At 45.3% G+C, this 57,671-nt stretch carries 46 protein-coding genes, 1 pseudogene and 1 riboswitch (2 of these 48 only partly in view); of the genes and pseudogenes, 30 read left to right on the top strand and 17 right to left on the bottom strand.

From position 1 onward, the window contains the following. Positions 1-1,358, bottom strand: the 5' portion of a protein-coding gene (locus L865_RS0101320; protein WP_028771571.1) for an acylase. 1,231 nt of this gene lie to the left of the window's left edge; 1,358 of the gene's 2,589 nt are visible here — the first part of the coding sequence; the start codon lies at positions 1,356-1,358; the stop codon falls past the left edge of the window. Positions 1,359-1,657: 299 nt separating this feature from the next. After that, a complete protein-coding gene (locus tag L865_RS24455) occupies positions 1,658-2,023 on the bottom strand; it encodes a TM2 domain-containing protein (protein WP_028771570.1) in 366 nt (121 codons plus the stop codon). A gap of 212 nt (positions 2,024-2,235) precedes the next feature. On the opposite strand from L865_RS24455, the gene L865_RS0101310 reads away from it, so the two are divergent. The 4 genes from L865_RS0101310 (at position 2,236) to L865_RS0101295 (ending at position 6,112) form a co-directional block, all read left to right on the top strand. Next, entirely contained in the window at positions 2,236-2,427 is a 192-nt protein-coding gene (locus L865_RS0101310; RefSeq protein ID WP_028771569.1) for a hypothetical protein, read from the top strand. Positions 2,428-2,763: 336 nt separating this feature from the next. After that, positions 2,764-3,213, top strand: a complete 450-nt coding sequence (locus tag L865_RS0101305) for a FlxA-like family protein (protein ID WP_028771568.1) — start codon at positions 2,764-2,766, stop codon at positions 3,211-3,213. A gap of 693 nt (positions 3,214-3,906) precedes the next feature. After that, positions 3,907-5,646 carry an ammonia-forming cytochrome c nitrite reductase subunit c552 gene (locus L865_RS0101300; RefSeq protein ID WP_028771567.1) on the top strand — a complete coding sequence of 580 codons (1,740 nt, stop codon included), beginning with the start codon at positions 3,907-3,909 and terminating at the stop codon, positions 5,644-5,646. 184 nt (positions 5,647-5,830) lie between these two features. Further along, on the top strand, positions 5,831-6,112 hold the full coding sequence (locus L865_RS0101295; RefSeq protein ID WP_028771566.1) for a hypothetical protein: 282 nt from the start codon (positions 5,831-5,833) through the stop codon (positions 6,110-6,112). Between the two features lie 250 nt (positions 6,113-6,362). Here the strand turns inward: L865_RS0101295 and metH are convergent, their stop codons facing one another. Next, positions 6,363-10,088 (bottom strand): methionine synthase, encoded by a 3,726-nt coding sequence (metH, locus tag L865_RS0101290; RefSeq protein WP_028771565.1) that lies wholly within the window; start codon positions 10,086-10,088, stop codon positions 6,363-6,365. Between the two features lie 559 nt (positions 10,089-10,647). Here metH and L865_RS22830 point away from each other — a divergent pair. The 9 genes from L865_RS22830 to cobO all read left to right on the top strand — a co-directional run bounded on the left by L865_RS22830 (position 10,648) and on the right by cobO (position 21,223). Further along, complete coding sequence (locus L865_RS22830) at positions 10,648-13,506, top strand: ATP-binding protein (protein ID WP_051484373.1); 2,859 nt, start codon at positions 10,648-10,650, stop codon at positions 13,504-13,506. Positions 13,507-13,635: 129 nt separating this feature from the next. Further along, positions 13,636-14,265 (top strand): histidine phosphatase family protein, encoded by a 630-nt coding sequence (locus L865_RS0101275; RefSeq protein WP_028771563.1) that lies wholly within the window; start codon positions 13,636-13,638, stop codon positions 14,263-14,265. 170 nt (positions 14,266-14,435) lie between these two features. Then, positions 14,436-14,597: riboswitch (cobalamin riboswitch) on the top strand. A gap of 101 nt (positions 14,598-14,698) precedes the next feature. Beyond that, entirely contained in the window at positions 14,699-15,538 is an 840-nt protein-coding gene (locus L865_RS22825) for an ABC transporter ATP-binding protein (protein WP_051484372.1), read from the top strand. After that, entirely contained in the window at positions 15,528-16,565 is a 1,038-nt protein-coding gene (locus tag L865_RS0101265) for a FecCD family ABC transporter permease (RefSeq protein ID WP_425423592.1), read from the top strand. The genes L865_RS22825 and L865_RS0101265 overlap by 11 nt, the downstream gene beginning before the upstream one ends. Before the next feature lie 72 nt (positions 16,566-16,637). Beyond that, on the top strand, positions 16,638-17,684 hold the full coding sequence (cobT, locus tag L865_RS0101260; RefSeq protein ID WP_157577382.1) for a nicotinate-nucleotide--dimethylbenzimidazole phosphoribosyltransferase: 1,047 nt from the start codon (positions 16,638-16,640) through the stop codon (positions 17,682-17,684). A gap of 12 nt (positions 17,685-17,696) precedes the next feature. Then, a complete protein-coding gene (locus L865_RS0101255) occupies positions 17,697-18,461 on the top strand; it encodes an adenosylcobinamide-GDP ribazoletransferase (RefSeq protein WP_028771560.1) in 765 nt (254 codons plus the stop codon). Beyond that, positions 18,458-19,012: a bifunctional adenosylcobinamide kinase/adenosylcobinamide-phosphate guanylyltransferase gene (cobU, locus tag L865_RS0101250; protein WP_028771559.1), complete on the top strand. Its 555-nt coding sequence runs from the start codon at positions 18,458-18,460 to the stop codon at positions 19,010-19,012. Before L865_RS0101255 ends, cobU begins: the two co-directional genes overlap by 4 nt. Then, positions 19,009-20,535 (top strand): cobyric acid synthase, encoded by a 1,527-nt coding sequence (locus L865_RS22820; RefSeq protein WP_037470266.1) that lies wholly within the window; start codon positions 19,009-19,011, stop codon positions 20,533-20,535. Before cobU ends, L865_RS22820 begins: the two co-directional genes overlap by 4 nt. A gap of 34 nt (positions 20,536-20,569) precedes the next feature. After that, complete coding sequence (gene cobO / locus L865_RS0101240; RefSeq protein ID WP_051484371.1) at positions 20,570-21,223, top strand: cob(I)yrinic acid a,c-diamide adenosyltransferase; 654 nt, start codon at positions 20,570-20,572, stop codon at positions 21,221-21,223. 223 nt (positions 21,224-21,446) lie between these two features. On the opposite strand, the gene ushA is transcribed toward cobO, so the two are convergent. The 4 genes from ushA to L865_RS0101220 all read right to left on the bottom strand — a co-directional run bounded on the left by ushA (position 21,447) and on the right by L865_RS0101220 (position 30,383). Beyond that, positions 21,447-23,180: a bifunctional UDP-sugar hydrolase/5'-nucleotidase UshA gene (ushA, locus tag L865_RS0101235; RefSeq protein ID WP_028771557.1), complete on the bottom strand. Its 1,734-nt coding sequence runs from the start codon at positions 23,178-23,180 to the stop codon at positions 21,447-21,449. Positions 23,181-23,329: 149 nt separating this feature from the next. Next, complete coding sequence (locus L865_RS24450) at positions 23,330-25,969, bottom strand: endonuclease (protein ID WP_084632435.1); 2,640 nt, start codon at positions 25,967-25,969, stop codon at positions 23,330-23,332. 74 nt (positions 25,970-26,043) lie between these two features. Next, a complete protein-coding gene (locus tag L865_RS0101225; RefSeq protein WP_028771556.1) occupies positions 26,044-29,298 on the bottom strand; it encodes an ExeM/NucH family extracellular endonuclease in 3,255 nt (1,084 codons plus the stop codon). Between the two features lie 32 nt (positions 29,299-29,330). Continuing rightward, on the bottom strand, positions 29,331-30,383 hold the full coding sequence (locus L865_RS0101220) for a hypothetical protein (RefSeq protein ID WP_028771555.1): 1,053 nt from the start codon (positions 30,381-30,383) through the stop codon (positions 29,331-29,333). A gap of 540 nt (positions 30,384-30,923) precedes the next feature. On the opposite strand from L865_RS0101220, the pseudogene L865_RS25385 reads away from it, so the two are divergent. Next, a pseudogene (locus tag L865_RS25385) lies at positions 30,924-31,031 on the top strand (cob(I)yrinic acid a,c-diamide adenosyltransferase); the annotation flags it as partial. A gap of 343 nt (positions 31,032-31,374) precedes the next feature. Here L865_RS25385 and L865_RS0101210 read toward each other — a convergent pair. Both L865_RS0101210 and L865_RS0101205 read right to left on the bottom strand, forming a co-directional pair. Then, positions 31,375-32,766, bottom strand: coding sequence for a DUF3943 domain-containing protein (locus tag L865_RS0101210; RefSeq protein WP_028771554.1), 1,392 nt, complete (start codon positions 32,764-32,766; stop codon positions 31,375-31,377). Between the two features lie 280 nt (positions 32,767-33,046). Next, complete coding sequence (locus tag L865_RS0101205; protein WP_028771553.1) at positions 33,047-34,801, bottom strand: alkyl sulfatase dimerization domain-containing protein; 1,755 nt, start codon at positions 34,799-34,801, stop codon at positions 33,047-33,049. Between the two features lie 774 nt (positions 34,802-35,575). Between L865_RS0101205 and L865_RS0101200 the strand changes: the two genes are divergently transcribed. Beyond that, entirely contained in the window at positions 35,576-35,815 is a 240-nt protein-coding gene (locus tag L865_RS0101200; RefSeq protein ID WP_028771552.1) for a hypothetical protein, read from the top strand. 835 nt (positions 35,816-36,650) lie between these two features. On the opposite strand, the gene L865_RS0101190 is transcribed toward L865_RS0101200, so the two are convergent. The 5 genes from L865_RS0101190 to L865_RS0101170 form a co-directional block, all read right to left on the bottom strand. After that, positions 36,651-37,037, bottom strand: a complete 387-nt coding sequence (locus tag L865_RS0101190; RefSeq protein WP_028771550.1) for a hypothetical protein — start codon at positions 37,035-37,037, stop codon at positions 36,651-36,653. A gap of 36 nt (positions 37,038-37,073) precedes the next feature. Next, the gene (locus L865_RS0101185; RefSeq protein ID WP_028771549.1) at positions 37,074-37,436 is read right to left on the bottom strand and encodes a YgiW/YdeI family stress tolerance OB fold protein; all 363 of its coding nucleotides are present in this window, start codon (positions 37,434-37,436) and stop codon (positions 37,074-37,076) included. A gap of 248 nt (positions 37,437-37,684) precedes the next feature. Then, complete coding sequence (locus L865_RS0101180) at positions 37,685-38,926, bottom strand: sensor histidine kinase (RefSeq protein WP_028771548.1); 1,242 nt, start codon at positions 38,924-38,926, stop codon at positions 37,685-37,687. Then, the gene (locus tag L865_RS0101175; RefSeq protein WP_028771547.1) at positions 38,895-39,566 is read right to left on the bottom strand and encodes a response regulator transcription factor; all 672 of its coding nucleotides are present in this window, start codon (positions 39,564-39,566) and stop codon (positions 38,895-38,897) included. The genes L865_RS0101180 and L865_RS0101175 overlap by 32 nt, the downstream gene beginning before the upstream one ends. Before the next feature lie 81 nt (positions 39,567-39,647). Then, complete coding sequence (locus L865_RS0101170; RefSeq protein WP_028771546.1) at positions 39,648-40,010, bottom strand: YgiW/YdeI family stress tolerance OB fold protein; 363 nt, start codon at positions 40,008-40,010, stop codon at positions 39,648-39,650. 445 nt (positions 40,011-40,455) lie between these two features. On the opposite strand from L865_RS0101170, the gene L865_RS0101165 reads away from it, so the two are divergent. Next, positions 40,456-41,280, top strand: a complete 825-nt coding sequence (locus L865_RS0101165) for a cobalamin-binding protein (RefSeq protein ID WP_084632434.1) — start codon at positions 40,456-40,458, stop codon at positions 41,278-41,280. Between the two features lie 45 nt (positions 41,281-41,325). Beyond that, entirely contained in the window at positions 41,326-41,709 is a 384-nt protein-coding gene (locus L865_RS0101160) for an MAPEG family protein (protein ID WP_028771544.1), read from the top strand. A gap of 96 nt (positions 41,710-41,805) precedes the next feature. Here L865_RS0101160 and L865_RS0101155 read toward each other — a convergent pair whose 3' ends face one another. The 3 genes from L865_RS0101155 to L865_RS0101145 form a co-directional block, all read right to left on the bottom strand. Further along, positions 41,806-44,277: a TonB-dependent receptor gene (locus L865_RS0101155; protein WP_028771543.1), complete on the bottom strand. Its 2,472-nt coding sequence runs from the start codon at positions 44,275-44,277 to the stop codon at positions 41,806-41,808. 367 nt (positions 44,278-44,644) lie between these two features. Further along, positions 44,645-44,950: a hypothetical protein gene (locus L865_RS0101150; protein WP_028771542.1), complete on the bottom strand. Its 306-nt coding sequence runs from the start codon at positions 44,948-44,950 to the stop codon at positions 44,645-44,647. Positions 44,951-45,036: 86 nt separating this feature from the next. After that, positions 45,037-45,426: a hypothetical protein gene (locus tag L865_RS0101145; protein WP_028771541.1), complete on the bottom strand. Its 390-nt coding sequence runs from the start codon at positions 45,424-45,426 to the stop codon at positions 45,037-45,039. 416 nt (positions 45,427-45,842) lie between these two features. Here L865_RS0101145 and L865_RS0101140 point away from each other — a divergent pair, with 416 nt between their 5' ends. The 13 genes from L865_RS0101140 to L865_RS0101080 form a co-directional block, all read left to right on the top strand. After that, positions 45,843-47,105, top strand: coding sequence for an efflux RND transporter periplasmic adaptor subunit (locus L865_RS0101140; RefSeq protein WP_028771540.1), 1,263 nt, complete (start codon positions 45,843-45,845; stop codon positions 47,103-47,105). Between the two features lie 9 nt (positions 47,106-47,114). After that, complete coding sequence (locus L865_RS0101135) at positions 47,115-47,363, top strand: hypothetical protein (RefSeq protein WP_028771539.1); 249 nt, start codon at positions 47,115-47,117, stop codon at positions 47,361-47,363. 19 nt (positions 47,364-47,382) lie between these two features. Then, the gene (locus L865_RS0101130; RefSeq protein ID WP_028771538.1) at positions 47,383-48,105 is read left to right on the top strand and encodes an ABC transporter ATP-binding protein; all 723 of its coding nucleotides are present in this window, start codon (positions 47,383-47,385) and stop codon (positions 48,103-48,105) included. 9 nt (positions 48,106-48,114) lie between these two features. Then, positions 48,115-49,416, top strand: a complete 1,302-nt coding sequence (locus L865_RS0101125) for an ABC transporter permease (protein ID WP_028771537.1) — start codon at positions 48,115-48,117, stop codon at positions 49,414-49,416. A gap of 11 nt (positions 49,417-49,427) precedes the next feature. Continuing rightward, a complete protein-coding gene (locus L865_RS0101120) occupies positions 49,428-50,639 on the top strand; it encodes an ABC transporter permease (RefSeq protein WP_028771536.1) in 1,212 nt (403 codons plus the stop codon). A 113-nt stretch (positions 50,640-50,752) separates the two neighbouring features. Continuing rightward, entirely contained in the window at positions 50,753-52,147 is a 1,395-nt protein-coding gene (locus L865_RS0101115) for a sigma-54-dependent transcriptional regulator (protein WP_028771535.1), read from the top strand. A 27-nt stretch (positions 52,148-52,174) separates the two neighbouring features. Next, complete coding sequence (locus L865_RS0101110) at positions 52,175-53,509, top strand: sensor histidine kinase (protein WP_028771534.1); 1,335 nt, start codon at positions 52,175-52,177, stop codon at positions 53,507-53,509. A 134-nt stretch (positions 53,510-53,643) separates the two neighbouring features. Then, complete coding sequence (locus L865_RS0101105) at positions 53,644-55,296, top strand: FAD-dependent oxidoreductase (RefSeq protein ID WP_028771533.1); 1,653 nt, start codon at positions 53,644-53,646, stop codon at positions 55,294-55,296. 29 nt (positions 55,297-55,325) lie between these two features. Continuing rightward, on the top strand, positions 55,326-55,733 hold the full coding sequence (locus tag L865_RS0101100) for a YeeE/YedE family protein (RefSeq protein WP_028771532.1): 408 nt from the start codon (positions 55,326-55,328) through the stop codon (positions 55,731-55,733). A 9-nt stretch (positions 55,734-55,742) separates the two neighbouring features. After that, positions 55,743-56,204, top strand: coding sequence for a DUF6691 family protein (locus tag L865_RS0101095; RefSeq protein ID WP_028771531.1), 462 nt, complete (start codon positions 55,743-55,745; stop codon positions 56,202-56,204). Between the two features lie 278 nt (positions 56,205-56,482). Continuing rightward, positions 56,483-56,875 (top strand): curli production assembly/transport protein CsgE, encoded by a 393-nt coding sequence (locus tag L865_RS0101090; protein ID WP_028771530.1) that lies wholly within the window; start codon positions 56,483-56,485, stop codon positions 56,873-56,875. A gap of 58 nt (positions 56,876-56,933) precedes the next feature. Further along, the gene (locus tag L865_RS0101085) at positions 56,934-57,323 is read left to right on the top strand and encodes a curli assembly protein CsgF (protein WP_028771529.1); all 390 of its coding nucleotides are present in this window, start codon (positions 56,934-56,936) and stop codon (positions 57,321-57,323) included. A gap of 3 nt (positions 57,324-57,326) precedes the next feature. After that, positions 57,327-57,671, top strand: partial view of a CsgG/HfaB family protein gene (locus L865_RS0101080; protein WP_028771528.1) — the 5' portion only. 456 nt of this gene lie beyond the right edge of the window; only the first 345 of its 801 coding nucleotides appear in the window; the start codon lies at positions 57,327-57,329; its stop codon lies off the right edge, out of view.

Genomic DNA, 57,671 nt, shown 5'->3' with positions numbered 1-57,671 from the left:
TTCTTGAAGGCTTGTTGAAACTCATCTTTGTTGGTTGCGCGATTCATGGCAAGCCAGTGATCGATTGGATCTTTATTTGCCATGTTGGCGTCTTGTAGCATAAAGGCCTGGCCATCATCCCAACCAAATGGCGCTTGAGTGACAGGGGCTTCAGCAATGGGCCCTTTTGGTGTGGTATAAATATCCTTTTCAGCTACGAGCATGCCAGCGGCACCGCCGTTCACTAGAATTTGTACCGTTTCTTTAGTAATCGGCATCGCTTCGCCGTCAAACAGGTATTGCATGCGATCGCCACTGACTAACTCTAAGTTATAGAGCACAAAATGTTCAGCAGTAGAGAAGGTATGTGTCCAAGCTAAATCTTTGTTAAAGCCGATGTTTATCGCTCCTGGCATACCGACTAAAGAGCCACCCATGACATCTAAGTGCCCAGGGATAGTTAAATGCGACTGCCAGAAACGTAGGTTACCTGTATGGGGAAAGTGCGGATTGCCTAGCACCATTCCCATACCGTTTTCAGTTTTATCTTTACCTAAGCCCCAACCATTTGAGCCCAAATCGCGTGGGTTGGTTTCTGGGGTGGTGATCGTTTGTTGGTGGGCTATAAACTTATTATTTATGTCAGTAATAAAGGCTGTTTGCGCTGCAGTTGTCGCCGCCGGGCCAACGATACGCGGTAGGTACTCTTGACCATCACCGGGATTGGCATAAAAAATGAGATCTAAGAAGTTTGCTGCACCAGGCAATAATGCAATGGAGAACAGATAGTTAGCGACATCTATACCATTGATTGGTTTGACCCATGGTTGACCTGCGCAGAACGGCTCAGCAGTTTGATTGCCGGCTTCTACATCTGCTAAAAATTGGTTATATCCGGCACTAAAACCTTCCATCAGGGCGCGGGAGTTGTAGCTAAAGCTACTATATTGGTTTTCCGCTTTTTCACGGATTTTTAATGCTTTATAAGCGAAATCAGAAATCAGGTTGCCATTATCTTCAGCGGTTGGTAAGCCTGTCGAAAAATCAATAGATGCGTGGGGGCCAAAATACATTGAACGTTCAGAATTGGCCTTAATGAACCCGTCTGCGAGTACACATAAATTGTCTTGGGCTTGAGCATAGCCACTACCAAAACCTAGGCTTTCTAGGTTGTCTGCTTGAATATGTGGAACACCATAAGCGGTGCGACGTACTTGGGCTTTAAGTAAGCCATCAGGCGCGAAAACCTGCAATGGCGGTGTGATCTCAGGTTGTGGTTTGTCTCGTTGAATATTGGCGCCGCCGTCGTCACTGCCACATGCTGTTAAAAACACAGATGAAGCAATGCCCATGGTAAGCATGAACTTATTTAAACGCATCGAATGGTCCCTTTTTTGTTGTGTTTTAGCACCAGTAAATAACCGGTGATGTCCCAAAAAATTCGAATGCCCTAATTTTGATTTTTAGATATTAATTAACAGCTTATTGTTTAAATAATTAAGTTTCTAGCGTCAAATACCGCAAAGACATAAACAACCATTTAAACAGTCATTCAAACGTTTGTCTATATTTTGTCAGGCGCAGTTGAGCTGGCACTCTAGTTAGGTGCTGCTAGGTTACTAGGGAAATATTGGATGACAGCCTAATGTTTATTATTAGGCTGTCGGTTGCCTGTGGGTTAGAGGGCGTGTAGACGTGAGGGTTTGATTTGATTGTATCGCTGCGCGAACCGAAATGGGCTCATTTTAAAGGTACGAATACTGTCTACCCAGCCGATAACAATAGGCACGAGTGTCCAGCTAAAGAGCAAGTACAGGCTGCCTTTTAAATGGTGTCCTAAATAGAACTTGTGTAAACCTAGCCCGCCGAGTAATAAACCAAAACATATCGCCAGTTTTTGGTTTTTAATCCGCATGTTGGGATCGACGCCCGCTAACGCTTCAAGTCCTATGGGAGTGTCACATTGCGGACAGTTGTTAGCATTCACTGACATAGTTTCGCTGCAAGCCGTACATCGTGTTTGAAGATTGTGTCTATTTTTCATTGCAAACTCCGGCTTTCTCGTTATTAGTGGCGGCTCTATTATGCGTACAAGTGTTAGCTGAGTGACAGATGCACAGTTCACATTTTTAAAATAATCTCGTTGGTGCTAGGTGTATTAGTCATGGCGAAACCTGAAAAGCCCACGCTGGACTATAATTAACTGCAACCCTATCGTTAAAAGCTTAAACGGCCATTAAGTTGTGGGAGGAAGGTATGGCTATGTCTAAAACGCAGTACAGTGGCGGCTTTAGTGAGATTGTATCGCGAAAAATGCAGATAGATTGCCAGGTGGATATGCCGGCAAAAGCAGTGGATGCGAGCAGTTATCATGTCACTACGACATGGTTAGATGAACAAGCACAGCTGTCACTCATCGAGAGCTATATGCATGAAGAAGACGCGTAGATTACTAATAAATTGCAATGGATTTTTCAAAGCTAGCAGTGATTAGGCCCCTCTATGAGTCCAGCTTGATGCTGGTTTAAAGACGTTTATTTAAAAACAGTCCGCGCTATTAGCAAATCACTAGCAAAGATAAGATGAAAGGGGCGTTCGCTCTTTGCTATAGCACAGTATTTATTGGGCTTTCTAGCAAGCGCAGTAATATTACTTGCTAGATAAGCATGACAAATAGCGTAAAGCAGCATAAAACGGGTTAATGTTTTGCTAATTAGGCCGATATCACTCTTATAGAGACTATTGGTAGTGCTATGTTTTAGCGCTGCCTTGAGGAGTGGTGTTGTGAACGTGATAACCAAAGCTGTGGGTGCTGCCGAGCCCATCGGTGATTTCAGTCAACTAAAAATTGCCTCTCGAACGACAAATCAGCAAACTAGCCAAGCAACGAGTACAAGTGCACTATCAACCACTGATAATGACGTGGTGCAAATATCTGCTCAAGCTTATCAGGCGCTAGCAAGTGACTCCGGTATGACATTACACGCTCAGCGCCTTGCAAATCAGCAAGTTGCAAGCAAGGAAAGCGCCGAACTTGCCCCCAAAGACAAACTCGATGAACTCATTGATAGCCTCAAGCAGCAGGTCGAAGAGTTGCAAAAGCAACTCGATGAACTCGTTGGCGATCGCTCTGACGGTGCTGATAAGCAGCGTAAGGTACTTGAAGCACAATTGACGAGTCTATTGGCGCAAATTGCCGCGCTAACAGAGCAGCAGCTTAAGCAACAAGCCTAAGGTTCAAACTTTCATCCTAGTGTGGGCATCATCTGTGATGTTTGCCTTTTGTCTATCGTGCCGGTGCTATATAAGATAGAAAATTACAGCCTCGCGCTATCGCTGCTGGTGGGTTATCACTGCTTGCGTTAACCATTTTTAACTTCCGCTGTGTTGGTCACATGTTGCAATCTCTGTTTGATTTGGGGTGCGTCGACAGCCAATTTGTCGTGTTATTACCATCTAAAAATATTCACACTCAACACTCATTTTATGAATTTTTATTCACTCTTGGGGCGTGGGTAATCATGTGTGTAGCCCTAAGCTTATGTTGCTTCAATGTTGTTGAGTGTGAACCAGCCAATCGAGCCAATATGAGTCATTTCTCTACACCTTAGGTGTAGTCTCACTCCCAGAAATATTAATGCTTAATAAATAACCTATTGGCTAATTTTGCTTTATCTATAGCAGTTTAGGCTAAATAATGGCCTGTTTATATATCATTTTAAGTGAAAAACATGATCTGTAACCAGTATTGCGTATACCCCTTTAGAGATATTTGGGTGTTCGCCTAGTGATGATTGTCACACAAATGTTGCTTTGATGTTTACGGTTGACTTGGGTGTTTGTATAGCTGGAAATGTCTTTTTGACAAGTTGATTACAATAATAAGTAGCATAAAAAGTGAATAATGTTCACTTTGAGGAGTGTGAGATGAAAATTCAAAAACTCGCGATTGCGATCGCTATCTCTGCGGTACTCGCCGGCTGTAATGACAGTGATGATGGCAACAACGTGACTTGTGGTGAAGGCTCTGAGCTAAACCCGGATACTAACGTATGTGAAGTCACCCCAGTTGATCCGGTCGATCCCGTTGACCCGGTTGATCCCGTTGATCCTGTCGAATGTGGTGAAGGCACAGTGCTCGACCCAGACAGCAACACCTGTATCGTGCCGCCTACAACTGGACCTGTAGATTTTTACAACAGTGATAGCTGGCAAGAAAGTTTCCCTGAGCAACATGCTACGTGGGCGAGTACCGATGAAAACAATCCAGAATCTGGTAAGCCCACAGACCTATTAGAGGCTAATCCAAACTTGGTTAGCGCGTGGGCAGGCTACGGTTTTGCTAAAGATTACAACCGTGCCCGTGGCCATCACTTTGCTTTGACTGATGTGATACAGAGCCTAAGAACCGGCAGTCCCGTTGTCGGGCATGATGGTAAAGTGGTCGGGGAGGCAATGGCAGCCTCTTGTTGGTCGTGTAAGTCTCCAGATGTCGCCCGTATGTACGATCTTATCGGCGAAGGCAAGTTTGCCAACAACAGTTGGTCGACCTGGGGCCACGAAATGAGCAACACCATTGGCTGTGCGGACTGTCATGAGCTAGGCGAGAATACCTTGCGCCTAAGTCGTCCTTATACCGAGCGTGCAATGACGCAAATTGGTTATACGTTTGCAGAGCAAAACCATAACGGTCAAGCAAGCCAAACGTGTGCGCAATGCCATGTTGAGTATTACTTTGATGGCACAGATGACAAGAAAGTACGTTACCCATGGGATCACTGGGTACCTGGCGTTGAAACCGATTATGCCAGTGTGGTGGGCTATACAGGTAGCGATGAGCTCTATAAAGGTTTTGCCGCAGAAGCGCAGCTGGCTTACTACGACAAGATTAATTTTAAGGATTGGACCAACGCAATTTCTGGTGCACCATCTCTGAAGACTCAGCATCCTGAGTATGAAAACTTGATGGATCGAACCAGCCACGTTATGCCAAATCACTTGGAGTTCAGCTGTAACACTTGCCACATGCCACAGGCCGAGAATGCTGAAGGGGTAATGTACTCAAATCATAACGTTAAGTTTGATGCTAGCAAGCTGCCAAGCGATTGTACTATGTGTCATAGTGCCAGTGATTTTGAAACTAAGTTTGCTAATCGAAAAGCGGAGATTGACGCACTGCGATTCGATGCTAATGGTACCGATCCTCGCCTAACTGAAGTTCACTTTAAAGCGCAAGCGGTGTGGGCTGCCAACGGCGTAGAGGGGATTGAATCAGGCAAGACAATTGGCGAAGCAAAAGGCAATTATGAAGCTGCGCTTAATGCTGGAAACGAACTCGCTACCGAGATGAATAGTTTACTGGGCAAAGTGCGTAATGCGCAGTGGTTCTGGGATAGTGCCACGGCATCGCATGGCATCTATGCGCATAACATCACCGAAGCGAAGCGCTTATTGGTTAAGTCTAATACCTTGTTAGATGCCGCCCTTGTTGAGGCTGATGCCCTTCTCGCTAAGTATGCGCCAGACTATGTCTATGATGCGAGTAAGTATGACAGCAAAGCAAAAGTACAAATTGAAGCCGGTCTTGATTACGACAAGATGAAGTCTGATAAAGATACCTTCATTGAAGAGCGTGTTAAGAAAGAGTGGCCAGTTGAACTGCGCTAACTAGCAAGACCATCTCATCTCTATAGTTCCCATCAAAAAGCCAGTCCGCTCCAGACTGGCTTTGTTTCGTGTAGCAAGCCATCCCATGTTATTAAACCGTGAAACTTGATTGCCTATACTGCATAATCAATGCGTTAGGGAAAGGCTAGGTTAGCCTAATTTGTTTCAAATGCAGGGAAGTGTCATGAATAAGTATCGCATTTTTATTGCCATTTTAGGTGGCTGTTTTGTTATGAACGCGAGCGTTTCTGCCAAAATATACCAGTGCGAATTTGATGGTAAGAAGGTGTTCCAAGACCATTTATGTGAGGCTGTTGAAAGCCAACAAGAAGTGGCAGTGGTTGAAAACATAAAAAGTGAGTTTACCGAGCAAGAGCGGCGCTTAATTAATACCAATCAGTATAAGAATTTGATCTACTCAGCGCGCTTTAGGCAAACTAATTCAAGGCCTGCTAATTCAAAGTAAGTATTGAAACAATGGTTGCTCCCTTGTGAGGTTACTCAACGCAGAAGTAGGTAGCCAAAAACGCGCCAGAATGGCGAGTTTTAGCGATTTTGATGCTGTGTCAACGAGTTTAACCGTAGAATAACTATGCTCTTCACTCGTTGCAAACCACATGGATGTGGTGAATGTCATTAATGCAGGAGCATTTAAAGACCTTGCCTCAGAACCGCTAAACTCTCGCTGAGTGACTAAATGTTTATACTGATTGGTATTACTCTGGATCGTAATCCAATACCGGTGCTAACCAACGCTCCGTTGTTTCAATGCTCATGCCTTTACGCTTAGCGTAATCTTCCACTTGGTCGCGGCCAATATTGGTCACCCCAAAGTAGCGCGATTGTGGGTGGGCAAAATACCAACCAGACACTGCCGCGGTCGGGAACATGGCGAAACTTTCGGTGATATTCAAATCAATGGTTTCATCAGGTTTGAGCAGATCCCATAGCAAGCCTTTCTCGGTATGATCCGGGCAAGCTGGGTAGCCAGGTGCCGGGCGAATACCTTTGTATTTTTCGCGAATAAGCGCTTCGTTATCAAGTTGCTCATCGGCGGCGTAACCCCAAAACTCTTTACGTACTCGCTCATGCATACGTTCAGCAAACGCTTCTGCTAATCGGTCAGCTAAACACTTAAGCATGATGGCATTGTAGTCATCGTGAGCGGCTTCAAAACGGGCGACATGTTCGTCAATACCATGGCCGGCCGTCACCGCAAAACCGCCCATATAATCGGCCACTCCTGAATCTTTTGGCGCCACAAAATCCGCTAAACAGAAGTTATCGTTACCAACGCGTTCAATCTGCATGCGCAGGTGATGGGTGGTCATCTCCAGTTCATCACGGTTTTCGTCGGTATAGATTTCAATGTCGTCATGATTAACGGTATTAGCTGGGAATAAACCAATGACCGCCTTGGCGGTGAGCCACTTCTCTTCAATGATGGTTTTCAACATCGCTTGGGCATCAGCATAGAGCTTACGCGCTTCTTCACCCACCACTTCATCATCTAAGATTTTAGGGAAGTGACCGTGTAATTCCCAACTGCGGAAAAAGGGGGTCCAATCGATGCGCTCAATCAAGTCTTCTAATGGGTAATCATCGAACACTTGACGACCGAGCTTATTGGGCACAAATGGGCTGTAGTTATCCCAATCATGCTGGCAGCGGTTGTCACGGGCCGCTTCAATGCTGATTATCTGCTTGCGCTTGGCTTGGGAGTTACGCTTGTCGCGCATCACTTGGTATTCGTTGTAGGCATCATCTATGGTCGCTTGACGAGTTTCATCGTTTATCAGCTTAGATACCATAGGCACTGCGCGTGATGCATCGGCAATATAGATCGCACCTTCGGGCGAATGCGGCGCTATTTTGACTGCAGTGTGAATTTTAGAGCAAGTCGCACCACCAATAATGGATGGGATGGTTAAGCCTGCTTTGTGGAAAGACTTAACGTTATGCACCATTTCATCAAGGCTTGGGGTGATCAGTCCAGACATGCCAATAATATCGACATTTTCGGCTTTGGCGACTTCAATGATTTTCTCAACCGGCACCATAACGCCAAGATCTATCACTTCATAGCCATTACAGGCCAACACTACGCCGACAATGTTCTTACCAATATCGTGCACATCACCTTTAACAGTGACCATTAAGATTTTGCCGTTAGACTGGCCTTCGACCTTTTCCAGTTCAATATAAGGGTTAAGGTAGGCAACGGCTTTTTTCATCACCCGCGCCGACTTAACCACTTGGGGCAAGAACATTTTACCTGAGCCAAATAGATCGCCCACAATATTCATGCCGTCCATTAACGGCCCTTCAATAACATCCAGTGGTCGATTAGCGGCCAAGCGAGCTTCTTCTGTATCTTCGTCAATAAAGTCGGTGATACCTTTAACCAGTGCATGGGCTAAACGCTCATTAACTGGCTTGCTGCGCCACTCTAAGTCTTCTTTTTTACCTGCAGTGCTACCATCGCCGCGGTACTTCTCTGCAATGTCGAGCAGTTGTTCGGTGTTGTTGGAGTCGGCCACAGGGCAAGGCAAGTTTTGCACAACGGCTTCGACCTTCTCTTTAAGATCGGCATCGATGTCATCATAAATGGCAAGCTGTCCCGCATTAACAATCCCCATATCCATGCCCGCTTGAATCGCATGGTAAAGGAATACGGCATGAATAGCCTCACGGACCGGATTGTTACCTCTAAACGAGAATGACACATTCGATACCCCGCCTGAAATCATTGCATGGGGCAGGGTGCGCTTAATTTCACGGGTGGCTTCAATGAAATCTACCGCATAGTTGTCATGTTCATCGATACCGGTGGCGATGGCAAAAATATTGGGATCAAAAATAATGTCTTCAGGGGGGAAGCCCACTTTATCCACTAATACATTGTAGGCTCGGGTACAGATCTCCACTTTACGTGCCATAGTATCTGCTTGGCCGACTTCATCGAAGGCCATAATGATCGCTGCAGCGCCATAGCGCTTAACCAAGGTGGCCTGCTCAATGAACTTGTCTTCACCTTCTTTTAGGGAAATAGAGTTGACGATGCCTTTACCTTGAATGCATTTAAGGCCCGCTTCAATCACTTCCCACTTGGAAGAGTCAATCATGATGGGGACACGGGAAATATCAGGCTCAGAGGCGATTAAGTTGAGGAACTTTTGCATCACCTCAACCCCGTCAAGCATGCCTTCATCCATGTTGATATCGATGATTTGTGCGCCGTTTTCCACCTGGTCGCGGGCCACCGATAGCGCTTCTTCATATTCGCCGGTTTTAATAAGGCGCAAGAATTTAGCTGAACCGGTCACGTTGGTACGCTCACCCACATTGAGAAACAGCGAGTTTTCATCAATGGTCAGAGGCTCAAGGCCAGACAAGCGACAGGCAACTGGGATATCAGGTAAGGCGCGGCAATCATGTTTAATGACTGCTTCACGGATGACACGAATATGATCTGGGGTGGTACCACAACAGCCGCCAATAATGTTTAAAAAGCCTTCAGCCGCCCAGTCGCCAATAACGCTGGCCATCTCTTCAGGTGTTTCGTCATAGCCACCAAACTCGTTGGGTAGGCCGGCATTAGGATGCGCTGACACATAGCATTCTGCTATTTTTGAAAGCTCTTCTACATAGGGGCGCAGCTCTTGCGGGCCTAAGGCGCAGTTTAAGCCGATAGACAGGGGCTTTACATGGCGCAGTGAGTTATAAAAGGCTTCGGTGGTTTGTCCGGTAAGGGTACGACCTGAGGCATCGGTAATCGTACCGGAAATCATAATTGGCAGTCGCTGGCCGAGTTGATCAAATACGGTTTCTATGGCGAATAATGCCGCTTTGGCATTGAGGGTATCAAAAATGGTTTCTACCATGATGATGTCGCTGCCGCCGGCAATGAGTGCCTCAATTGACTCGATATAAGCCTCGACAAGCTCATCAAAGCTGACATTGCGATAACCCGGATCGTTTACATCAGGGCTGATAGAACAGGTTCTATTGGTGGGACCAAGTACCCCTGCAACATAGCAATGGCGACCCGTTTCGGCGGCAACTTCATCAGCGGCTGCTCGAGCCACTCGGGCTCCTTCAAGGTTGATTTCGGCCGACAGCTCTTCCATTTCATAGTCGGCCATCGCGATGCGCGTGGCGTTAAACGTGTTGGTTTCGATGATATCGGCACCAGCGAGCAAATACTGCTTATGAATCTCTTTGATGATGTCTGCTTGGGTTAACACCAACAGATCGTTATTGCCCTTAACATCGCAGGGCCAATCTTTAAAGCGTTCACCACGAAAGTGTTCTTCTTCTAATTTATGGTCTTGGATCATGGTACCCATAGCACCATCTAAGATCAGGATCTGTTGTTTCAGCTGCGCTTCGATTTGCGCGTTGATTTGCCTAACTTGAGTTATCGGGGTACGGATCGCCATAAATTCTACCTATTTAAAACAGACTGCAACAGACACACATTCGCTCTAAGCGACGTAACACATTGTATAGCATTGTTTATTTGATCAAAATATTGCTTTCTTACAATAAAGAGACCAGCGGTTTTAAGTATCAGCTATAGCATGCTTAATCAACAACATGCAGTGTTACTTTTAGATGTTTATACGTATAGACGTCTATACTAATCAGTTGACCTGCTAAGAGCAAGTTTATTGCTCGATGTTTATCGGTTTTCAAGTCCGCTGTTTATCCCACGCTATCGATGTTTACGACCGATAATAGTGCGCCAAGTTTGTACTATGCTTATACAACGTCAAGCAATGGAGATGCGTGGTGATCAACAAAACAACGTTGCCAGCATTTAGGTGGTTAATACTGATACTCGCTTCTATGGTCATTACATGGCCCATGGCCACCAATATTGATTTTAATATTGGTCAGCTCATCATCGTCGTTTCAATTATTTGGCTTGGATTAATAGCGCTGCTATTTGTGATGAGTTTGCGCAGTCAATGAAGCGACGAGTTGGAGTATGAAAACATGATATCTCCAATTACCTTGATACTGGTTATTATTGGTTATATCGGTGTTTTATTCTTGATTGCCCAATGGGCAGAATCAGGCAGTATACGCGCGCAGAAAGTCACCAATAGCGTGTCAGTTTACGTGCTATCTATTGCAATCTATTGTACCAGTTGGACCTTCTTTGGCAGTGTCGGCATTGCGACCACCTCTGGCGTGTTAATGTTGACCATCTATTTAGGGCCCAGTTTAGTTATGCTGGTGCTATGGCCGTTGATGCAGCGCATCTTGCTGGTTAAGCAAGTTTATCATGTCACCAGTATTGCCGATTTCCTATCCGCTCGATTTAATCGCAGTATCACGCTTGCGGCGCTGGCATCGGTTGTGGCTATGGTCGGCGTAGTCCCTTATTTAGCGCTGCAATTAAAAGCAATTAACGGTGCAATAGACACCGTAATTGACAGTGGCGAGCCTGTATATCAAGCACTGACTTGGTTCATTTGGGCTGGAGTAGCGTTGTTTGCCATTGTCTTTGGCATTCGGCATTTAGATCCAACTGAGCGCCATCCTGGGATGATGTTAGCTTTAGCTATTGAAGGCAGTGTCAAGCTCATTGCGATGCTAGCGGTGGGGTTATTTGTCAGTTTTTACCTGTTTGATTCACCCTTGGCGATATTAACTCAACTGCAACAGCAGTTGCCTGAAATGGCACAAACGATGGCGCAAAAACCTGCATTAATGACTTGGTGTAGCTATTTGTTGTTAGCCGGTTCAGCATTTTTACTCCTTCCTCGCCAGTTTCACGTTATGGTGGTTGAAAACGCCAATGCTAAGCACGTCATAAAAGCGCAATGGATGCTGCCGTTATATCTATTCTTGATGACGGTATTTGTTACCCCCATTGCGGCTGCTGGCTTGTTGTTACTTGGCCCGCAGAATCCAGATATGTTTATGTTGGCTTTACCAATGGCTTCCGGCCAATCCTTGCTGACGCTGTTGGTATTTATTGGTGGCTTCTCGGCCTCAATGGCGATGTTGATGGTGTCTGGCATGACCTTATCGACCATGTTCAGTAATCACATTGCACTGCCTTTCCTGCAACGTTATTTCCCAAACTCCATATTTAAACGCTATTTACTGCAAAGTCGTTGGCTGGCTGTATTTTTGATCCTCGGTGCAGGTCAGGTGTTTTATTTACTTTTTGGCGACTCCTATATGTTGGTCAATATGGGGATGTTATCATTTTGCGCGATATTACAATTTATGCCGTTAGTGATTTGTGGCCTTTACTGGCCAACGGTTACCACCAAAGGCGCGATTGCCGGTTTGGCCGCAGGATTCAGCGTTTGGGGTTATTGCTTGTTACTTCCCTCGCTGATGAATAGCGGTTGGTTAGCGGCAGATATTTTGACCGCAGGTCCGTGGGGGATAGATTGGTTGCGCCCAGAGCATCTGTTTGGCTCGCAAATGCAGCATATTAGCCATGGGACTTTTTGGTCGTTAATTGCCAATATTTCGACGTTGATCATGGTGAGTCTTTTTAGCCAAACCCCCGCAGAAGAGCAGCGCTACAGCGCTGAGTTTATCGATGTCATGGCCGACAAAGGCGAAGACAATGAAGCCTTATTTGAGTTGCTACCACAGGATATCGACTTAGCCCCCAAATTGACCATCATTGCCGATATTTTTGGCCAATATCTCAGAGATGATTTAGCCAAACTCAAAGTCGATATGTGCTTATTAGAGGTGGGCTTGTCGGTTGAAGATCCGGTTAACGTGCAAGAGTTGGCCAATTTAGAGCGAGCCACAGAACGGTTGTTGAGCGGGATAACCGGGGCATCAGTGGCACATATGGTTGTGACACAATCAAACTTGTATTCGAAGTCAGAAAAGCAGGTACTTGCTCGCTATTACAGACAGCTATTAACCCAATTGAAAATTAGCCCAGCTCAACTGCGACAGCAGCTTAACTATGCAAAAGAAAAAGAGCAGTTGGCAAAGCAATACTCTGACAAAATGGAAGCCCTGGTTGCCCAACGTACCGAGGAGTGGCAGGCGGCGATGGATAAGCTTAAGCGCACCCAAAATCAGCTGGTAGAGCATGAAAAGCAGGCGTCGTTAGGTAAAATGGTGGCGGGCATAGCGCATGAGATCAACACTCCTATCGGGGTATGTGTCACAGCGGCTTCGCATATGAATGATCAGGTCAATGAGCTAAAAAGATTGTTCCTAGCTGGTGAGCTAGACGAGCAAGAGTTTGTTCAGTTTATTGATACATGCATTGAGGCCATGGATATTATTTTAAAAAATAATGCCCGCGCCTCAAACTTAATTCAAAGCTTTAAGCGTGTTGCCGTCGATCAATCTAGTGAGCAGCAACGGCAATTCTTACTTAAAGAATATTTGCAAGAAGTGATACTATCGCTGCGGCCAACATTGAAGCAGTTACCCCATCATATAACGATTGACTGCGACCCTAGCTTAATGTGCCATACCTATCCGGGGGCATTGTCACAGGTGATCACGAATTTGATCATGAATAGTATTTTGCATGGGTTTGAAGCTGAACAAATCGGCACGATGACCATTCAAGCACAGTTACGAGATGAGACGGTTGAACTGATCTATGCTGATGATGGTATCGGTTTAGATGAAGAGGGGGTAAAAAATCTCTTTGACCCATTTTATACCACTAAGCGCAATGAGGGCGGAAGCGGCTTAGGTGCGCATTTAGTTTACAACTTAGTCAGTCAAAAACTGCAAGGGAAGGTGGATATCAAGACCGCGCCAAATGAAGGCTTGGTTTATCATATTTTATTTCCGAGGTTATTAGTCCAAGATCACAGCAAGCCACCGCCAATAAACTTTGATATCTGAGCGTTTACATAGAACTTGGCTAATCTAACCTTGGCGCTTGTAGTTAAAAGTTGATCAACATGCTTGTATCTGCGCCTGCCAAGTCGTTAGGCTAGGTGCATAGTGTTCATTAACAAGCTTATCCATTTGATGAAAATAACCAGCGTATATCTAATGCGTCACGGTCAGTGCCAAGGCGGTCAAATTTTACGGGGCACTACCGATGTCGCGCTTAGCGCGCAGGGGCAAGCCTTGATGCTCGACAATATTGCTAAGTTGGTAGACAAACTTGCAATGCAGTCGCAGCAACTAAACGCGTGTTTTAGCTCACCGCGGCAGCGCTGCATGTCTGTGGCTAAGCAACTTAACAGCCGTTATGGGCTTGCGTATCAGCAGTGCGACGGGTTAGCCGAGATTGACTTTGGCGAGTGGGATGGCCAGCCACTAGATGAGCTATATCAATCTTGCCAGCCGCAACTTGAAGCCTATTGGCAAGATCCATGGGCAAACCCTGCACCTAATGGCGAAACTATGGCTGCTTTTGAAATGCGAGTGCAAACTGGCTTTGAGCACATAGTCAATCAATGCCGAGGTCAACACATACTGTTATTAACCCACGGTGGAGTGATACGTCACTTGATGGCACAAGCGCTAGGCGTTAATCGAGCCAGTGGTTTTTATTCTCAGCTGGATATCCCCTATGGCGCTGTGGTCAATATCACCTTATATCAGGGCGAGGATGGTCAGATGCACTACCGGCTACATTGGCCTAATGGCTAATCCGCTCTATTTCGCTTAAGTCGGTGAATTGAGGTCGATGTCACTAGGGTGAACTGAGACAACATTTTGCTACTGAGGTTGGCGACTTGGCTGAAAATCGGCATAATAGCCACAGTTAAAGACTATTGGCCGTCTAGATGTCGATAGTCGAAAGTAAGGTGTTGAGCGTCTTATTGGCCTAGTTGCTGGGTAAGATAAGCTTAACTTAATAGGGAATTGGGGAGCAGTCTCACTGCCTGCCCAAGCTGTGCCCGCAACTGTACGCCATAACCGATGCTAACCTGCGTTAGGTTATCGCAAGCCAGGATACCTGCCTTACTTTTCGCCAAGAAACTCGAGCGGGTAACTCGAGGGAGCTTGAAATGAAGTACCCCATTATATCGGTTGGCAGCAACTACATTTCCACGGTGACCAAGTGGGAAGTCAGTTAGCGATGCCTGCACAAGATTGTCAACATCATAGCGATAATGCACTAAATGTAACTGATCTGCATTGGCATGCGGGTGAGCGCACGATTCTTAAAGGCGTCAACTTGCAGCTTGCTGCGGGTAAAATGTTAGGCATTATTGGCCCAAATGGCGCGGGTAAATCCAGTTTACTTCGTTGTTTATACCGCTACCTCACTCCCAGCCAAGGGCAAATCTGTTTATTTGGCAAAGATATTAGCCATTACCCTCTTAAGGCGTTTGCCCGTGAAGTGGCCGTTGTGCTGCAAGATACCCCACAGCATTTTGATATGACCACCGAGCAGTTGGTCATGTTAGGGCTGACACCCCACAAGTCAGCATTGTCGCTGACTAGCCAAGCCGACCATTTTGCGGTTGCGCAGGCCCTTGAAAAAGTCGGTTTATCCCATTTAGCTAAGCAAGCTTATGAGTACTTATCTGGTGGCGAGAAGCAACGGGCGCTGATCGCCAGAGCCATAGTGCAGCAGCCTAAATTGTTGATACTGGATGAGCCCACCAATCACCTTGATATCCGCTATCAAATTCAGATCCTTGAGTTACTGCATTCGTTAGGCATTACTGTGGTGATCAGTATTCATGATCTCAACCTTGCCAGTGCGATGTGCGATCAATTACTGCTGCTTAACCAGGGTCAAGGCATCGCACAGGGCATGCCATCACAGGTACTCACCGAGCAATTGATTGGTGATGTATTTGAGGTTTGCTGCGCCGTTGCCCCGCATCCACAGCATCAACGTCCGCAAATTACCTACTACTATGGCTATCAAGCCAGTGAAACCCATGCAGGAGGTAATGATGCAAGTTAAACGCACTTTGCCCAAGCAGCTTTATTTCGGCCTCATGGTAATGGCCATTATGTTAGCCAGCACGCTAACGCCGATGCTCGCGGCCAGTTTTGGCGCGGCTGACATTAGTTTTAGCCAAGTCTATCAAATGATACTGGCGCAGTTACGCGGAGATACGGGTCACTTTGGTGTCACTGAGCGGATTGTTATGGAACTGCGTATGCCGCGTATTGTGCTTGCTTTTGCTGCCGGGGCGGGCTTGGCCGTCGCCGGTGCTGTGTTGCAAACCGTGACCCGAAACCCTTTGGCCGATCCTTACCTATTTGGTATTTCCTCCGGTGCCTCCCTAGGCGCCGTGGTGGTGATAACGCTGCAGGGGCAAAGCGAGCTAGCTGCGCAGCTCAGCTGGCTAAGTTTGCCATTGGGCGCCTTTATTGGCGCGGTATTATCTGTGTTATTAGTGATGGCATTTTGTGGTGGCAGGTTAAGTATTCAGGTGGAGCGTATGCTGCTATCCGGTGTCGCCATCTCGTTTATGTTTGGCGCCATGACCAGCCTACTATTGTATTTCAGTGGTCCACAGGCCGCCGCATCTGTACTGTTTTGGAGCCTAGGAAGCTTTGCCAAAGCCACCTGGGCCGATGTGGGTTTGCCTGTGTTAACTGTGGTGGGTGCGACTTTGATTATTTTGTTGTTTAAGCGCCAAGTGATGGCAATGAAAGCTGGCGATGAAACCGCTCACACCTTGGGCATTGCCGTGGGGCGCTTGCGGGTTGGCATGTTGTTGCTGTGTTCATTGATAACCGCAGTGCTCGTCGCCAATTGTGGTGGTATTGGCTTTGTTGGCTTAATGGTGCCACATATCGTCAGAATGTTGATGCCCGGCCGCTTTGCGCTGCTAACCATAGCCTTAGTAGGGGGTTTATTCATGATATGGGTCGATGTGATTGCACGTAGTTTACTGAGCTATCAAGAGCTACCCATTGGCATCATTACCGCGGTGATCGGCAGTGGTTTCTTTCTGTTTATCTTAGCCAGTAAACGCTAGCAATAGTTCCAATAATAAAGCTAAAAATAATGATAAGTATAACGAATGACCTTGAGTTTAATAGGAAAAAACATGTTTCAAATCAAGCCCATTGACCATCAGCAAGATGAGACCATTCAGCATAAAATCGACAATAAAACCAAACCCCTTGGCGCCTTAGGAGAGCTTGAAAGTCTGGCCATGCAACTGGCACAAATTTTAGGGGATCCTATCTGTATTCATCGACCTAAATTGTTGGTTTTTGCCGGTGACCACGGCATTGCGGCATCGGGCGTCTCTATTGTGCCCAGTGAAGTGACCACTCAGATGGTGGTTAACTTTTTAGAGGGTGGTGCGGCAATCAATGCATTTTGTCGTCAAAGTGGTTTTGAAATGGAAGTCATTGATTGCGGGATTGCGCAGCCATTAGATATGCCTGGGCTTATCAATCAACGATTGGGTGCTGGAACCAATCCTATTCATCGTCAATCCGCCATGACCATTGGCGCAGTAAAGCAAGGTTTTGCTATGGCTAAAGCCCGTGTGGCACACCACCATGCACAGGGGACTAACCTGCTTGGTTTTGGTGAGATGGGCATCGGTAATACGTCGTCAGCGGCTGCGATTATGGCCGCGGCATTGCAAGTTCCTGTGGCCGATTGTGTTGGCCGTGGTACCGGCATTGATGCGGCGACCTTAAAGCGCAAGCAAGCCCTCATTGAAGAAGCACTACGCATTCACTCTGACAGCCTTGATGATCCCATTGAGCTACTGGCAGCGCTGGGCGGATTTGAAATTGTACAAATGACCGGGGCAATACTTGCGGCGGCAGAATTAAACATGGTGGTGGTAATTGATGGCTTTATCGCAAGCGCGGCGGCGATAATGGCAATAAAGATCAATGCAAATTGCCGTGATTACATGGTGTTTGCCCATAAAAGTGATGAGCGTGGTCACTTACTGATGCTGGAATTTTTGCAAGCTAGACCGCTACTTAACTTAGGGATGCGTTTAGGTGAAGGCACGGGCGCAGCGTTAGCTCTGCCACTTATCGAGGCTGCGGCGAGCTTTTTCAATGACATGGCAAGCTTCGATGACATGGGCATAGAGATTGATACTAAACAACCGCCAGTCAGCTAATCGGAGTAGGTTATGCTAGTAAGACAGTTGCAGCTATTTTTAATTGCTATTGGCTTTTTTACCCGTATCCCTATTCCTGCCAGTATCACCATTGATGCAGAACGGCTAAATCAAGCCAGTCGTTATTTTGCCGCAGTGGGGATCGTTGTTGGCCTAATTAGTGCGTTTACTTATCTATTGCTGGCCCAGTGGCTACCGGCATCTATCGCCATCGTTGCCGCGATGGTGATGAGTGTGATCGCTACCGGAGGCTTTCATGAAGATGGCCTTGCGGATACCGCTGATGGGTTTGGTGGTGGTTGGACGGTTGACGATAAACTTGCCATCATGAAAGACTCACGTCTCGGCACTTATGGGGCACTGGCGTTGGTGTTAGCCTTGCTGGCCAAATTTGTGTTGTTGACCGAAGTCGCGCTCATTGATGATTACTTTGTTGCCGTTGCTTTGGTTGTGGGACATTGTTTAAGTCGTATGTTGGCGGCCAGTATGATCTTTTCAGCGACCTATGTGCGCGACACTCAAAGTAAAAGTAAGCCGCTAGCGAGCAGCCAGACTGCCAATGAGCTTGGCATATTACTCGCCACGGGTGCCGCGGTGCTGTGGTTATCTCCGCTTGAACACTACTTATCACTCATCGTCTGCTTAGGGCTAACGCGATTCATCTTACTTTGGGGCTTTAAGCGCCAAATTGGCGGCTATACTGGGGATACGTTAGGCGCAGCTCAACAGGTGAGTGAGCTGGTCATTTACCTGTTTATCTTGGTGGTGCTGGCATGATCTCTTTAATATTGGGCGGCGCGCGCAGTGGCAAATCTCGATATGGGCTAAAACTTGCCAATCAAGCGAGTGGGCAGGGCAAGTGCTGTGTTTTTATTGCGACAGCACAAGCCTTTGATGATGAGATGCAGCAACGTATTAGCCGCCATAAAGATGAGCGCGCGGCCGATGGTATAGCCTGGCAGCTTATTGAGAGCCCACTGGATTTATCGACCAGTCTTGAAACCCATGCTACGGCAAACAATTTTGTGCTGGTGGACTGTTTAACCTTGTGGCTGACAAATCACCTGATGCAGCAAAGTGATTACGCGGTTATCAAAGCGCAATTACTTAATACTTTACAGCAACTGCCGGGAGATGTGGTGTTGGTAAGCAATGAGGTTGGCACGGGGGTGATACCAGCAGATCCGTTGAGCCGACAATTTGTCGATCAAGCCGGTTGGTTGCATCAAGCCTTGGCCGAGTTAGCCGATGAGGTGGTATTGGTCACCGCAGGTATTGCTCAAGTGCTCAAATCTGCGCAGCAGGCGCATGAGCGGTGCAGAACATGAGCCAACAACAGAGAAAAGTCGCGCAAAACATATTAATGGTTCAAGGGACCGCGTCCGATGCGGGTAAGACCACTTTGGTGGCGGGGTTGTGTCGCTACTTTGCCAATAAAGGATGGCAAGTCGCGCCATTTAAACCACAAAATATGGCGTTAAACAGTGCTGTGACCGATGATGGCGGCGAAATTGGCCGCGCCCAAGCCTTACAAGCCATCGCTGCGCGAGTGAAACCGCACACCGACTTTAATCCTATTTTGCTTAAACCCAGTTCCGATAGCCAAGCACAGGTGATCATTCATGGCAAAGCGTTAGCCAATATGGAAGCCGCTGAGTATTTCGGTAAAGACAGCCAAGGCTATCGAGTTAAAGCGATGGCGGCAGTCGAGGCGTCATTGTTTCGCTTACAGCAGCAATATCAATGTGTGCTGGTGGAAGGCGCGGGCAGCCCAGCCGAAATCAACTTGCGTGAAGGCGATATCGCCAATATGGGCTTTGCTGAACACGTGAATTGCCCGGTGATTATCATTGCTGATATCGACAAAGGTGGGGTATTTGCCCATTTGGTGGGTACGCTGGCACTATTATCGGAATCGGAGCAAGCGCGAGTGAAAGGCTTTGTGATTAATCGCTTTCGCGGTGATATAAGTTTGCTGCAATCGGGGATTGACTGGCTAGAGCAATACACCCAAAAGCCGGTACTCGGGGTGCTGCCCTATATCAACGATTTTCATCTTGATGCAGAAGATGCCATCGATAACGTGCCAGCCAAACAAGCCGCCAGTTTTAAAGTGTTAGTCCTCGTCTGGCCGCGCGTCAGCAACCACACCGATTTTGACCCATTGCGGCTTAACCCCGACGTCGAGTTTCAATATGTGCATGCACAGCAGCAAGTCGACTGGCAGTCACTGCCTCAGGCCGATCTGATTATTCTGCCTGGCAGTAAGAATGTGCGTGAAGATCTTGCGGTGATGTTACAGCTTGGCTGGGATAAAGCGATACAGCGGCACTTGCGCTATGGTGGCAAAGTACTGGGCATTTGTGGTGGTTATCAAATGCTAGGCTTAGCGATTGACGATCCTTTAGGCATTGAAAGTACAGCTGGTGAGTCTGAAGGGCTAGGTTTACTGCCAATAGTGACCACATTAACGGCCAATAAATGCCTGACACAGGTTAGCGGCCAACTGCACTTAGACGGTAAGCAAGCGCAATTGCAAGGTTATGAGATCCACTGTGGGCAATCACAACTGCTTAATCAACCTCGGCAACCATTGATACTCAGTACTGATACCGCCAGTGAATTTTTTGAGGGGTGCCTCAGTGATGATGACCAGATTTTGGGTACCTATGTGCACGGCCTATTTGATCATCCCCAAGCGGGTCAACTGTTACTGCAATGGGCGGGTATGCAAAAGGTGCAGGCGATAGATATTAGCCAACAACGTGAAATGCAATTACAACGACTTGCCGATGGCATCAGTCGCCATTTAGACATGGCGGCAATTGAAGCCATCATTACTGGTGAGTAGTAACAAAAATAATGACTCCATTTAGGACGGGACCATGAGCGCAGACAATCAACAAGGCAATCAAACAACGAATGATAGCCAAAGCGAACGCGATAAAGTGAAAGCTGAGCGCCATAAAGCGAGACAGCAAAAGGTTAAAGAGGGCGTCGATGCCAAAATCGCCAAAGCGCAAACAGAAAAAGGCGTGCTATTGGTATTAACCGGTAACGGCAAAGGCAAGTCTACCGCAGGTTTCGGCAATATCACCCGCGCGGTAGGCCATGGCAAGAAAGCAGCCGTGGTGCAGTTTATTAAAGGTAACTGGCCCTGCGGCGAGCGCAAAGTGCTGGAGCAGGTTGGGGTAGAGTTCCATGTGATGGGCACGGGTTTTACCTGGGAAACCCAAGACAGAGAAAAAGATACCCAAGCGGCCCAAGCTGCGTGGCAAGCAGCAGAGAAATTATTGCAAGATGACAGCATCGATATTGTGCTATTTGATGAGCTGACTTACATGGTGACCTATCACTACATCGAACTTGAGCGCGTTCTGGCCGCGTTGAAAAACCGCCCGCCGATGCAACATGTGATTATTACTGGCCGCGCGTGTCATCGCGAGATTATTGCACTGGCGGATACCGTCAGTGAAGTACAGCCTATCAAGCATGCGTTTGAAGCTGGGGTTAAAGCACAAATTGGCTTTGATTATTAGGCTGCAATGGTGTTGTCGTTTATTAAAATGTGCCATGTTACATATTGTCGCTTTACGCTGATGCTTTATTTGAGTTTGTCCTAAAGGTTGGATCGACTTTAATATCTGTTTAGTCACATGGCACCTCTAATAATGAGTGGTTGCACGATGGCTATATAAAAACAGTGCTCAATTGATAGTTTGAGCACTGTTGCTTGTTTTAAGCTTACCTTAAAAAATAAGTCTAACGGCCACAGCCTTTGCTGCTTCTTGAGTTGATGTAGCGTACCTCTTTGGTTTTGTTATAGTCGCCAGGATCTAGCGTGCCATTTTGCTTGATGAATTGATAAAGCATATCCGCATCAATAAAACCGGTGTCTACCGCTTTGCCCTTGAGTTTAGGGTGCTTATTACCGCCTGCTGCATTGTAGCTAGGAAGGGTAAAACGATATGTATCAGTTGCTCGAAATGGTTTGCCTGCAATCGTTTTAATATCAACCTCTTTAGCTTTGCAGTCGACGGTCATGTTAATGCCGCTGAAGTGGGCAAAACCACCTGAACCTCGAGTCTTAAGGGCAACTTTGGCAAGGTACTTGTTTAGTTCTGCACCTTTCATCTCAGTCACTGTCACACTGTTAGAAAAAGGCTGCACTTTGAGTACATCTCGATAGCGAATAGGGCCTTTTTTGATCGAGGCGCGAATACCTCCTGAGTTCATGATGCCAAAATCGGCAGGCACAGGGAGTTGGGTTTGAGCATGGGCTATCATTATCCCTAGCGGCGTAGCTTGGTAACGAACGACTTTTCGTTTTCCATTAAATTCTGCTTTAGCCAAGCCAATTTGTTCTCTTAACTTAAGTTGACCTTTTCGCTGATAAGGACGAAGCAATGCTAGCGTTTCTTCATCTTTTGGCGTCATCATATGAGGCGGATAATAGGAGCCAAATTTGGTTTCTGTATTAACAGGTACTAGCTGGTAGTTTGCTAAATGTAGTTTGCCATCATAATATTCAAAATCTGCGCGACCAACATACTTTCCCCATTCGTAAGCTTGCATGATCCATGTGCCATTTTTTTGATCAGGTTTACAAGGCTCATCTCGGCCATAATCTTCTACATACTCTCCAGTGTCAGCTTCCATACATACGGGGAGCTGTGAATGGCCACCGATAATCGCTTGCACTTGACCAGGTTCGAGGCTTTTAGCAAGCGCTACATCACCGGGAGCATTGCTGCCATGTCTGCCATTTTCATAGTGGCCCATATGGGTAAGCCCGAAAACAAGATCCGGTTTATGCAGCTGTTCAAGCTCAGCTAAGACTTTTTTCGCTTCAACTTGAGCTGAGGTGAATTTTAGCCCTGCAACGTATTCTGGATTACCTATTTCAGCGGTATGTTCGGTCGTCAGGCCAACGACAGCCAGTTTCAACCCCTGAACCTCAAATAGCTTGTAGGGTTCAAAGTAACGCTGCCAATGGCCATCAACTTGGTGATAAATATTGGCTGACAACCAAGGAAATTTTGACCAACTTCTTTGCTTATCCATGACTATTGATGGGTTATCAAATTCATGGTTGCCCACAGCCATAGCATCATAACCTAGGTGGTTCATGCCGATAAAATCTGGCTCGGCATCTTGGAGATCAGACTCTGGTACACCAGTATTGATGTCGCCACCAGAGAGCAGTATTGTCTCTCCGCCTTGTTCTGCGACCTCTTTACGTATCTGATCAAGAATGGTTTTTCGAGCAGCCATTCCGTACTCACCTCTTGAGCCTTGCCAAAAACGACCATGATGATCGTTGGTATGCAGCAAGGTGAAACGTTTACAGTCATCACCGGCAGCTTGACATAAAATAGAGGCAGTTGATTTGGGCGTGGCTTCTACTTTTTCTTTGCCACAGCCACTCAAAGTTAAGGTGAGAGCAATAGCTGAGCCAGCGAGAAGGAGGCTAGAAAATGGGAGTGAAGTATTCATAGTAATCCTTCAATATTATTCAGATAAGCGCTGCTACTCACCGAGTGGACTAGTTTTAATAGTCAAGCACATTGGTAAAGGGGAAAGGCAGCGTTAAAAAGCAGCACACAGAGTGATTCTGGTGCTGCTTTTGTAGGTTTAGCTGATGATTAGCCTTGGCGGCGACGCCACCACATTAACGGTAGCAACAGAGTCATTAGTCCTCCTAAGCTACCCGCTCCATCTGGCTTAGTCCAACCTGATTCTTCGGTATTTGTCACCTCAATACTTACTGTTTGCTTGAAGCTTTCTTGATCAACCGTTGCCGTGAGCTCAAACACAAGTTCCTGGTCTATATTGACATTAGGTGAAATGACTTCAAGTACAAGACCTGTCGCGCTAAATTCTGCTGACTCTCCAGATATTTGTTTCCAGCTGTATTGAATCCCTTCCGGCGCATCAGTAACCTCGGCGGTAATCGTGGTTGTATCACCTTCGATAACTTTAGTGGTACCAGTAAATTCCACTGTCAGTGTTAAAGGTACATTAGTCACGGTCAGGCTAACCGCTTTGGTGGCTTCCAATGTACCGTCGCTGATGGTCAAAATGAAATTTAACGTCTCGTCAGCTGTTACCTGTGGTGCTGTTAGAGGCAAGATCGCTTCATTGCCAATAACCATTTTGTTGTCTTCAACAACCTGTTCCCACTTGTAACTAAGGGCTACGCCTTCGTCAGCTTTGATTGCTGAGGCATCTAGGGTGTATGCAACGCCCTCATCGACACTTTCAGGCGCGACGATATCACCTTCGGCGACCAAACCTGGATTTGGATCGTCACCACAGACTGCGCCATAGACTTGCTGTACTAACTCCGGACGGTCGATGAACGGGTTACGGTTGCCTTGGTATTTATAAACTTGGTTATTTCGATTTTGCTCGTAGGTATCAACAGCATCTAATTGGTTCCAAGCATATAGCGTACACAGTGTTCCAATCAATGGAGCGCTATCTTCCTCTGTCGACGTTAATCGGTCGACGGCAACGAGATCTGGCATTTGAGTCGTAGCAGTATCCGTACCTTGATAGCGAGTATCCATATACATGATCATACGAGCGACATCACCTTTGACCTCATTGCGAGGTTCCCAGCAATCGATGCTTTTATCCAGATAGTTACCTGTGCCTACACCATTAAATAGCACCTCTTCCCCTGTATCTTTACAGGCACCAAAGTCATTATTACTTCGTGCAGTGTTGATACCTGGATCCGCAGGGCGAAGGTGATGAGCATCGGTATATCCCCATTGAGATTCGCTAGGGAAACCATGACTCTTAGCCCAAACGTGTTCGCGGTTCCACTTGCCGGTGCCACTGCCACTGGTTTGGTTGTCGTATTTGGAAATAGAGTGACCAGTGTAGATCTCAATAACATTCTTATCATCGGCAGGATCTTGGTCTGCATAGGTCAATGTGCTCCAAACCTGCTTATAGGTTAGTTGCTTATGATTTTTTGCAATGATCGCTGATAGAGCGTTCTTCAGGTCATTGGCCGTTTCAAAGTCACCACTGAGTATATCTGAGTAGTAGATTTCGCCATTAAACGTTGCCGGATCCGCAACCGGAGTGAGTGTTTCACAACCCGAGCAAGGGCCTGTTTCAGGCTTTGGTTCAGGAGGTGTGACAGAGCCATCACAGGCTCCTTCTCCAGGGCAGCCAAGACCGTCAGCCGTGTCTACATCGAACATAGCCCACTGGTTATTGGCACCAGGAAAATCGGCTTCTGCGACTGTGTCACCAGCAGTGACGCTAACTTTGCGACGAAGTGTCTTGTTGGCGGTAGAGAAGCTAGGATCATTTGGATCAGTCCAAGCCGAGCCCGGATCTTCGCCACGCTTACCAAAGCGATCGATAACGACATCATCTTTGGTTAATACCAATGCATCATCACCGTTAAAGTAAGTGACAGTAGAAGCATTACCCACTTTGAATGCATCAGCGGCACCAGAGTTATGGAATACGGTACTCTTACCTGGGTCTAAAATGCCCGTTAAGATCTCGGTATTACCAGGCTCAGTTTTACCATTACCAAATAACGTGAGTTTATAGACGTTGGCATCGAGATCGATGGCAGTACCACCAATATTGGAAATTTCAATCGCTTTATTGTTGCTACTGCCTTCGATGTACTCAGTTAGCAGCAGTACACCGGGAGTTGCGGTTGAACTGCAAGCTGTTTCACCAGCGCAACCAAGACCATCCGCAGTGTCAGTATCAAACACTAGCCATTGATCGCCACTTGGAAAGTCTGCGGTTGCATCAGTATCACCTGTCGTCACACTAGCTTTGCGGCGTAAAGTTTTATTAGCGCTAGAGAAGTCGGCATTGTTAGGATCGGTCCATGCTGAACCAGGGTCTTCACCTAATTTTCCAAAGCGGTCAATAACAACATCATCCTTGGTTAGAACCAAAGTGTCATCACCATTGAAATAGGTAATTGTTGATTCAATTCCTTTTTTAAATTCATCAGCAGCGCCACCATTATGGTAGATAATGCTCTCACCTGCTGCTAGGGTTCCGGTCAAGGTTTCTGTTGCGCCCGCATCGGTACCGCCGTTGTTGTAACGACGTAATTTATAGTCTGCAGCATCTAAGTCAATGGCGCTGGAGCCTACGTTAGAAAGCTCAAGGGCTTTGTTGTTGCTGCTTCCTTCGATGTACTCAGTAATAACCAAATTTGCATTAGCTGCACTCGATAGGGTGCCTAAAAACATGGCAGTTGCGGCGGCAACTGCATTCATTTTAATTCTCATAATCGTATCTCTTTCGAATCTTTGATGGGAAGCGCACAGCCTGAAGACTGGCGCTTCATTGTCGAGATCAACGCTTACTTGCGAAGACGACGGCGTATAGCTGCAAGCCCTAACAGGGATAGCAAGCTGATGACGCTAGTGCTTCCTGCACTGCCATCACCACCGGTGTGATCAATCTCTTCTTCAACAATGTCAGCAATCAAGGTATCGCGATTAGATACCTTGGCTCGGAAAGTTTGCTTAGAACCTTCAACAACTTTGCCATCACGCTGTAGACTGACGCTTACGTTGTAAATTGCTGACGGTGCACCAAAGACTTCGAAGTTAATCAGCTTTGTCACATCGTTAGAGAGCACGACATTAGGCAGTACCATTTGACTCAAATCTAAGCGTTGCTCATCATCCTCTGGGCTCATGCTAATGGTTGCTACATCGCCAACTTGAGCAGAAGTCGCTGCTGGGATCTGGTATGGAACCTTGATCAGTTTTCTTAGTTTTGGCAGATTTAGAGGCACGTTAGCATCTGCATCACCTGGTTTATAGCTAAGGGTAATGAGTGCTGGGTCATGGTCCGAAGCTCGATAGATATCTGGCTTATAGAACTTATGTGTACCTGTTCCATCAATGCTACCTTTAAAGCGGTTTTGGTAGTCATACAGGCCTGTTTCTGCTGCATTAACATGCCAGTCAGTGGCATCAATCACGCGATCTTTTAGGGAAGGTGAGATCAAGATGTGATCAAGTGAACCTATTTCGTCACTGAATGAGTAGCTCCAAGGAGTCTTGCCCTTCTCCTTAAACTTTTCACTGACGATATCGATGTAACCATATGTCTTGGTGATGGTGGCAGCTGAGCCATCTTCATTAAACTGTGGCTTAGGTCCAAGGAAAGTGTGACTTGCAGTAACGATAGTTTTGTTACGTGGATTCTCCGTAAGGACAAGTATCGGATCTTCTTTACCGTAGGCGTTCAAATCACCCAAGATGATCTTATCCCCTGGGATATCCTCCATCTCTTCACCTAAATGCACAGCACCGGCTACACGGAACTCGGCACAAGACCCTTGGTAGTCCAGATCTGGTGCGGTGCGATTGTTCCAAGTCGTGGCATTACCAAACTCAACACCTTGCCATTCTTCCCAACAAGTAGAACCTTTTGACTTAAGGTGGTTGACGGCGAGTGTTAAACGCTTACCTGTTTGGTTAACGATAAAGGTTACTACCAAGGCGTCACGGTGGTAATTCTGACCGTTCTCTAGAATTTCCTCGTTCTGATCTTTGATCACCTCACCTAAGTCGTTCACTATGGTAGGCGCTTTCTGTTGAGGCATTGGGATAACGCGAGTGCGCTCAATGCTCATTTTGCTTGGACGATAGATGATACCTGTCGCAATGGCGTCTGAACCAATGGCGTCTAGGTTATCCAACATTTGATTACCATTGTTGTCAAAGCCAACAAACACATAACGGTTCTCTGTGGAGTTCGGTCCATTGTAATCTTGAGCGCGCTCATCCACGTACTGGACATTGACTTGATTGACAATCTCAGCAATAGCACTGGCATCACCAAAACCGTTGTTTTCAATCTCCATTAGGGCCATGACATCGGCATCTTGAGCACGAATAATCTCTACCAGCTTGGTTCTCTGGTTAATATATTCATCGTAGCTATCTGCTCCTCGGCTCTGACCAAAGTTGTTATTGTCGCCACCAAAAGGAGAGTTAAAGAAGTTAAATAGGTTCTGACTAGAAATGCGGATAGCAAAATCATCTTCTGCCACGGTGTCTTTCAGGTCGGGTTTCTCTGTCCGTGGTAAGTTGTGAATAAAGTTATCACTGGTCAACTGATTGGTTATCGTCAGGCTATAGTCCTGGTCAAACTTATCAGTGCCGGGGATTAACTCAGTTTCATATTGACTGATCACACCTTGCGCGTTAACTAGGCTGTCGTCGATGCGAATATAGTTGGTATGCGGGTCACTATTAAACCCTGCATAATAGGGGATTTCGGTGCCGTTGGATTTAGGTGAGCTTTCAATCACCAATCGGTAGTCATTGTTTTGCTCGTAGGCGGCTTTAGACTCTGGGCTGCCAGCAACGTGCAAGTGGTTAGGTTGCAAGTTAGGACGCTTATAAGCGGCCACCATGTTGTTACGGTTATGGCCTTTGCTACTTAATAGATAGTTGTAGCTAAAGCTACGCGTGATGCGCATATCTTGATCGCCATCAGTGTGAGGATCGAGATCTGCAGGCAGGTTAACCAACATACCTTCATAACGCTCTAGCGTCTTATCGAAAGAGCCATTATCTGCACTTATAACTTCAATATCTGTCGGCTGGGTTAGGATGTTAGTATCTGTGACGTTCCAGCTAAATGCGGTATCTGCAGACAGTTGAGTCTGACCTTCAAACTCAGCAACTTTACTGCCGATACAAACAGTCTGACCCACTTTTAATTCGCCCGCTGCACTAGAACTCACAAAGATACCATCTGAGGTTTCTGGATTGTTATCAGAAACAATATTACGCAGGTAGAAGCCTTCGTTAGGGATAGCAACTTTTGCTGAGACAATACCCTCTACAGCCACTTTTTCAGCTGATTCGGTTTCACCAGCAGCAATCAGAGGCGAGGTAAAGCCTGTCCCTTGGATTTCGCTAGGAGACATGATTTCATTGCTATTGGTTGGACATGTAAAGATGTCCATGATGTCTTCAGCATCAGCAGCAGGAAGCTCTGATTTACCTAGATCATCAAATCTCATTGGTAAGATATTCTGCCACTTAGTCGCATCGAACGTACCAGATTGAGCCGGATTGTTACCATCAGCGGCTTTTTTACGGCGCAAAGTGGTATTCGGTGCCCATTTACTGGTCTCATTTACAGCACCCACACGATCGATAACGGTATCGCCATTTTTCAGGAAAAAACCATCATCACTTGTCATAAACAGGTTATTGTACTTATTACTGGCATCGTATGTAGAAACAACAACAGTGCCGCCTTGAGTCGTAATGGCATTGCGAAATTCTTCGCTAGATCTGCTATTGACTACCACCATAGAAGCACCCGGTGCGAGTGTGTAACCCGTCAGCAGGGGCTTAGCATCAGCATTAAGCAACTGGTTGTCGTACTTGCCGCTAGAGCGTTGGAATGCGGTAACGTCATCGGTGAAAGTGAAAGCATCAGACCCTGTATTGGTGATCTCAACCGTGCCAACATTGGCATCGGTGCTTTGGGTCATTTCGGTGATCAGTAAGTCTTCAACGCCAGCGAAGGCGCCCATGCTGATAGTGCTGGCAATGGCCAACGATAGGAAACTTTTTTTCATAGTAAACTCTGTAAAATTGAATTCAGTTCGGACTAGAAGTAAATACGTGCGTATGCATAGCCAGCTTCAGGGGCTTCACCAACTCGGCCTTCAACAGACAAGACAACATCGCGGGCTGGGCGGTAGTTGAAGCCTAAGCTGGCCCACTGACGTTCTTTTCCGTATTCTGGTGGAAGTTCAGAGTAGTCATAATTAGGACCGATTAAGTCCCAGCCCTCGTATTCTTCGTGGTTTACAGAACTAATTATTTCCCAGTGTTCATTTAGATCGTATTTGGCACTGACCGTTAGGCCTTGGTTTCGGAAGGTTTGATAATCTAGGTGAATATCACCGCTTTTACGTGTCGACAAATCTTCATCTTCTAAAAAGCCATTTAACCCGATAGATAAGTCTGTCATCAGTTTCAGGCGCACACCGAGTCCAATCAGCTTTTGTTCACCGTATTTGCTAATACCGTTAGAGCCGCCACGAGTTTCTAAACCAACGACAACTGACAACGGATCAGACATCCAACCTACGTACCCATTAATGATGTCGCCTTGTAGCGCCCCACTTTTATGTTCGCCGTCGTATGAGTAGGAGGCACCGACAATGAGGTTTTCAAATTCGGCTTGGTATTTAACCGTATTTTCTTGGTCACCAGCTTCACCGGTTTCAATGGATTTGTTAAATGTAAAATCACCGAAGTGGTCGTAATCGTCGAATGCGGTGTCAGTTAAGCCGAGTTCGAACCATTGTTGATCAGTTAACACGTAACCTACGTATAGTTTGTCGATCGCTAATTCAAATTCACCGTCGCCACCAAGCCAGTTACGACGTTGGTAGTCAAGCTCTAGCCGATAAGTGAATTGTTGGCGCTGTCCGGTTACACCTAAAGTGGCAAAGCTATCATCTACGTAGCTTTTGGTGTCGTAGAATTCATCATGGTTATAATCTGCATGAGTATCAAAATGCCCACCGACACCGACTTCGCCGTACAGACGAACATGGTCACCTTGAGTATCACCATCGAGTACTACAGCGCTCACTGAACCTGCACTAAGCATAGTGACAATAGCGATTGCAATTGTTGATTTGTTTAACATTAACTTTACTTCCGATTAGCTGTTTTTCAGTCCGACCTGTAGGTCGAAATCCAAATTAAAAATGTTGTTTTATTTCTGTCTAATAATGAAAGTAGGTCAGGTAGGAGGAGAGCCTAATGACGAAATCTCCGGTAGCGTTATTACATATTTCATATATCAACCCCATCTTTATAATAATATCTGCTAACTTCTTGTTAACTTGTGCGGCGATTGTCGCAGAGTTAGGTAACAAAAAAAAGAAGAGTTGGTCACATTTAAGCTTTATAAGTATCTGTTAAACATGAATAAATTTATTTTCATTGACCGCTTATGAGAACAAGGTTTTACTTTTAGTGTTTGTGCTCTAGCAAATCAATTGCTTAGGTGAGAACGGGTGGGTGAATTTTGTAAGGTGTGATGAGCTGGAATGTAATAAATTTTTTTGCTGAGCACTAAAAATTAATCAATCTTCAGTAGTGTATTGTCAAAGTCATGTTGCGATATAACTCTATTACTGACTACGAAGGGAGTCGACAATAAAGAACCTTCTGTACCGGTTGTGATCATCATCAATTCAGGAGAGCTTTGGCGGATACGGTCAGTGAAGTGCAGCCTATCAAGCATGCGTTTGAAGCTGGGGTGAAAGCGCAAATTGGCTTTGATTATTAGGCTGCAATGGTATTGTTTGAAGCATAGGCCTGCATCAATGGCATAGTGATTGTTAAGTGTTAAGTGTTAAGTGTTCAGTGTTCAGTGTTCAGAGTGACAGATAAATGTGCATATTTTGAACTGTAAGCTCACTAGCGAATAGTGTCGTGCTTTGTTATCGCTAGAGCCTCTACGAGAGTTTGATGCTTGTTTTTATTTTGAATCCAGCAAGTCGCTGTCAGCGCTTGCAGCACAGCTTGTTTCACATTTTTTGGAGAAATGAATCCAAAAGTGTGCCCAAATTGATTGTTAAACTTTTAACTAAGGTAGAAGTTTAACAATCGCTATCAATGTAGACTGTGATTTAGTTGCTCGCACCTTGGCCAAATCGATATACGAACTGTGCATTGAGCTGCCTATCCGATTGTTTATGTTTAGCGCTATAGTGTTGCTGCCAATCAAGTTGCAAGGCCCAGTTGGCCGCAAGTTGGTAATGCAATCCCGCTCCTAGGTTTATTTGGAATGCTTTTTGGCTTAAGTCTTTGTCACGCATTGACTCGCCAAAACCGGCAGTGAGATAGGGCCGCATTGACTGCTCAGCATTAAAGTAATATTGGGTATCTAAACTGTATTGCTCAAAGGTGACGCTGTGCTGACTATGATGCTGCTTTAAATCGGCTCTGGCATAGCTTAGCCTAGTTGACAGACTTGGCGTGAAATACAAACCTAGGCTCAATGTAGGCGCCCATCCAGATTCTAGCCCCCAAGCCGAAGATGGCTGTAGCATGCTGGTACCGGCAGAGATACCGACTATAGAGTAGCTCACAGGATCACCAGTTTGTTCATGATAGCTGTGTAGATAACTGTAACGACTAATATTAGATTCAGTTCGACCGCCACCAATGCTATAGCTTAACTGCAATTTCACTTGTTTATCCGTTAAGCCGTTATCTAACTCTTGCTCCGAGATCCCGATATAACCCGTGCCGGCTATAACAATATCTTGGCCAAATAATTGGTTAACACCTCGGCCTATTGAGTCGATTGGGTCAAGGAAAAAACGCGCAGTACTGCCCATGCCTTCACTGCCCCAAACGGTACCGCCCCGAGCAAGGATCTGCTGCTCTTTGTTATACGCCCACTCTCCATAAACCCAACCAAGCACCGGGGTGACCACAATGTCTTGAATTGATGGCGTTTCGGCAAAAGCCTCAACGCCGTATTCCCAGTAGAATGTCGACATCATAAATGAGTAAATAAACGCATCCCATTGACGATAGCCAGATTTACGAGCCGCTTGGTAATAAACGCCACCAAAGTATGGGTGGCCAATATAATTAATGGCGAAATCATCGCGATCCCACACCGGACCAGAGCGAACATTATCCCACCATTTTTGCATCAACCTATCATCACTTTTATCCCAGTTGGTAATACTGGTTGGCAGTAATGTCATTGCACCCGCTACACCAACACCGTAAGCGGCGACTGATTTGGTTTGCGACCACAAACGCGCACTATCTTCACCATGTTGAGGGTTAAATAGCGAGACTTTGTAGGGCGACTCATACTGGGCCCCCTGAGAAGCTAGTTCCTCCCAACTGCTATTGGTGATCGTTGGCCGATAATAGCGCTGCCCGTCTATTGCGATATCATCAAGGGTTATATCTTCTGCGTTTAAGACCGTACTAACTAACACTGTACCTGCTACAGCAAGCGACTTTACATTGAGTTTTAATCTAAAAGAAAGTGACACTTTAATCACCTTATAAAAATGAGTAAGGCAGTCTGAAGACTAAAGAGGGGGGTTACGACTTTCATGGTCATAAAGCTGTTTTTAACGCGGTGCTGCAACGAGTAATACATATATCGAAAGCCTCAATGATGTGTCGTTTTGCCAATAAAAATTTATAGGTGCATTACACATTTTTACTGAGGGTAAATCGATGAATTAGAGAAAGTTATATCTGCTAGTTGAGTATTCCAACCACAAAAAAAGCGACCTGATTAGGTCGCTTATTCAAGTTGTTTTAAGGCTATAAAATTAAGGCCTTATCAAAATCTTTTAAAGAAGGGTCTAGTTGGCCAAAGCTTGTCTTGCCCAGTAACACGTCACTCCATTGTGCATGGGAGAGTGAAATAGTCACACCATCAATTGTCTGCTGCGCAACTTGGATAATGCCGTTTCGAAGCACAATGCTAAATGCGGCATCACTATCGTTCATGGCTAAGTTGAACTTTGCATATAAACCTTGCGCTTTTTGGGTATCAACTAAATAACGTAAGTATTCTACGTTTGATGCTATCGGCGACTTTTTCAGCCTTTGCTCATCAATCACGCCCATCATTTGGCCTAATTGCTGAAAGCTGTGTAACTCATGACCCTCTAGTGACAGTTTGCCTTCATGCAACAGCGCTTCTGATATATAGAACCCACGTGCATTTGCCGAACTGGTACGTTGTCCAAGGGCTCTTGCAGCGTCAGCTCTAAGCTGCTTTACATCGGCGTTATTTGCATCAACTGCCAATATTTGCGAGGTCAGATAAAGCGACCACTGCCAGCCATCAAGGCTTTGTTTTTGATTAGACGATTTGACCATTTCACTGACAGTTTCTACGCCGCCAAGGCTGTCTATATACTTCTTGGCAAATTCGTTAGTGCGCAGCGGATTAATATCGTAAACGTCCCAACCTTTCCAGCCCATTATGCCGTTATAAACTTGCTTTATATGGCTTTCAACTTGACCATAGATCTCTTTATCCTGTCTAAGCGCCAATGGCATATGAACAAATTCCGCTGCACCTTGTGCATCTTTTCCTAGGCTAATTGCCCGAACGGTTTGATCGTGAATGAGTTGCATCGAATCTCTAAAAGCGTGAATCGACTGCACGGCATCTTCTCGGGTTGTATTGGCTGCGCCATGAATGTCGACATGAAAATCAAAGTCGTATGACAACAGCAAATCTGCTGCCTCTACCAATCGAATTGGATCTCGGTATCTATCGCCTCTTAAGGTGTATAAATTAAAGATACCGCCATCGCCATTAATAGCATTAGTCACCATCAAGCTTTTTTCAGGAAAGTAATAGGCCACGCTATCGGTAACATCTGTAGGACTTGGCAGCACAATCACTTCTGTGCCTGCAATATGGTGTGTTTCTATCTCGTTATGTGCAAACGTAATATCTGGTGATACATAGCCTTTTTCACCTGACAGTTTATCCATGCTGAAGCCAAGTTGATTAGGAAAGGCATCAGGGCCACTCTCAGGGTGAAGCATGCCAAACTGGATCATGGCTCTCGCGTTGAAATTGCCTGCTAAGGCGCTGACACCATTGTCTGCGTGTAAGTGTTTTTCCATCCATTCATGGGCATATACTTTAGTGTTCTCTCCCATCCAGGCTTGGGTGCCAAACACATAATGCGAGTGAGTATACAAAACCGCTGCTACATCAAGGCTATCATTCAACAATTGTTCTAATGCAGCGCGTTGCTCTTTGGCCACTGTCATACTATCGCCCGTATCTACAATAACCCAGCCTTCAGGCGCTTGCACTGCGATCACATTCCCAATCCCCCAGCCTGCAATGCGATAGACACCTTCGGTAATAGGCGTAACGGTTTTTTTCTCTACATGCCAAACTTTATCGACAACCGAAGCGGGTTGGGTGGTGACAGCGCCGTTTTTCATTGTGATAGGTTCGTAGTTCAACGACATATTGTACTGATCTGCTACGGCAAAAAATGCCGTTGTAATTAATAAGCCGCTACCTATGATTTTTGAATACATGTATGAAACCTTCTTTGTTGGACCTGAGATCGTTTAAATCTGCTTAGTTGCGTCAATTAAACTCACTAATCCAACTGAGGTCGACGAATTAGAGAAAGTCATTTGTGCTAATTCACTTGCTGTAAAGCCGTTTCTAAAATGTGGTCAACATGGTTTATATCAACCGGTAGCCCCTATAAAACAATGGCTTATTGTGAGGTGGTATAGTGTGTTTTAGGCCCGTTTAAGGGTGATACCATCGTCATTGCGGGACGTTTTCAGGCCGGAACCTAACGCCTGTCCGGCGAGGAGTGTGCAGCTACTTCTGCGAGACGCCACAAGCACCTCCATGTGGGCTCTGCGATGAGTTCTAAGGTTGAACCTTCAAAGTCATCTAACGCCTGTCCGGCGGGGAATGTGCAGCTACTTCTGCGAGACGCTGTAAAGCCATCCATGGCCGCTTTAAGGTTTCATCCATGAAACCGAAACTCGCAGCCGCATCTACACCTAGATATTTTATCTCTTCGATTTAGGTTTTATTAAAATCCCCAAGCTTGTTATATGACTTACTTCTGCCCCTTAATGTGTTGGAACAGTAACTATTTCATAAATTGCTTTATCACATTTGCCATACCTGAATTAATGCATTAGGTAAAATAAAGACCTGACCCTATGACCTACTTTGTGAGTTAGCTGATAATTCTATAAACTCAAGAACATCTAGATTTTTTATTGCCATTTCATGCTAAGAGTGCTAAGTATTAATTAGGTTCTACTAGAATAGGCGACTAGCTTATGAAGAGTGATACCGAAGGAGTTAGTGTTTTATTGATGTTTGCTTTTGCTCTTCTAGGGGGGGGCTTTGTAGTTCTAGTCGAGAGTGAGTTGTTGGCGACACAACTCGTTATTGCATCTGTATTTATTGCTAACATAAGCGCAATTTACAGCAAAAAACTACAGTGCATTAAAGATAAGATTCGTAATCTTACAGCATCATTTTTATTTGGAGCACTAATAGGAGTAATTATTGTGTAAAATTAAGGAATTACAATGACAGGAAGTGTCAATAATGAGAGGTATGTTAATCTGGTTAGGAATAAAAGTGGACTGATAAAATCTTCTCGAAGCATGATAAGAAAAAAGAAAAGCCATCAGGCCAGAAGAATAGCAAAGGGAGATGTAAGGGCTATTATAAGGGCGGCCAAAAATAGGATTCACGGATCTATTGATAAGCAAAAAAGAGAAGACCTGTGTAAATTACTGTGCGAGTTTAAGAATAAACTGAGAAAAAGGTCGCTCGGTCAAACTTATAACGAAATCATTAGCTGGGCTATTTCAGGTATAGTCGGAATAATTGATACTGCGAGCGGACTAATTATCAGCTTTTTATGGATTCTTCGTGAGAAACTTGAATCCGTAATCTGCCCATGCCTACTTGACGAATCTTGTCATAGTCAGTCCTGCCTCTCTCTTCGTTAGGGTTCCTCAAACCTAGCCAGGGACCTCACGCCGCGTTGCTCTAGTTATTAGGCCTTTGCAAGCGGCGTCAGCACATACTAAATAGCTATGACCTCCCTAATCAATAACACATAAGTTAGATCTTAAGCTCCTACTTGATAAAGGGCGCAGAGAGAATTAGTGCTTCCAAATAAACTAAGATAATTTTTCTAGTCATTTTTGGTTTAATTAGAATCGATGCTCTAGCACGTTTCTGCCCCAAAACGAGTTAGATACGTTTTGAAGTTGTGTCCAATTTTCTATTGACCGACACATTGAAATGTTTGACTTTCATTTTCTAGTTGAGATAAAAATGGAAAATATTAAACAAAGCATATTTTCCATTTTATGTAGAAGGAAGCTTATTCTACTTTTACTCAATACTCTCATCTTCTTCTACATCAGTTTCATTAATATTTTTAACACTACCTTGAATTTGTAAATTTGTACTCTCAACTGCGGAGTTAACATTACTTTTAAACTGCTCTGCATGGCCTTGAATTGTCTCGTCAGTTTTACTCATTGCCGATTCAACATGGCCGTGAATTTCAATGATGTTACCTTCAATAGTTTTTTCCGTATTTTCTACAACTGATTCAATGTTGGTATGTACATTCTCGATTTGGGTCTGAATTTTTATTAAAGAGTCATCCTCTAATGCGTTATAAATATCACTACTATAAGTAACTAGTGCATATATAGTCAGACCGATAAGCCCAGCTAAACTTACAATTACGGATGCTAAAGTCTTAATTATCATGTCCTTATCCATAATTTTTATTCGTTCAGCTAGCATTTATTGATTGATTAATAACGAGTCAGCATCAATCGAAATTTGTTTCCATTCTTTATCTACTTCACCAACGATGGTAATTATTGTTTCTGGGGTCACTGCTTGGCCATGAAATAAATGATTGTCAATTTCAACTTGAATCTCACCTGTTTCATCTTTAAATAGGTAATTTTCATCTCCTTGCGTCGAAACAATATGGCCTGTAATTGAAACCAAGGTTTCGTCTTGTGCATCTTGAACTTGTAAAACTGTTAATTGGGGAGCAGAACTAGGGCCTTTAAATCCACCTTGTTGAATAGGTGTAATGGCTGCAAAGCTAATGCTAGAAAACATAGCAATTGGTAATACACATAATTTCTTAAACATAATTTTTCCTCACAAAATAAGTCGCTCAATAATGGCAGGTTGTTAACTTACTTATTACGACCAAGTAAATTAATATGTGGGCATTATGCAGGTAAAGGTGTGAAGAGAACGTGAAGGTATTTTTTATATTCAAATTAAGTTTAAAATAATTCAGCAGAGTAGATTTACTCAATTTAAGGAAGGTTAAATGTTTGAAGAACAGGATACTAACAATAAAATATTAGCTAATATTTTATTGTAGGAACAACTTAAAATTGTACAAAGGCTATAAACTCTTCTCCCGTATCTTTACTAGTAAATATCCATCCCATTCGTTCGCACACGCGCTCAACAATCACCAAACCACAACCATAGCCTGCTTGATAAGTTTCGTTTCCTTGATGACGATTCGTGATGGTCAATTGTCGCTGTTGTAGGCTGACTTGAATATCTGCAACGCTGTAACTAAATGCATTTTTAATGAGGTTATTAATCACAATAGAAACAAAGGAAGGTGGACACTTTATTGTGGCTGGTTGATGTAGATGTAAGGAGTAATCTAATCCTTGTTTTAAAAATAAAACCTGCAATTCATCGAGCTGTTTTCTAACAGCATCTTCAAGCTGAACCTCTTTAAAGTGTGCTTCTTCAATTGATTCCTTACCTAATAATAAAAAGGCTTCTGATAATACTTCCATGTCTTCGCAGGCCTGTTGTACGCGTTTAATTGCTTTTTGTGCAACAGGCAGCTGGTTGGGCATTTTTGCTAATAACTCAGCAGAGCCTTTGATCACCATGATTGGTGTGCGTAACTCATGAGATGAAAAGCGACTAAACTCGGTTTCTCGTTGGAAAAAGCCTTCAATATCCTTTTTATTCTTAATAAAGGTTTGTTCTATATGGCGTGTTTCACGATATTTTGTTTGTAGTTTAGACATCTGTTGGTTAGGTTTCATTAGCGTGATTTTTTGCTCTATGGCGAGTAATGGCGAAGATATTAAACGCATAAAATAGAAATTGTAAATCACCACGCCCAATGCAATAAATAAACCGAGGAATATAATATAGGTATGTAGACTTTCTTCATATATATCTAAAAAATCATCGGCATCTTTTTTAAAGACAATATACATCAACCCCTTACCTGAAGGGTGGTTTGCGATAATAAAGTGTTTGTCTTCTGAGCCTAATAAGTGCTCATTAAAACCAATCTGCTGGAATGGAGCTAACCAATCAGGTACTTCACGTTCTGTCCAATAAGTATCAAATTCAGCGGTGTTGGGCAGCTTGGTAGCTAAACCATAGATGGCATATTCTTTCTCGTAACGATCTAATTCAGTATCTAGCCAATGATGCAAACTAATCACTTCAAGTTTGCTTTCAGCAAGATAAACAGTTGAGCCGAAAAAACAAAAAATAACCAACAATGAGATGCTTAAATGGCGTCTTATGTGGCGATAAATGCTCGGATATTGTTTGTTATTCTGATTTAAGTCGGAAGCCTTGCCCATGAATAGTCTCTAGTCGGGATTCATTTTGCCCTTCAGCAAGTTTAGTGCGCAAGCTATATACATGACTTCGCAGTGCATCACTAGAAGGGCTTTCATCTCCCCATATTGCTTGTATGACTTCTTGTCGACTCGCAATATTAGGAGCTTTTTTAAGTAACACTTTAAGAATGGTTAATTGAGTTGGACTCACTTTAATCATTTTACCAGCGCAATTCACTTCACCACTTTTAACATCAACACTGATATCCGCAAAGCTCAATTGGCCAATGTTTTGACGTACACCACGATGGGAAAGAGCATGTAAACGTAAACTCAATTCTTCTAATGCAAAGGGCTTTACTAAATAGTCATCACCACCAGCTTTGAAAGAAGCTATTTTATCTTCAAGCTGATCCTTAGCGGTTAAGAACAAAATAGGTGTATCACAAAATAATTCTTCTCTTAACTTTTTAACCGCTGTAATGCCATCCATTTTGGGCATCATAATGTCCATGATAATGGCATCATAGTGATTATCTTGCACTAATTGTAAGGCTGCTTCTCCATGATAAGCAAAATCAATGGTCATGCCTTCAAGTTCAAGATAATCAGCAATTGTTTCTGCGACACTATGCGTATCATCCACAATTAATATATGCATTTTAGCACCTTCGTAATACAAACTTATAAAGTTGAATGATAAATAGTTACCTTACGAAAGATGCATGCTTGAATCAATCTATTATAAATTGATTGTTAATGCATCTACATCCACTGAACTATCGCTCCAATCATTATCGACTTCACCAACAATTGTCACTAACATTTCAGGTGTTACAGTCTGGTTTTTAAATACATGGTTATCAATTTCAACTAGGATACGGCCAGTTTTATCTTCAAACCAGTAATCTTCTCCACCATTTGAAAGTACAATATGACCAGTTAAAGAAACAGTCGTATCATCTTTTACTTCTAACGCTTGTTTAACTGACAATTCAACATCTGTATTTGGTCCTGAAAACCCACCTTGTTGTGTAGGTTCATAATTAGCAAAACTAAGGCTTGAAAATAAAACAAGAGGTAACACGATTAATTTTTTAAACATGGTTTTTCCTTAATAAATCAAGTGGGTAGTACAAAATTTTATATTAAGTAACAGAGTTTTTAAGTCTCGTGCTGCTCAATGTGTAGCTACTATATCGATTAAGGTGTGAAGAGAGTGTGAAGGAAAATCTGATATTTGTATGCTGATTTAAATAGGTTGAATAAAAGGAAAAGGTCAGTTTCTGAGATTCTAAGTTGCCCATAAATAGCTTACTGTCTCTCATTCTGCTAGCTAACTTCAGAGGTGCTGTTCTAACACGTTTTTGTCCAAAAGTGAGCTAGACAGTGCTAGTGTCTTAGCCGTAACAAAAGAATATCTAGCTGCTATCGTTGATGAGTCCTGCTAGTGAAGTCTAACCTCCTCCCTCTAGCCATCAGAGCTTCAATTAGCGATACTATCCTGCTGAAGTCATAGAAAAATTAGCCCGATACAACCAAGGATTGAGATGAGATTAGTGATACAGTTGTGCTGTGCGGCATTGCTCATAAGCAGCGGTGCAGTGCAGGCAAGCAAACCTGCGGAGAAAATTATTGCCCTATCGCCCCATGCGGTTGAGATGCTGTATGCCATTGGGGTGGGCGATAAGATTGTTGCCACAACCGACCATGCCGATTATCCGGCTGACGCCAACAATATCCCTCGTATTGGCGGTTATCATGGTATTCAAATAGAGCGGGTATTAGAGCTTAACCCAGATCTTGTGGTGGTGTGGGGCAGTGGTAATAAAGCCGAGGAGATAGCCAGAATTAAGTCGTTGGGTTTTCAAGTGTTTGATAGCGACCCTAAGTCTTTAGAGGCGGTTGCCGATGAGTTGCTGGCCATGGGTGAGCTTACCGGGGCACAAACTCAAGCCAAGGCGGTGGCTGATGAGTATCGTCAAAATTTACTGTCGCTGCGTCAAGACAACGCATCAAAACCAGCAGTGGATGTGTTTTATCAGTTGTGGTCGACCCCATTAATGACGGTGGCTAAAAATAGCTGGATCCAGCAGATTATTGCGGTGTGTAACGGCAACAACGTGTTTGTTGATAGTGATAGCGATTATCCACAAGTCAGTATTGAAAGTGTGTTGTTAAAACAGCCGCAAGTTATCTTGCAAAGTCAGGATGAGGGCAATATCTTAGGCGTTAATTGGCAGCAGTGGCAGGATATTCCTGCGGTGAAAAATGGCCATATTTACCAGCTAAATGCCGATATTTTGCATCGTGCAGCGCCACGGGCAATTCAAGGTGTGGAAGTGCTCTGCGAGGCGCTGGATAAAGCGCGTTAACTTTTTGCTAGATCACCAATAATAATACAAAGGATTGAGAAACTGATGACAACATTATTAATTTGCTTGTTTATTGCGATGTTATTGCCTTATTTAGCCAAGGGCCCTGTTGCGGTGGCAATGGCTAAGTTAGGGGGCTATGACAATAATCACCCGCGTGAGCAGCAAGCTAAACTAACCGGTTTTGGCGCGCGAGCGGTTGCAGGCCATCAAAATGCGTTTGAGTCGTTGCTGATATTTGGTTTGGCTGTCGTGGCAGTGTTAGCCACAGGTAAGGTTAATGGTGTTGCTGAAACTGCCGCCATTGTGCATGTCATCGCCCGTGTGGCGTACCATATTTTGTACCTGATTGATAAAGGTACTTTGCGGTCTTTGTCTTGGTTTGTGGCCATTATCGCGTCATTTACCATTTTATGTCAGGCATTTTAGTGGCTGAAGTTGGCAGTAAAATTTAAGATTTGATACCAAAAGCCCCGCTGATAACAGTGGGGCTTTTTTGTCGTGCTATCTTAGGCTAAAACCGCATTAAAGCTGGTAGTTAAAGGTCAGCTTAGCGTTACGTTCTTCGCCTGGCATGCCTCCTAAGAACATGGCTTTGTTGTAGTAGCTTTCGTTGAATAGATTGTTAACGTTTAACTGTAGTTGCCAGTTATCTGCTTGATAGCTAATCGCGGTATCCATTACGGTGTAGCTCGGCACATATCCATCAGGAATGCCAAATGAGCTCGAATTGGTACTGCGCTCATCAACATACTGCGCCCCTAGGCTAATGTTTAATGGGCTGGCAAGCGAGAACCAATCAGCCCCATAGGTGACCCAGGCGCTAGCGGTTACATAGGGCACGCCTTTTTGGCGGGTATCATAGCTGCTGCGAGTGGGATCTTTCTTATCCCGTGCATCTTGATAAACGCCATTGACGTTAACTGACCATTGCTCGTTAAGGTAAGCGTTTAGATCAAGTTCTACGCCGCTAGTTTCTTCGGCGCCATCATTGAAGTATTGCGCAACATTGGGCGCTGACACGCCTTCTTCCCAGTCTGGGTTAGTGTAACGTAGGTTAGTGCGCTTACTCTTAAACAACACCAATGACGCCAGCAGTTGGTCATCAAAGGCTTTGTAGCGGATACCTAGATCGTCACTGACAGACTCAGAATCTGGGCGATCATCTTCGCCATTGATGCTACCTAATATACTGTAAGCGGTTCTGCCCTTTGAGTGGTTAACAAACAGTGACAGATCATCGGTTGGCATGTAAGTCACACCTAAGTTATAGGTGATGCCGTTGTCAGTCGTATCTTGTTCAGGCGTGGGCTCTGCTGCACTGGCACGGTAACGTGCGTCCACCCCTAAATGCTCATATGATTGCTTAATTTCGTTAAATGCAACACCGATACGGGTGGTAAATCCATAACCTAGGTAACCAACGTGCTGCACGCCCACGCCCCAGGCATTGACGGTTTTGTTGTAGTTGCTCGTAAGCAGTGGGTCATAGTCTTCAAAGCTGCCTTGGCCCCAGTTTGGCTGGCGAATATCGTAGATATAAGGATGTTTACCTTGATACAGCACTGCACCGTTCTTATCTTTGATTATCTTATCAGCATCGTAAATAGAGTATTGCTTAAAGCTAATGGTGCGATCTTCAAAATTAGCGTTAAGCAACAGCTCGTTATCAATGCCGCCCAACTCGAAGTCATAGCGTAGATCGGCAAAGTACTGCCAAGAGGTTTCATCGGCTTCCACTTTTCGGTATTCCTGACGGCGGGCAGCAAAGGGGTAGAGCACGCCGTCTTCTACTAGTGGGCCGCGTGGGTCGGCGTTGATGGTGCCACTGCGGTTCCAGTAGACATAGTTATAAGCCCCCGTTTGTCGTGCAAAACCCGAGGTATAATCGCGGTATTGTAGCTGCTGATTTAAGAATAGGTTGTCGTTAAAGTAGATGTTGTGGGTCAGCTTAAAACGCAGCTCTTCGCCTTCGTTGTCTTTAGCGATAGGTGAGATAATCCCTGCGTCGCCAAAAGCGTAGGGCGTAAGGCCATCGCCGCTTGCTAGCGAGTCAGCAAGCTGCTTACGCTGCGCTTCAGTGAGGTTAATGCCATTGCCGTTAGGGTCATTAATCAGATCTTCCCAGCTCACTTGATCAGCGGCTTTGCCATCAACAGAAGCAGCATTAAAAATTCGGATTGGGTGGCCAATGGAGTCAACAGCGATAGCATCTTTAATATAAGATGCGGACAACATAATATCTTGGGTATCGTCGAACACATATTTTAGCGAGGTGTAGATTTCATCGCGGTCGGTACCAATATCACGATAGCCATCACTGCGGGCCGTTTTGCCCACGATGCGGTAGGCTAAGTCGTCTGTAATGCCACCGGTGCTATCAACTGACAAAGCGTAGGCATCCCATTGGCCAACCTCGACGCCGATATCATGTCTAGATTCAAATTGGGGTTTCTTTTCTATCAGATTGATCACCCCGCCAGCGCTCCCCATACCATATAAACCGGTTGCTGGTCCCTTTAGTACTTCGACAGATTCGACATTAGTCAGCGAGCGGGTGGGGTTAAAGCTATTGCCAAGCCCGGCACCGCCATACATGCCATCAAAGGTATAGTTAGCTCCCAGTCCACGAATGACTAGGTTGTCGCCAATACCATAGTTATTGCCCGCTTGGGTAACACCACTGATATTACGCACCAAGTCTTGCAAGCTATCGGCCCCTTGCGCGTTAATCAGTTCTTCATCCACGATCACCACCGCGGCAGGCGTTTCCATAAGCGACATATCAGATTTTGTCGCCAAGCCTGAATTCATCACCACGTGGTTTTGTCTTCCATAGACAGTAATATGTTCCACATCCTTGTTTTTCTCTGCTTCTGCTTGGCTTACGCTCGCTGCGTTCTCGGCTGAGACATCGGCTTGTTGTGCCAATACTCCTGCAGAAGAAAAGCTTGCGGCACAGGCGACTGCAAGTAGCGAAAAACGAAATTGTTGCATAAGTTAATACCCCTCATCATTATTGTGTGGAGAATGATAATTATTCTCGTTCGCATTGCAATAGATGTTTCTGTGCTTGATACAAATTTGAGAGGTTTGTTATGTTTTTTAGGGTTTTAGCGAGGCGATTTACAAAGTAAATCTTGTTTATATAGTGTTAAATGCTTAATTTTGCTTAAAGTTTATGCAATGTCAGCATCGTATCGTAAACACGTAACAAGGGAGTAATTGCAGTTAGCTGTTCGACTTAATCGTTTAAGCGATGTGCGCCTTTTAGAACAAAAGGCGGCATAGGTTAGGCTAACGTTTAGACAAGAGTTAAGACAAGCTAGTGACTGTGGTATGGCCGTATCATCAGATGATTTCTTTATGCAAGTTTGAAAAAAACAATACTACTCACCAGTACAAGCACCACATAGCCGAGAAACAACTTGCCAGCTTGACGATGTTTAGTCGCTAAAGCGATAACTTGGCTATTATTAACCTGTTTAAGTTGCTCATTGGCCGATTTGGAGACAAAAACCATAGGCAGCTTTAACCCTTTAGGTGCACCGAGCTGTTGCCAGATGGCCGGCTCGAATTCTCTCACAGCTTGATAATAGCGGTATTCTGCTACAACTGATCGCAGCATAAGTACCGCCCATAACACAGCAATAATACTGATAATCCACATGTCTCTCCTTGACGCCGTTTTACTAGAAGCTAATTAAGTAAAAGCCATTAACAAGCATTTTGCAATGGTAGTGATGATGTGGTTCGTTAATTTGGCATTTGCTGAGCATAGTAAAACACCGCAATCAACATGGGGGTATATAGCAAGATACCCAGTGCCATGGCGATAGTATGAAAGCGACAGCTGTTGAGCTTGGCGCTGTATTTAAGCTTGGGTGAGTATCGTAAGCTTAATAGCGAAATGATCACATAGAGCGCTAACCAAGCGTACCAAAATTCGGCAAATAGCATTGGAGTTTGCTGTAAGAAACCGTAAAAACCGCACAGTCCCACTAACATGAACAGTGCATTGGCCATCTCTTCAATTTTAACGATGCGCGGGCTGTTGTCTCGTCCGCTGATGTACTCATAAATTTTAACTGGAAAGGGCAAAATGAGCAGCGCGGCGATTATCCAAAATGACAGTGTCCAAAACATCAATAAATCCTTTTATTTGTCTGTAGGTAGCTAAACTCGTTCCTATAACAATATGGGGGTGCATCAGTTGAGATTAAAGGCTTACTTTGTGCCTTTACAGCATGCTTGCGTCGACATCCTTAACCTTAATTTTTAACGCTACTTCAAGGGCTTATCTCTGCTCGAACTCGCCTGTTGTCCGCCATCCCCATATAGCGTCCGCTTGCAGGTTGTCCGCCGTCCCCATATAGCGTCCGCTTGTAGGTTGTCCGGTCACTTTTACAGTGTCCGCGGACACTTTTGAACTGACCGTTACTAGCGGATATATCAATAAGTTTAATAAAATCAATGACTAGTGTTTTTTGGCACGGCAATTGTAATAACTCTTACATTATTGATGAAAACCGCTGTAGCGGACACTGTAAAGGAATAACACCATGATTAAGGATACCAGCGCACAAGATAAGGTCGTTGCCCCCAGCATCAAACGTAAGCTTAAGTGGCCTACCATTGTGGGTATTGGTGTGGTGATGCTGTCGGGATTAGTCTGGGCGAGTGTCGGCAGCAGTGGTGTGAGTAAATCAATCAATCGTGGCGAACTGCGTTTTGCCATGCTAGAGCAAGGGACGTTAACCCGCGATATCGCCACTACCGGTAAAATTGTCGCCGCTAATGCCCCAATCCTATACAGCCCTGAGCGCGGCACAGTGACCTTAATCGCTAACCCAGGTGACCGAGTTGAGCAAGGTCAAGTGGTGGCAACCATAGAAAGCCATAGCCTAACCAACAGTTTAAAGCAGCAAGAAGCACTGTTAGAAGGAATGCAAAGCGCACTAGAGCGGGCACGCCTTGATGCAAGACGTGAGCAGTTAAAGGCGCAGCAAACCATTGATATGGCCAAAGTGGATTTAGAGGCTGCCGACCGCGAGAGTCGCCGTGGTGACAAGCTGATTGAGAACAAGCTGATTTCTAAAATTGACTTTGAAAAAAGCAAAGATGATCTCCACAAAGCCAAGTTGCTGTTTGCTCACGCTAAACAAGAAGCCAGTTTGATGAAAGATACCTTGAGTTTTGAAGTGAAGAACAAAGCACTTGAGGTCGACCGTCAAGCATTGGTGGTATCAGATCTACAACGTCAGGTGGCCGCGCTGAACATTATCGCGCCGGTTGGCGGCATCATTGGTAACTGGTTAACCGAGCAAAAGGCTCGTATTGATCAAAGCCAACCCATCCTCACCGTTGTTGACTTAAGTGCATTTGAAGCGGAATTGGCCGTACCTGAATCCTATGCCGATGAGTTAGGACTTGGCATGGATGTGGAGCTGAGCTTCGGCACGGTCACGATACTCGGTAAGGTGTCATCTATCTCGCCTGAAGTGAGAAATCGTGAAGTGACCGCTAGAGTACGCTTTACCCAAAAAGACAGTTTAAAACTACGTCAAAACCAACGTTTATCTGCCCGAGTGCTGTTAGAAAATCGACCGAATGTGTTGATGGTGAAACGCGGCGCATTTGTGTCTTCGGGTGGCGGTCGTGCTGTGTATAGCATGAACGATGACATTGCGACCTTGACCGAAATTCAATTAGGCGCTCGCAGCATGAGTCACATTGAAGTGATAGCAGGTGGCGAAGTGGGTGACACCTGGGTGATTTCCAGTGTTGAGCCATTTAGCAATGCTGAGCAAGTATTGGTTCGCTAGGAGGCTATGATGCAGAGCTTAGTAATGAATAAACATAAATTAGTCACCCTATTAGCCCTTGCCTTGCTGCTAGTGGCGACGCACAACCTAACAGCAAATCCAGCAGATTGGTTTTTGTTAGGCCTGAATATTATCGACATGTCCGCGCCAGCGGTTGAGTCGAGCAACGAGTTTGCTGAAGTGGTTCATCAAAGTATGGACCTTGCAGAAGTCTTAATCTCTATCGCTGAACAGGTTTGTTCAAGCGTAACGTATTAATTTTAAAGGAATGAATTTTATGCTTTCAATGAAGAACATCAACAAGGTATTTAAAACCGACTTAGTGGAAACCCATGCGTTACGTGATTTTAATCTTGAGGTGAAAGAGGGCGAGTTTGTTGCGGTCACCGGCCCTTCTGGTTCTGGTAAAACCACGTTTCTTAATATTGCTGGCTTGCTTGAAGGTTTCACCAATGGTGATTATTTTCTGGATGGCGTCAATATTTCCAACCTTAGCGACAACAAAAGCGCTGCCATCAGAAACGAGAAAATTGGCTTCATTTTTCAGGGATTTAATCTAATTCCTGATTTGAACCTAGCGGAGAACGTGGAAGTGCCGTTGCGCTACCGTGGTTTTAGCCGTAGCGAGCGAGATAAGCGCGTAAAGCAAGCACTGGAGCAAGTGGGGCTAGGTGCCAGAATGAAACACCTGCCAGCACAGCTATCAGGTGGTCAGCAGCAGCGGGTAGCCATTGCCAGAGCACTTGCCGGAGAGCCAAGATTCTTATTAGCGGATGAGCCAACGGGTAACTTAGACAGCATGATGGCGCGCCAAGTTATGGAGCTGCTCGAAGACATCAATAAAGCTGGCACAACCATTATTATGGTGACCCATGACCCTGAATTGGCACGTCGTGCCCAGCGCAATATTCAAATTGTCGATGGTCAGGTGTGTGACTTTACCATGTACCAAGGCGGTCAACCGCAGCTGGTTAGCGACAATGTTCAGGCTGTGAGCTAAGGAGGGCGTATGTTTTTCTATTATCTAGATTTAGCTTGCCGCAGTATTAAGAAAACGCCTTTTTTATCAGTGTTAATGGTGCTTGCCATCTCTATTGGAATTGGCATCACTATCACTACCTTGAACATATACAAAATGGCCTCGGTAAATCCAGCTGGCGAGCGTTCTGACAAGTTATTTGCCGTGCAACTGTGGAGCCAAGGTGAAGATTCATGGGATGAGTTTAATCCGCAGATCACTTATCAAGACTCGTTTAACTTACGCCGTGGTGATATTCCAGTAAGACAAACCCCGATGTTCAGAACGGGTGGGGCGATTCAAACTGATAATCCAGATTTAGCGCCCATTCTTGAGGGAGTGCGCGTGACCGATAGCGACTTCTTTAGTTTGTTTTCTGTGCCGTTTTTATATGGCCAAGCATGGGATAAAAGTGTTGACCAGCAGGCCAAATATGAAGTGGTGATCAATGCCGATCTAAACCAGCAGCTATTTGGTGGCGAGAACAGTGTTGGGCGCACACTCTATATTAATCGCAAACCCTACAAAGTTGTCGGTGTAGTGGATCACTGGAGCCCTAAGCCAAAATATTATGATGTGAACAACGGTGCTTTTAATGATTCTGAGCAAGTATTCGTGCCATTTTCGCTTACGCCCATTGAAGAGTATCAAAGTTGGGGTAACAACCAAGGTTGGAAGCATGAAGATACCCGTACAGTGGCAGCAAAAATTGTTTCAGAGCAGCACTGGTTACAGTACTGGGTTGAGCTAAAAGATCAACATGATGTCGAGCTATATACCGCTTGGGTGCGTAGTTATATTGAGCAACAGCAAGCACCTGGACGTTTTAACTCGCCCAATGCCGATGTACAAATTATGGATGTCGCCGACTGGTTAATCGAAAACCAAGTGGTCGCCGAAGACAACAAAGTATTGGTGGGCTTAAGTGCATTGTTTTTAGTGGTGTGCTTGGTCAACATGCTGGGTTTGCTACTGGCTAAATTCCTGAAACGGGCGCCAGAAGTGGGTGTTCGCCGCGCCATTGGTGCAAGTCGCGCGCAAATATTTTCGCAGCATATGGTGGAAGTCGGCTTAATTGGCTTTTGCGGCGGCATAATCGGGCTACTTTGGGCTTGGGGCGCCTTGTCATTACTGGCGGCTAAGTTTGAATTAGAACAAGCGCTAACTTCACTTGATATGAGTATGTGGCTGGTTGCACCCACAATCGCAATTTCTGCGGCTTTGGTTGCCGGTATCTATCCCGCTTGGCGGGTGTGTAGTACCAACCCAAGCATTTATCTTAAGAGCCAATAGGAAGGCCGATTATGTTACAGATAAAACCTATTTTAAGTATGTTATTGCGCAGTAAGAGCTCGCCTCTGTTGCTGCTACTACAAATTATCTTATCGGTTGCGATTGTGGCCAATGCCAGCTTCATTATTCACGAGCGATTAGCCTTGATGGATAGAGACTCAGGCGTGGTAGAACAGGAAGTATTTGATTTTACCATGTACAGCTTCGACCCCAGTGTCGATCTTGTGCAGCAGCAACATAAAGATCTGCAGTTGATCCGTGACCTGCCAGGGGTTAAGTCGGCGACGTTCAGCAGCATGACGCCGTTAAGTGGTGGTGGTTGGTCTTCAAGCTTTACCATTGGCACCAGTGAGGAAGATGAGCGCAGCGCACCTAACTCAGCTATGTACTATGGCGACGAACAGATGGTTGACACCTTAGGGGTTAAGCTGATTGAAGGGCGTAATTTACGTCCGGAGGAGATATTACCCACATTCACCGACAGCGGCGTTAAAGGGATTGTCTCAAAAGCCTTTGCCGACCAAGCTTTTCCTGACGAATCAGCAGTAGGCAAGGTGATTTACAACGGTAATCTAGGTGAAGAGGCGATTGAGATTATTGGTGTGGTTGAGCGCCTACAAGGTGCTTGGGTTAACAGTGATAACCTTGAGTACTCGGTGATTATTGGTGTGGAGCTAACTAACGCGTTTATGCGCTATCTGGTTCGAGCCGAAGAAGGCACGTTCACCCGCTTGAAAGAGCAGATCCCAGAAGTGCTGCACAAAGATCAGAAAAACCGGGTGATTCAAAACTTCACCACCCTTACTGAACATCGCACCAGTGTATATCGTGATCACGAGCTCATGGCATCGGTATTATCTTTGATGGTGGTATTACTGCTACTTATCACTAGCTTAGGATTAACGGGAATGGTGATGTTTAATATTGAACGCCGCACTAAGCAGATAGGCACCCGCCGAGCGTTAGGGGCAACCAAACGCGATGTGGTGAGCTTGTTCTTAGTGGAGAACTATATCATCTGTTTAGTTGGCGGTGTGGTTGGCGGCCTGCTGGCGATAGCGCTTGGTCAGCAGTTAATGCAGCACTACGATCTGCCGCAGCTTGAGTGGCAATATCCGCTAGCCACCATTGTTGGCTTAGTGATTGTTACCACTTTGGCGGTGGTATTCCCGGCGACCAAAGCGGCCAAAATCTCGCCGGCGATTGCTACCCGTAGCGTGTAAGTGTAATTGAGATAACACGTTAATCACCCAGTTAAGCGGATTGCCTGTGGTATTCATAGTCAATCCGCTTTATCTTCTTAGCAGTATTTTTCCATAGATAGACATAAGGACATATGGATACGATTCTTATCGTTGATGACAATCATGCGGTTTGCAGTGCATTAGCGCTGATGTTAGAGCTCAATGATTATCACACTATCAGTTGTTATTCGCCCGATGAGGTGCTGCCGATTTTGCAGCAGCATGACATTGCCTTGGTGTTGCAAGATATGAACTTTACCCAAGACACCACTTCTGGCGAAGAAGGTAAGACGCTGTTTTATCAGATTAGAGCGCAACAACCGGCACTACCTATTATTTTGCTGACGGCATGGACACAATTGGAAGTGGCCGTTGAGCTGGTAAAGGAGGGCGCGGTTGATTACATGGGTAAGCCTTGGGATGATGACAAGCTACTTACCAGTGTTAATAATCTCATCTCTCTACATGCGCTGAGCCGTGAAAATAGCGTATTACAAAAAGCTGAACATGAGCGCATGCAGGCCCTAGATGGCGCAGACTTGTGCGGAATCGTTTTTGGCAGTGTAGCCATGCAACGCAGTGTAGACTTAGCCTTACAAGTGGCTAAATCTGACGTGTCGGTGTTGATCACGGGCCCCAATGGCGCGGGTAAAGACAAGCTAGCCGACATTATCCATGCCAATTCACCGCTAAAACATCGGCCTTTCATCAAGGTCAATATTGGCGCTTTGCCCATGGAGTTGTTGGAAGCAGAGTTATTTGGCGCCGAAGCGGGCGCTTTTACCGGCGCAAATAAGGTGCGTATTGGCCGTTTTGAAGCGGCTGACGGCGGCACACTTTTTTTAGATGAAATCGGTAACCTACCTCTATCAGGCCAAGTAAAACTGCTTAGAGTGTTGCAAACAGGCGAGTTTGAGCGTTTGGGTAGCCATCAAACTCGTAAGGTTAATGTGCGAGTTATCAGCGCTACTAATGCTGATTTGGCCGAGGATATAGCTCAGGGGCGTTTTCGCGAAGATCTGTTCTATCGTTTAAATGTCATCGAGCTTGCACTGGCTCCGTTGCAGCAACGATTGGAAGACATTATTCCATTAGCGGCGCACTTTATTGGTCAAGATTTCAGTATTGATAAGCAGGCCCAACAAGCGCTGCAGGCTCATAGTTGGCCAGGAAATGTCCGCGAACTAGAAAATGCCTGTAAACGTGCGGTGATTCTAGCCCAAGATAAGCGATTAACCACGGCTGATTTTGGCTTAGATACTTATTCGACAACCGCCGCGCTGAATCAAGCGGTGACGCCGGCAAGCTCGGCAGTATCTGCCGCGGTTCCCTCACCACAAGAAGCAGACAAAGTGGATGTGGATAAGCACAGTATTGAGCAAGCATTGCTGCAACATAATGGCGTGATTGCGCGCGTGGCTAAGTCACTGGGGTTAAGTCGTCAGGCGTTATATCGGCGCATGGAAAAATTTGGCATTGAGAAGTAGAGCGGGTTAAAAGGAGTCTATGTCACTATGACATTACGCGTTAAATTAGTGCTCGCAGCAATGTTTGCCAGTAGCAGTGGTTTATTATTGTTATTGCTGTTTATCGTGATTGAAGTGCCCGATTTAATTGATCTTATGGGCTATACCGCCCTGGGGCTAATTGTTGCCAGTTGCTTGTTATTAAGTGGTGCCCTAGCGGCATTTTTTACTCGCACACTCGACAATAGCCTCACTGCGTTAGAGGTGGGATTACTTAATTTCAAAGACAATGACTTTAGCGTCAATATCCCAGTAACGGGTGATAAACAGCTACAAGCACTTGCCGATCTATTTAATGAATCAGCCGGTATTTTACGTAAAGAGCGTCAGTACATTTATCAGCGAGAACTGTTGCTCGATAAAGTGATTCAAAGCTCGCCCAATATCATGTTGTTGTTTGATGATCAGCAACGCATCATCTATGCCAATGACGCTGCGCGCCATGCGTTTAATCAAGGCAGCCGTATTGAAGGTTGTTTGTTGCCAGAGTTATTAGCCACCCAGCCAGAGGCGTTAGTTACGGCGCTGAATAACCCCAAAGGTGGACTGTTCACCACCGCCGGCGTTGATGGCGCCGAAGATGAAACTTGGCATTTATCCCGCGGACGGTTCATGCTCAATGGTCAATATCATCATTTATTGCTACTAAAGCAGATGACCCGAGAGTTAAATCGCCAAGAAGTGGCGGTGTGGAAAAAAGTTATCCGTATCATCAGCCATGAGTTAAATAACTCTGTCGCGCCAATCGCTTCGATGGTGAAATCTGGACGTAAAATCACCGCATCAATTGACGATCCTAAATTGGCACTGATATTCGACACCATTGAAGATCGTACTCAACATCTTAGCCAGTTTATCTTCAACTATGCCCGCTTTGCTAAATTACCATTGCCAAAGAAAACCGCGGTTGATTGGCAAAAGCTAACTGAGCAATTGCGTCAGCACTATCAATTTACTATTGAGGATAGTTTACCTCGCGAACCCGGCTATTTTGATTTGGTACAGATGGAGCAAGTGTTATTAAACTTGCTTAAAAACGCCCACGAATCGGGCTCCCAGCCCAGTGAGATTAGCTTATCTGTTCAAGTCACTCAGCTTGATGAACAACAGCGTGGGGTGATGATTGTGGTTGCCGATGCGGGCAGTGGCATGTCATCTGATGTATTGGCGCAGGCACTGCTGCCTTTCTATTCCACCAAACAAACAGGTACTGGATTAGGTCTGCCATTATGTCGTGAGATCTTAGAGGCCCATGATGGTCACATCAGTTTGCATAACCGCCAGCCACAAGGCTTAGAGGTGCGGTTATGGCTGCCGGAGTAACGGTATTGCTAGCGCAAAACTCGGTAAAAAATTGAGGTATCTCAAAGTCCGTTAGATTTTTCTAATAAAAAACTTTTGCATATAACAAGTTTTATATTACACTGCTGCATATCTTATGACGTGCAGAGGTTGAGATGAAAAAACTATTAATTGTGGGTGGAGTTGCGGGTGGTGCATCAACAGCAGCGCGAGCGCGACGTTTAAATGAAGATGCTGAAATTATCATGTTTGAACGTGGCGAGTTTGTTTCTTTTGCCAACTGTGGCTTGCCGTATCACATTAGTGGTGAAATCGAAAACCGTAGTGCGTTAGTCTTACAAACGCCGCAAAGCTTTAAAGCCCGCTTTAACGTTGATGTGCGGGTGCAACATCAAGTCATCGCGATTGATAAACGCAATCAGCAAGTCAGCGTCAAAAACCTTCAAACCGATGAAATTTATCATGAAAGCTATGATGCGCTGCTATTGTCTCCTGGCGCCGCGCCCGTTGTGCCGCCGATTCCTGGCTTGCAAAATCCGCTGACCTTTTCTTTGCGTAATATTCCCGATATGGACCGGATTATGGCGCAGATCTCAACTCAAAAACCTAAGCATGCGACGGTAGTTGGTGGCGGTTTTATCGGCTTAGAGATGGTAGAGGCACTGCGCCATATCGGTATCTCAGTGAGCTTAGTTGAGCTATCAAACCAAGTGATGGCGCCGGTGGATCTTGAGATGGCCAATATGCTGCATCAAACGTTGCTAGCGCATCAGGTGGATTTGAAACTCAATGTGGGTCTGCAAGCGGTCGAGCAGGTCGAAGCTGGCCTTGAATTACATTTGAGCAACGGCGAAACCCTGGCGACTGAAATGTTAATCACCGCAATTGGTGTTAAACCTGAGGTTCAACTCGCTGCAGAAGCGGGTCTTGCCATAGGCGAGCTAGGCGGCATTGCGGTTGATGAGCAGATGCGCACATCCGATCCAGCCATCTTTGCGGTGGGGGATGCCATTGAGTCGATTGATTTCATGACTGGCGAAAACGTGCTGGTGCCGTTGGCTGGCCCAGCTAACCGTCAAGGCCGTATTGCCGCGAACAATATTTTTGGTGCGAATGAGTCCTATAAGCGTACCCAGGGAACCGCTATTTGCCGTGTATTTGACTTGGCAGTGGCCAGTACCGGCTTAAGTGAAAAACGCCTTAAAAACATGGCATTGGACTATGACAAAATTTATGTCCACGGCGCTAGCCACGCGGGTTATTTCCCCGGAGCCCACCCAGTGTCATTGAAGCTGCTGTTTGCTCGTGAAGATGGCAAAATCCTTGGCGCCCAAGCTGTGGGTAAAGACGGCATTGATAAGCGTATCGATGTGCTAGCTGTGGCATTAAGAGCTGGCATGACAGTGCATGATTTACAAGACTTGGAGCTCACCTATGCTCCGCCTTTTGGATCAGCTAAAGATGTGCTCAATCAAGCTGGATTTGTGGCGGCGAATTACCTTAAGGGTGACACGGTATTATGCCACAGTGAAGAGGTGGCAAACCCCAGCGTAGACCAGGTGCTATTGGATGTGCGCAATCCTGGAGAGCTGGAGAAGGTGGGTAGCATTAGCGGTGCGATTAATATTCCCGTAGACCAACTGCGTGAGCGTTTAGCCGAGCTGCCAAAAGACAAGCAGATTTTAATATTCTGCCAAGTGGGACTGCGAGGTAATGTGGCCTATCGCATGCTACATAATCATGGATTTGATGCTAAAAACCTGACCGGTGGTTATAAAACATATCAGCTAGTGCAGGCACAGTTTTAACCGCCTGTAGCACTGATTAGGAGAGCGTAATGATTGCATCATTGATATGGCCTTTAGTGGGCGGACTGTTGATTGGTTTAGCGGCCATTTTGTTATTGCTGGGCAATGGTCGTATTGCGGGGATTAGTGGCATTTTTTCCCAAGCCCTATTTGAAAACAAGGGCGCTAAAGGACTGAGTTGGCCGATGGTATTTGTTATTGGCCTGCTTTTGGGAGGTGGTGGTTACCGACTGTTTTCTGATCAAGTCTTTACTGTTCAGGTTGGTATCGTGCCGTTAATTATCGCCGGTCTATTGGTTGGGGTGGGCAGCAGCCTAGGCTCGGGCTGTACCAGTGGTCATGGTATCTGCGGCATAGGTCGCTTATCTAAACGCTCAATTATCGCCACTTGTGTGTTTATTGCCAGCGGTATGCTCACCGCTACTATCGTGCACTAGGGGGTTGATATGAATAAAGGTGTTGCGCTGATCTCGGGCCTATTATTTGGTTTAGGTTTGATGGTATCTGGGATGGCCGATCCCGATAAAGTGATCGGCTTTCTAGATGTCAGTCGTATGGCTGATGGCAGTTGGGACCCAGCATTAATGATGGTAATGAGTGGCGCACTAGGTGTGTATTTGCCGCTATATTTTCTCGTGGTCAAGCCACGTATCTTTAATGGTGATAAACCACTATTTGCTGACAAATATCATTTGCCGACGGTGAAAACGGTTGACGGAAAGTTGATATTGGGCGCGATACTATTTGGTGTTGGCTGGGGAGTTGCTGGCATGTGTCCAGGGCCTGCAATTGTCAATCTAAGTAGCTTTGATCCGCTGTTTATACTGTTTGTCATTGCCATGGTCGTGGGGCAATTTCTAACTAAAGTCTGGCGTACTCGACAACAACAAACCGCCGCCTCCGGTTAGGTAAAATAACCCATATTGATTATTAAAAATATTTTGTAAGAGACGTTAAATCAGCAGTTTAGCGTCTCTTTTTTCGTCTAACTCTTCATGCAAAAGAATTATCCTAAGGTATTAAACCTACTACCTTTATCCTAGCCCTAAATGCTGGTTTATCGTGCAAATTTCATTACTGCCATGACGAATGTAGATGATTGCTGTTAAGGTGGTTTTTCTCGTTTTAGGCCGCAGCCATAGCGGACCCAAATGGCATAGTCATAACGAAGGTTAGCAAGGGAATGATGATCAAAGGATTACTCATAATAGCGCTATTATTGTTTAGCTCTGTGAGCCACACGCAAGAGAGCGATATTGAAATCAGTGGTCTGGTTATCGACCGCACGCTGACTCGCTTTGGTAAAGATTTTAGCTTTTACTACTCGAGTTATTGGCGTGACTTGCCTTTTACGCAAGGCTTTAACGTTAGCCTAAACGAAACCGTTTTTCCACAGGCTGGCACTCGCCTTACGCTTGAAGTGAATGGCCAAACACTTTATGTCACCCACTTTGGTCGGCGTGCAAGTCCGATTAAAGAGCGTGCCGAACAAGCCATATTACTCACCATTGATTATATGGCGCAGGTTCGCGCCAATGCGATTACGGGTGAGTTTGCGGATGCCGACGATGGATATTAGCAGATAGCGTCAGTGCAACACGGCTATCTCAGGGATTAAATAACTAGAGAGACAGAAAATGAATTGCAGGATGTTAATCATTGCTGCGGGGACCGCTTTTTCAATCAGTGCCCAAAGTACCGAACTTGTCTACACCCCCATCAACCCAAGCTTTGGTGGTTCACCGCTAAATGGCTCATACCTACTAAATAAAGCCAATGCACAGAATGATAATAGTGCCGATAGCAATGACAAGGATTTCGTCACCCGTTTTAAGGAGTCACTAGAGCGTAATATCATGAACACCATCACCCGCGGCGTTGCCAATGGCGAGATCAGTGATGGTATCTATGATACTGGCGATTTTCGTATTGAGGTGGCGACTATTGGCGATGGGGTGATGTTGACCATTACTAACCTGCTCAGCGGTGAAGTCACCGTGATTGAAATGCCTGTGTACGGAGTCTAACCAATGAAACAATCTATTTTAGTGTTCATTGCTCTGCTACTCGGTGGTTGCAGTCTAGTGCCAAAACCAGAGCTAAATATTCAGGAAGCTGAGCTTAATCCAATGAGTGAGACCATGCAGGCGTTGCAGGCTAAACAAGGGCCTAAGTATCCAATTCCTGTGGCTGTGTATTCTTTTAGGGACCAAACAGGGCAGTATAAACCGCAGCAAAATGTGAGCTCATTTTCCACCGCAGTGACGCAAGGGGCGACATCCATGTTGGTGCAGACCCTGTTGGATTCCAAATGGTTTACTCCCGTTGAACGTGAAGGCCTGCAGAATCTGCTCACGGAGCGTAAAATCAGTAAG

The sequence above is a fragment of the Shewanella waksmanii ATCC BAA-643 genome, from assembly GCF_000518805.1.
Lineage (GTDB): Bacteria > Pseudomonadota > Gammaproteobacteria > Enterobacterales > Shewanellaceae > Shewanella > Shewanella waksmanii.
The sequence above is the reverse complement of the archived record's forward strand: the minus strand, read 5'-3'. Positions and strand labels throughout refer to the sequence as shown.

Bases quoted from the DNA above. Each gene is read 5' to 3' on its own strand.
- L865_RS24455 (WP_028771570.1), bottom strand. From the start codon at position 2,023: ATGAAAAATAGACACAATCTTCAAACACGATGTACGGCTTGCAGCGAA.
- L865_RS0101310 (WP_028771569.1), top strand. From the start codon at position 2,236: ATGGCTATGTCTAAAACGCAGTACAGTGGCGGCTTTAGTGAGATTGTA.
- L865_RS0101300 (WP_028771567.1), top strand. From the start codon at position 3,907: ATGAAAATTCAAAAACTCGCGATTGCGATCGCTATCTCTGCGGTACTC.
- L865_RS0101295 (WP_028771566.1), top strand. From the start codon at position 5,831: ATGAATAAGTATCGCATTTTTATTGCCATTTTAGGTGGCTGTTTTGTT.
- metH (WP_028771565.1), bottom strand. From the start codon at position 10,088: ATGGCGATCCGTACCCCGATAACTCAAGTTAGGCAAATCAACGCGCAA.
- L865_RS22830 (WP_051484373.1), top strand. From the start codon at position 10,648: ATGATATCTCCAATTACCTTGATACTGGTTATTATTGGTTATATCGGT.
- L865_RS0101275 (WP_028771563.1), top strand. From the start codon at position 13,636: ATGAAAATAACCAGCGTATATCTAATGCGTCACGGTCAGTGCCAAGGC.
- L865_RS22825 (WP_051484372.1), top strand. From the start codon at position 14,699: ATGCCTGCACAAGATTGTCAACATCATAGCGATAATGCACTAAATGTA.
- L865_RS0101265 (WP_425423592.1), top strand. From the start codon at position 15,528: ATGCAAGTTAAACGCACTTTGCCCAAGCAGCTTTATTTCGGCCTCATG.
- cobT (WP_157577382.1), top strand. From the start codon at position 16,638: ATGTTTCAAATCAAGCCCATTGACCATCAGCAAGATGAGACCATTCAG.
- L865_RS0101255 (WP_028771560.1), top strand. From the start codon at position 17,697: ATGCTAGTAAGACAGTTGCAGCTATTTTTAATTGCTATTGGCTTTTTT.
- cobU (WP_028771559.1), top strand. From the start codon at position 18,458: ATGATCTCTTTAATATTGGGCGGCGCGCGCAGTGGCAAATCTCGATAT.
- L865_RS22820 (WP_037470266.1), top strand. From the start codon at position 19,009: ATGAGCCAACAACAGAGAAAAGTCGCGCAAAACATATTAATGGTTCAA.
- cobO (WP_051484371.1), top strand. From the start codon at position 20,570: ATGAGCGCAGACAATCAACAAGGCAATCAAACAACGAATGATAGCCAA.
- ushA (WP_028771557.1), bottom strand. From the start codon at position 23,180: ATGAATACTTCACTCCCATTTTCTAGCCTCCTTCTCGCTGGCTCAGCT.
- L865_RS24450 (WP_084632435.1), bottom strand. From the start codon at position 25,969: ATGAGAATTAAAATGAATGCAGTTGCCGCCGCAACTGCCATGTTTTTA.
- L865_RS0101225 (WP_028771556.1), bottom strand. From the start codon at position 29,298: ATGAAAAAAAGTTTCCTATCGTTGGCCATTGCCAGCACTATCAGCATG.
- L865_RS0101220 (WP_028771555.1), bottom strand. From the start codon at position 30,383: ATGTTAAACAAATCAACAATTGCAATCGCTATTGTCACTATGCTTAGT.
- L865_RS0101205 (WP_028771553.1), bottom strand. From the start codon at position 34,801: ATGTATTCAAAAATCATAGGTAGCGGCTTATTAATTACAACGGCATTT.
- L865_RS0101200 (WP_028771552.1), top strand. From the start codon at position 35,576: ATGAAGAGTGATACCGAAGGAGTTAGTGTTTTATTGATGTTTGCTTTT.
- L865_RS0101190 (WP_028771550.1), bottom strand. From the start codon at position 37,037: ATGATAATTAAGACTTTAGCATCCGTAATTGTAAGTTTAGCTGGGCTT.
- L865_RS0101185 (WP_028771549.1), bottom strand. From the start codon at position 37,436: ATGTTTAAGAAATTATGTGTATTACCAATTGCTATGTTTTCTAGCATT.
- L865_RS0101180 (WP_028771548.1), bottom strand. From the start codon at position 38,926: ATGGGCAAGGCTTCCGACTTAAATCAGAATAACAAACAATATCCGAGC.
- L865_RS0101175 (WP_028771547.1), bottom strand. From the start codon at position 39,566: ATGCATATATTAATTGTGGATGATACGCATAGTGTCGCAGAAACAATT.
- L865_RS0101170 (WP_028771546.1), bottom strand. From the start codon at position 40,010: ATGTTTAAAAAATTAATCGTGTTACCTCTTGTTTTATTTTCAAGCCTT.
- L865_RS0101165 (WP_084632434.1), top strand. From the start codon at position 40,456: ATGAGATTAGTGATACAGTTGTGCTGTGCGGCATTGCTCATAAGCAGC.
- L865_RS0101160 (WP_028771544.1), top strand. From the start codon at position 41,326: ATGACAACATTATTAATTTGCTTGTTTATTGCGATGTTATTGCCTTAT.
- L865_RS0101155 (WP_028771543.1), bottom strand. From the start codon at position 44,277: ATGCAACAATTTCGTTTTTCGCTACTTGCAGTCGCCTGTGCCGCAAGC.
- L865_RS0101150 (WP_028771542.1), bottom strand. From the start codon at position 44,950: ATGTGGATTATCAGTATTATTGCTGTGTTATGGGCGGTACTTATGCTG.
- L865_RS0101145 (WP_028771541.1), bottom strand. From the start codon at position 45,426: ATGTTTTGGACACTGTCATTTTGGATAATCGCCGCGCTGCTCATTTTG.
- L865_RS0101140 (WP_028771540.1), top strand. From the start codon at position 45,843: ATGATTAAGGATACCAGCGCACAAGATAAGGTCGTTGCCCCCAGCATC.
- L865_RS0101135 (WP_028771539.1), top strand. From the start codon at position 47,115: ATGCAGAGCTTAGTAATGAATAAACATAAATTAGTCACCCTATTAGCC.
- L865_RS0101130 (WP_028771538.1), top strand. From the start codon at position 47,383: ATGCTTTCAATGAAGAACATCAACAAGGTATTTAAAACCGACTTAGTG.
- L865_RS0101125 (WP_028771537.1), top strand. From the start codon at position 48,115: ATGTTTTTCTATTATCTAGATTTAGCTTGCCGCAGTATTAAGAAAACG.
- L865_RS0101120 (WP_028771536.1), top strand. From the start codon at position 49,428: ATGTTACAGATAAAACCTATTTTAAGTATGTTATTGCGCAGTAAGAGC.
- L865_RS0101115 (WP_028771535.1), top strand. From the start codon at position 50,753: ATGGATACGATTCTTATCGTTGATGACAATCATGCGGTTTGCAGTGCA.
- L865_RS0101110 (WP_028771534.1), top strand. From the start codon at position 52,175: ATGACATTACGCGTTAAATTAGTGCTCGCAGCAATGTTTGCCAGTAGC.
- L865_RS0101105 (WP_028771533.1), top strand. From the start codon at position 53,644: ATGAAAAAACTATTAATTGTGGGTGGAGTTGCGGGTGGTGCATCAACA.
- L865_RS0101100 (WP_028771532.1), top strand. From the start codon at position 55,326: ATGATTGCATCATTGATATGGCCTTTAGTGGGCGGACTGTTGATTGGT.
- L865_RS0101095 (WP_028771531.1), top strand. From the start codon at position 55,743: ATGAATAAAGGTGTTGCGCTGATCTCGGGCCTATTATTTGGTTTAGGT.
- L865_RS0101090 (WP_028771530.1), top strand. From the start codon at position 56,483: ATGATCAAAGGATTACTCATAATAGCGCTATTATTGTTTAGCTCTGTG.
- L865_RS0101085 (WP_028771529.1), top strand. From the start codon at position 56,934: ATGAATTGCAGGATGTTAATCATTGCTGCGGGGACCGCTTTTTCAATC.